At 68.4% G+C, this 41,235-nt stretch carries 39 protein-coding genes and 2 pseudogenes; 18 read left to right on the forward strand and 23 right to left on the reverse strand.

Annotation, left to right across the window (positions count from 1 at the left end):
* The 6 genes and pseudogenes from APY03_RS43555 to APY03_RS10345 all read right to left on the reverse strand — a co-directional run.
* Positions 1 to 686: pseudogene (locus APY03_RS43555) on the reverse strand (glycosyltransferase); the annotation flags it as partial.
* Entirely contained in the window at positions 674 to 1,816 is a 1,143-nt protein-coding gene (locus APY03_RS10325; protein ID WP_068676458.1) for a glycosyltransferase family 4 protein, read from the reverse strand. The pseudogene APY03_RS43555 and the gene APY03_RS10325, both read right to left, overlap by 13 nt.
* Positions 1,806 to 2,861, reverse strand: a complete 1,056-nt coding sequence (locus APY03_RS10330; RefSeq protein ID WP_232081186.1) for a Gfo/Idh/MocA family protein — start codon at positions 2,859 to 2,861, stop codon at positions 1,806 to 1,808. Before APY03_RS10330 ends, APY03_RS10325 begins: the two co-directional genes overlap by 11 nt.
* 22 nt (positions 2,862 to 2,883) lie before the next feature.
* Entirely contained in the window at positions 2,884 to 3,840 is a 957-nt protein-coding gene (locus APY03_RS10335) for an MDR/zinc-dependent alcohol dehydrogenase-like family protein (RefSeq protein ID WP_068676460.1), read from the reverse strand.
* On the reverse strand, positions 3,822 to 4,961 hold the full coding sequence (locus APY03_RS10340) for an NAD-dependent epimerase/dehydratase family protein (RefSeq protein WP_083944262.1): 1,140 nt from the start codon (positions 4,959 to 4,961) through the stop codon (positions 3,822 to 3,824). Before APY03_RS10340 ends, APY03_RS10335 begins: the two co-directional genes overlap by 19 nt.
* Positions 4,958 to 6,076, reverse strand: coding sequence for an NAD-dependent epimerase/dehydratase family protein (locus APY03_RS10345; protein ID WP_068676462.1), 1,119 nt, complete (start codon positions 6,074 to 6,076; stop codon positions 4,958 to 4,960). Before APY03_RS10345 ends, APY03_RS10340 begins: the two co-directional genes overlap by 4 nt.
* A gap of 222 nt (positions 6,077 to 6,298) precedes the next feature.
* Between APY03_RS10345 and APY03_RS10350 the strand changes: the two genes are divergently transcribed.
* Both APY03_RS10350 and APY03_RS10355 read left to right on the forward strand, forming a co-directional pair.
* Positions 6,299 to 7,450: an inositol-3-phosphate synthase gene (locus APY03_RS10350; RefSeq protein ID WP_068676464.1), complete on the forward strand. Its 1,152-nt coding sequence runs from the start codon at positions 6,299 to 6,301 to the stop codon at positions 7,448 to 7,450.
* Entirely contained in the window at positions 7,447 to 8,412 is a 966-nt protein-coding gene (locus tag APY03_RS10355) for a glycosyl hydrolase (protein ID WP_068676466.1), read from the forward strand. Before APY03_RS10350 ends, APY03_RS10355 begins: the two co-directional genes overlap by 4 nt.
* Here the strand turns inward: APY03_RS10355 and APY03_RS10360 are convergent.
* On the reverse strand, positions 8,372 to 9,442 hold the full coding sequence (locus tag APY03_RS10360) for a UDP-glucuronic acid decarboxylase family protein (RefSeq protein ID WP_083944263.1): 1,071 nt from the start codon (positions 9,440 to 9,442) through the stop codon (positions 8,372 to 8,374). The genes APY03_RS10355 and APY03_RS10360 overlap by 41 nt on opposite strands.
* 177 nt (positions 9,443 to 9,619) lie before the next feature.
* On the opposite strand from APY03_RS10360, the gene APY03_RS43560 reads away from it, so the two are divergent.
* The 5 genes from APY03_RS43560 to APY03_RS10385 all read left to right on the forward strand — a co-directional run bounded on the left by APY03_RS43560 (position 9,620) and on the right by APY03_RS10385 (position 15,347).
* On the forward strand, positions 9,620 to 11,644 hold the full coding sequence (locus APY03_RS43560) for a hypothetical protein (protein WP_068676468.1): 2,025 nt from the start codon (positions 9,620 to 9,622) through the stop codon (positions 11,642 to 11,644).
* Between the two features lie 165 nt (positions 11,645 to 11,809).
* Positions 11,810 to 12,088, forward strand: a complete 279-nt coding sequence (locus APY03_RS10370; RefSeq protein WP_068676470.1) for a hypothetical protein — start codon at positions 11,810 to 11,812, stop codon at positions 12,086 to 12,088.
* A 62-nt stretch (positions 12,089 to 12,150) separates the two neighbouring features.
* Positions 12,151 to 13,569, forward strand: coding sequence for a homospermidine synthase (locus APY03_RS10375; RefSeq protein ID WP_068676472.1), 1,419 nt, complete (start codon positions 12,151 to 12,153; stop codon positions 13,567 to 13,569).
* Position 13,570: 1 nt separating this feature from the next.
* The gene (locus APY03_RS10380; RefSeq protein ID WP_083944264.1) at positions 13,571 to 14,875 is read left to right on the forward strand and encodes an NAD(P)/FAD-dependent oxidoreductase; all 1,305 of its coding nucleotides are present in this window, start codon (positions 13,571 to 13,573) and stop codon (positions 14,873 to 14,875) included.
* A 109-nt stretch (positions 14,876 to 14,984) separates the two neighbouring features.
* Complete coding sequence (locus tag APY03_RS10385) at positions 14,985 to 15,347, forward strand: hypothetical protein (protein WP_068676474.1); 363 nt, start codon at positions 14,985 to 14,987, stop codon at positions 15,345 to 15,347.
* Positions 15,348 to 15,381: 34 nt separating this feature from the next.
* On the opposite strand, the gene APY03_RS10390 is transcribed toward APY03_RS10385, so the two are convergent.
* The 4 genes from APY03_RS10390 to APY03_RS10405 form a co-directional block, all read right to left on the reverse strand.
* Positions 15,382 to 15,609, reverse strand: coding sequence for a hypothetical protein (locus APY03_RS10390; RefSeq protein WP_068676476.1), 228 nt, complete (start codon positions 15,607 to 15,609; stop codon positions 15,382 to 15,384).
* 16 nt (positions 15,610 to 15,625) lie between these two features.
* Positions 15,626 to 16,465 (reverse strand): ZIP family metal transporter, encoded by an 840-nt coding sequence (locus tag APY03_RS10395; protein WP_174262828.1) that lies wholly within the window; start codon positions 16,463 to 16,465, stop codon positions 15,626 to 15,628.
* 88 nt (positions 16,466 to 16,553) lie between these two features.
* Positions 16,554 to 17,165: a hemerythrin domain-containing protein gene (locus APY03_RS10400; RefSeq protein ID WP_068676478.1), complete on the reverse strand. Its 612-nt coding sequence runs from the start codon at positions 17,163 to 17,165 to the stop codon at positions 16,554 to 16,556.
* A 70-nt stretch (positions 17,166 to 17,235) separates the two neighbouring features.
* Positions 17,236 to 17,733: a hemerythrin domain-containing protein gene (locus tag APY03_RS10405; protein ID WP_068676480.1), complete on the reverse strand. Its 498-nt coding sequence runs from the start codon at positions 17,731 to 17,733 to the stop codon at positions 17,236 to 17,238.
* A gap of 240 nt (positions 17,734 to 17,973) precedes the next feature.
* Here APY03_RS10405 and APY03_RS10410 point away from each other — a divergent pair, with 240 nt between their 5' ends.
* Positions 17,974 to 19,704, forward strand: a complete 1,731-nt coding sequence (locus APY03_RS10410; RefSeq protein WP_068676482.1) for a RecQ family ATP-dependent DNA helicase — start codon at positions 17,974 to 17,976, stop codon at positions 19,702 to 19,704.
* A 156-nt stretch (positions 19,705 to 19,860) separates the two neighbouring features.
* Positions 19,861 to 20,643, forward strand: coding sequence for an OBAP family protein (locus APY03_RS10415; protein ID WP_068676484.1), 783 nt, complete (start codon positions 19,861 to 19,863; stop codon positions 20,641 to 20,643).
* A gap of 67 nt (positions 20,644 to 20,710) precedes the next feature.
* Here the strand turns inward: APY03_RS10415 and APY03_RS10420 are convergent, their stop codons facing one another.
* Positions 20,711 to 21,397: a hypothetical protein gene (locus APY03_RS10420; RefSeq protein WP_068676487.1), complete on the reverse strand. Its 687-nt coding sequence runs from the start codon at positions 21,395 to 21,397 to the stop codon at positions 20,711 to 20,713.
* A gap of 179 nt (positions 21,398 to 21,576) precedes the next feature.
* Positions 21,577 to 21,771, reverse strand: a pseudogene (locus APY03_RS10425) (molybdopterin-dependent oxidoreductase); the annotation flags it as partial.
* Positions 21,772 to 21,918: 147 nt separating this feature from the next.
* On the opposite strand from APY03_RS10425, the gene APY03_RS10430 reads away from it, so the two are divergent.
* From APY03_RS10430 to APY03_RS10440, 3 genes are all read left to right on the forward strand, one after another.
* Complete coding sequence (locus APY03_RS10430; RefSeq protein WP_232324222.1) at positions 21,919 to 23,481, forward strand: ATPase domain-containing protein; 1,563 nt, start codon at positions 21,919 to 21,921, stop codon at positions 23,479 to 23,481.
* 5 nt (positions 23,482 to 23,486) lie between these two features.
* Positions 23,487 to 24,746: a sensor histidine kinase gene (locus APY03_RS10435; protein WP_232081350.1), complete on the forward strand. Its 1,260-nt coding sequence runs from the start codon at positions 23,487 to 23,489 to the stop codon at positions 24,744 to 24,746.
* 158 nt (positions 24,747 to 24,904) lie between these two features.
* Positions 24,905 to 25,414: a ferritin-like domain-containing protein gene (locus APY03_RS10440; protein WP_083944267.1), complete on the forward strand. Its 510-nt coding sequence runs from the start codon at positions 24,905 to 24,907 to the stop codon at positions 25,412 to 25,414.
* A 46-nt stretch (positions 25,415 to 25,460) separates the two neighbouring features.
* Here the strand turns inward: APY03_RS10440 and APY03_RS10445 are convergent, their stop codons facing one another.
* The 8 genes from APY03_RS10445 to APY03_RS10480 all read right to left on the reverse strand — a co-directional run bounded on the left by APY03_RS10445 (position 25,461) and on the right by APY03_RS10480 (position 33,826).
* The gene (locus APY03_RS10445) at positions 25,461 to 26,222 is read right to left on the reverse strand and encodes a TSUP family transporter (protein ID WP_083944268.1); all 762 of its coding nucleotides are present in this window, start codon (positions 26,220 to 26,222) and stop codon (positions 25,461 to 25,463) included.
* A complete protein-coding gene (locus APY03_RS10450; RefSeq protein ID WP_068676495.1) occupies positions 26,219 to 27,325 on the reverse strand; it encodes a CaiB/BaiF CoA transferase family protein in 1,107 nt (368 codons plus the stop codon). The genes APY03_RS10445 and APY03_RS10450 overlap by 4 nt, the downstream gene beginning before the upstream one ends.
* Positions 27,322 to 28,410 carry a LysR family transcriptional regulator gene (locus APY03_RS10455; protein ID WP_332112713.1) on the reverse strand — a complete coding sequence of 363 codons (1,089 nt, stop codon included), beginning with the start codon at positions 28,408 to 28,410 and terminating at the stop codon, positions 27,322 to 27,324. Before APY03_RS10455 ends, APY03_RS10450 begins: the two co-directional genes overlap by 4 nt.
* The gene (locus tag APY03_RS10460) at positions 28,391 to 29,545 is read right to left on the reverse strand and encodes an acyl-CoA dehydrogenase family protein (RefSeq protein ID WP_068676496.1); all 1,155 of its coding nucleotides are present in this window, start codon (positions 29,543 to 29,545) and stop codon (positions 28,391 to 28,393) included. Before APY03_RS10460 ends, APY03_RS10455 begins: the two co-directional genes overlap by 20 nt.
* 18 nt (positions 29,546 to 29,563) lie before the next feature.
* Positions 29,564 to 30,568, reverse strand: coding sequence for an acrylyl-CoA reductase family protein (locus tag APY03_RS10465; RefSeq protein WP_068676498.1), 1,005 nt, complete (start codon positions 30,566 to 30,568; stop codon positions 29,564 to 29,566).
* A gap of 10 nt (positions 30,569 to 30,578) precedes the next feature.
* Positions 30,579 to 31,877, reverse strand: a complete 1,299-nt coding sequence (locus APY03_RS10470) for a CaiB/BaiF CoA transferase family protein (RefSeq protein WP_068676500.1) — start codon at positions 31,875 to 31,877, stop codon at positions 30,579 to 30,581.
* A gap of 156 nt (positions 31,878 to 32,033) precedes the next feature.
* Complete coding sequence (locus APY03_RS10475; RefSeq protein ID WP_068676502.1) at positions 32,034 to 33,026, reverse strand: Bug family tripartite tricarboxylate transporter substrate binding protein; 993 nt, start codon at positions 33,024 to 33,026, stop codon at positions 32,034 to 32,036.
* Positions 33,023 to 33,826, reverse strand: a complete 804-nt coding sequence (locus tag APY03_RS10480; RefSeq protein WP_068676504.1) for an IclR family transcriptional regulator — start codon at positions 33,824 to 33,826, stop codon at positions 33,023 to 33,025. The genes APY03_RS10475 and APY03_RS10480 overlap by 4 nt, the downstream gene beginning before the upstream one ends.
* Before the next feature lie 256 nt (positions 33,827 to 34,082).
* On the opposite strand from APY03_RS10480, the gene APY03_RS10485 reads away from it, so the two are divergent.
* On the forward strand, positions 34,083 to 35,063 hold the full coding sequence (locus APY03_RS10485) for a Bug family tripartite tricarboxylate transporter substrate binding protein (protein WP_068676506.1): 981 nt from the start codon (positions 34,083 to 34,085) through the stop codon (positions 35,061 to 35,063).
* A gap of 81 nt (positions 35,064 to 35,144) precedes the next feature.
* On the opposite strand, the gene APY03_RS10490 is transcribed toward APY03_RS10485, so the two are convergent.
* Complete coding sequence (locus APY03_RS10490) at positions 35,145 to 36,032, reverse strand: LysR family transcriptional regulator (RefSeq protein ID WP_068676508.1); 888 nt, start codon at positions 36,030 to 36,032, stop codon at positions 35,145 to 35,147.
* Between the two features lie 117 nt (positions 36,033 to 36,149).
* Here APY03_RS10490 and APY03_RS10495 point away from each other — a divergent pair, with 117 nt between their 5' ends.
* The 4 genes from APY03_RS10495 (at position 36,150) to APY03_RS10510 (ending at position 39,862) form a co-directional block, all read left to right on the forward strand.
* Entirely contained in the window at positions 36,150 to 36,914 is a 765-nt protein-coding gene (locus APY03_RS10495; protein WP_068676510.1) for an SDR family NAD(P)-dependent oxidoreductase, read from the forward strand.
* 12 nt (positions 36,915 to 36,926) lie between these two features.
* Positions 36,927 to 38,072 (forward strand): mandelate racemase/muconate lactonizing enzyme family protein, encoded by a 1,146-nt coding sequence (locus APY03_RS10500; protein WP_068676512.1) that lies wholly within the window; start codon positions 36,927 to 36,929, stop codon positions 38,070 to 38,072.
* Positions 38,069 to 39,034, forward strand: coding sequence for a tripartite tricarboxylate transporter substrate binding protein (locus APY03_RS10505; RefSeq protein ID WP_068676514.1), 966 nt, complete (start codon positions 38,069 to 38,071; stop codon positions 39,032 to 39,034). The genes APY03_RS10500 and APY03_RS10505 overlap by 4 nt, the downstream gene beginning before the upstream one ends.
* Before the next feature lie 129 nt (positions 39,035 to 39,163).
* Entirely contained in the window at positions 39,164 to 39,862 is a 699-nt protein-coding gene (locus APY03_RS10510) for a phytanoyl-CoA dioxygenase family protein (protein WP_068676516.1), read from the forward strand.
* A 49-nt stretch (positions 39,863 to 39,911) separates the two neighbouring features.
* On the opposite strand, the gene APY03_RS10515 is transcribed toward APY03_RS10510, so the two are convergent.
* Positions 39,912 to 40,313 (reverse strand): ArsR/SmtB family transcription factor, encoded by a 402-nt coding sequence (locus tag APY03_RS10515; protein ID WP_083944269.1) that lies wholly within the window; start codon positions 40,311 to 40,313, stop codon positions 39,912 to 39,914.
* 131 nt (positions 40,314 to 40,444) lie between these two features.
* On the opposite strand from APY03_RS10515, the gene APY03_RS10520 reads away from it, so the two are divergent.
* Positions 40,445 to 41,235 (forward strand): efflux RND transporter periplasmic adaptor subunit (locus APY03_RS10520; protein WP_232324223.1); only part of this gene is annotated, 791 nt, incomplete at its 3' end.

Below are 41,235 nucleotides of genomic sequence, written 5' to 3' on the forward strand. Positions count from 1 at the left end.
GCATGCGCCGGATAGCGCACGCCATGAATGCGAGCCCGCAGCTGCAGCTGCCGCACCGGCTCCAGCAGGAACTCGCCGAGCTCGGCCTCGCGCTCGTCGTCGCCCCAGTTGCCGATCCACACCAGGTCGCCCTCGCGGGCCAGGCCGTCGATAGGGTGGAAGCGGCGCACGTCTGCCGCCTCGTGCCAGGTCCATGCCTGGCGCGCCCAGCCGCGAGCGCGGTACAGGTCGCGGATCACGTTGCCGAAAGCGAGCACGCCGTCGTAGTCCGACAGGTCGTAGCGTGCCATGTCCGGCGCATCGGTCACGCTGCGGTGGTGCGTGTCGTGGAACAGCAGCCGGTAGTGCCGGTTGGCGCGGCGGTGCAGGCCGACGCGCCGGACCAGCGCATGCGAGTTCCACTCGTGCATGAGCACCAGGTCGGCGCCGTCCAGCGCCTCGTCCAGGTCGAGCGTGGCCTCGTCGTAGAAGCGGCTGCGCAGCTCCGGGTAGGCGCGGGCGAAGGCCGCGAGCGCGGGCTCGCCGTGCTCGGCCTGCAGGTTCATGCGGCTCCATGCGTCCCGCGGTTCGTAGACCGCGACCGAATGGCCGCGCGCGGCGAGCTCGCTGCAGACGCCGCGAAGGAAGTGGGCATTGCCGTGGTTCCAGTCGGACACGAGCGAGTGGCAGAAGATCACGACGCGCATGAGAACTCCTCCAGGTGCGGCGCCCGCGGCGACGGGGCGCCCGCGATCAGTTGGCGGTAGGCCCGGCGGTAGGCATGCGCCATGCGCGCGGGCGTGAAGCGCAGCGCGCGGGCGCGCGCGCTGCGGGCCAGCGTGCCGCGCAGCGACGGCTGCTCGATCAGGCGCACAAGCGCATCCCGGAGTGCGTCGTGATCGTCGGGCGCCACATAGAGCGCGGCCGGCCCCCACAGCTCGCGCAGGCTGCCGATGTCGCCGAGCACCAGCGCGCAACCCGACAGCGCCGCCTCGAGTGCGCTCTGGCCGAAGGGTTCGTAGCGCGCGGGCAAGGCATAGATCGCGGCCTGCGACATCTGCGCCGCCAGCGCTGAAGGCGAGAGCTCGCCGAGCAGCTGCACGCCGCGCGTCTCGCGCATGCCGCCGCCGGGGCTGCCGGGGCTGCGCATTGAACCGGCCACGCGCACCGGCCAGGGAAGCGCGGGGGCCACGGCCTCGAGCGCGGCCAGGTTCTTGGCCTCGTCCCAGAGGCGCCCCGCCGACAGCACCATCGGCTGCTTGGCCGCAGGCCGGTAGGCCAGGGGACTGCGCCCGTTGGGCAACACCAGGCCGGGCCGCGCAAGGCCGTGGTTCCCGGCCAGCGAGGCGAGCATGGCGTGCGTCGGCGCAGCGACCAGGCCGGCGCCGGCCAGGCCCGCGGCCACCGCCTGCCGGTAGCGGTCGAAGCTCGCCGGCGCGCTGCCGCCACGCACCGCGCGCCACCACGACAGCACGCACGAATGCGCCACCACGAGCGTCGGTGCCTGGAAGCGCAAGGCGCCGAAGGCGAACTGGTTGAGGTGCACCACGTCGGGACGCAGCGCATGGTCGAGCTGCTGCAGCCAGCGGCCGGCGGCAGCGACATCGTCCCAGGGGTCGTCCATCCATTCGAGCCGCCATGTGCTCTCGTGCAGCGAGAGCGCCGGAATGCCCGCCGCCTGCGCCCGCTGCGCCGCAGTGAGGCGCGCCCCCATGCTGGCCAGCGTGACGCGCACGCCGAGCGTGCCGAGCCCCGCCGCCAGCTCGAGCGCATGGGGCCAGACGCCGCCCACGCAGTCGGCCGTCATCAGGACGTGGCGCGGGCGTTCAGCGGCCATAGATCGCATCCAGCACCGCCGCCACCTCGGCCACCCGCGCCACCTCGGGATCGAAGCCCGCGCCGGCCGCGAGGCGGCGCGCCCAGTCCACGGCGGCGCGACCGCCCCAGTCGTCGGGGGGTTCGGCCAGCAGCGTGGCCCGCGTGCCGTCCAGGCGCTCGGCCACGAAGTCGTAGAACGAGCCGCGCAGGTTGCGCAGGCGCGCGCCGCCGCGCGTGCCATGGAAGCTCGCCTCGATGACGGCATCGCAGCCGGCGTGCAGGTTCCACGAGCAGGCGAGCCGCGCGAGCGCGCCGCCGCCCAGTTCGAGTTGCGCCACGGCGTGGTCTTCCACCACCGACGGCCGGGGGCCGATGCGGCGGCCCTGCGACCAGAGCGTGCTCTGCACCTCGAGCACGCGCGGGAAGCCGAGCGTCCAGAGCGCCAGGTCCACGAGATGAATGCCCAGGTCGATGACGCAGCCGCCGCCCGAGCGCAGCGGATCGCGGAACCACGGCTTGTCGGGACCATAGGCGTTGTGGAAGACCAGGTCGATCGCGTACACCTCGCCGATGCCGCCGCCGGCCACCAGTTCGCGCACGCAGCGCATCGCGGCGGTGTGCCTGTACGACAGGTCGACTCCCAGCAGCAGTCCGGCCTTGCGCGCCGCATCGATCACGCGGGCGCTCTCGCCGGCGGTGCGGCCCAGGGGCTTCTGGCAGAAGACCGCCAGGCCGCGGGCCAGCGCGGCTTCGGCCTGCTGCGCATGCAGGGCGCTCGGCGTCGCGATCACGATGCCATCGAGCGCCTCGTCGAGCAGCGCATCGAAAGACGATGCGGGCGCCGCCTGCGGATGCGCCGCCATCGCGGCGCCGAGCGCCTCCGGCCCGGCATCGCACAGCGCGGCGACCTCGGCCGCGCCGGCAGCGGCGATGGCCTCCATGCGGTGCCGGCCGATCCAGCCGACGCCGAGGAAGCCCAGGCGCGGCGTGCGCTTGCCAGCGGACGGGACGACGGCAGGGCTCGCCGGTGCGCTCTCGACCATCAGTTCGCTCACTTCGCCCACTTCGTTTCCTCCTGCGTCGATGTCAGGTGCTGGTGACCACGGCCTTGAGAAATCCGTCGGGCCGATTGCGCGTGAGCTCCAGCGCTTCGCCGAGCCGGTCGAGCGGGAGGCGATGCGTGATCAGCGGGGCGGGGTCGAGCACGCCCGCGGCCATCAGGTCGATGGCGGCGCGAATCCCTTCGACGTAGCGGGCCGGGTCGCGCTCGTGCGCGTTGACCACGTCGATGCCGCGCCAGTTCCACAGCTGCAGGTTGACCTGCCGCACGCCGTCCTGGTGATAGCCCGCGATCACGAGCCGCCCGCGCTCGCCCGTGAGCTCGCCGGCGAGGTCCAGCGGCCACTGCAGCCCGACGGCTTCGATGACGCGTTCGCACCAGCGGCCTTCGGTGAGCCGCTTCGCCTCCTGGAGGATGCGGGCGTGCTCGTCCATGAGGATGGTCTCGGCGGCGCCGGCTCCGCGCGCCACCTCCAGCGCAAAGGGCCGGCGCGAGATGGCGATCACACGCGCACCGGCGTTCGCGGCCAGTCGCGTGAGCAGGGCTCCGAGGAAGCCGATGCCGACGATGGCCACCGTCTGGCCTGCCTCGATGCCGCTGCGGCGGATGATGTTCACCGCGCAACCGAGCGGCTCGCCCGGCATGACGGCATGGTCGAGCTCGGGCGGAATCGGCACCACGGCCTGGGCATCCGCAACGTCGTACTCGGCATGCGCGCGGTAGCTCAGCGCGGCGACCCGCATGCCCTTGCGCAAGCCCTGCACGCCCTCGCCGACCGCCGCGATGCGGCCCCAGCCTTCGTGTCCGGGCGCCCCTGCCGCCTGCGGATAGTCGAACCACGAGCGGCCCTCCCACAAGGGCAGGCTCGATGCGCACACGCCCGAGCCTTCGAGGCGCAGCAGCACCTGGCCGGGTCCGGGTGCGGGCCGCTCGACGCGCGCCAGCATGGCTTCGCGCGGCGCGCTTATGACGCCGGCAAGCATCGGGGTTCCCAGCCGGTACGGTCTTCGGCCGCAAGGCTTGCGGGCACGGCTTCGCGCGTCTCGCGCAGCCAGCCGTAGAGCCGCTCGATGCCTTCGGCAGCGCCGATCCGCGGCGCCCAGCCCGTGGCCTCCCGGAAGCGCCGGATGTCCGAGACGTAGTAGCGCTGGTCGCCGGTGCGCCAGCCGCCCGCCTCGGTCCGCGGCCGGGTGCCGTCGAGCCGCTCGATGTGCTGGAGCAGGTCCAGCAGGCTGATGACGTTGCCCGGGCCGCCGCCGATGTTGAAGGCCTGGCCCGAGAGCCGCCCGACGTGCCTGTCGGCCAGGAGAAAGGCCTCGACGAGGTCGTCGACGAAGAGGATGTCGCGCACCTGCCTGCCGTCGCCGTAGATCGTGATCGGCAAGCGGTCCAGCGCGCGCAGCAGGAAGTGCGCGACCCAGCCCTGGTCTTCGGTGCCGAACTGGTGCCGCCCGTAGATGCAGCTCATCCGGAAGACCACCGTCTCCAGGCCGAAGCTGCGCGCGTAATCGTGCACGTACTGGTCGGCGGTGCCCTTCGAGCAGCCATAGGGGCTGTGGAAGTCGAGCGGCCGCGTCTCCGGGATGCCATGCGCGGCGAGCTCCTGCGACACCGGTGCGTAGCGCTGCCCGCGCAGTTCCAGCGCGATATCCTCCAGGCCGCCGTAGACCTTGTTGGTCGAGGTCATGATCACCGAGGGCGGCACGCGCTGCGCGCGCGCGGCCTCCAGCACGTTGAGCGTGCCCTGCGCATTGACCGAGAAGTCCTCGCGCGGATCGACCAGGCTGGTGGTCACCGCGACCTGCGCCGCGAAGTGGAACACGCGGCGCGCACGCGCGACGGCACGCTCCACCGCCTGCGCGTCGCGCACGTCGGCGACGGCGATCTCCAGCCCTTCGCGATGGGTGTCGCGCAGCCAGGCCAGGTTGCGCTCGACGCCGGCTCGCGAGAGGTTGTCGAGCACGAGCACCGGCTGCTTCTCGGACAGCAGGCGGTGTGCGAGGTTCGCGCCGACGAAGCCCGCGCCGCCGGTGATGAGCGTGAGCCCTTCGCGGGTCGCACCGCCATGGAGGACCCTGACCTTGCTTCCATTGACCCGCGTCATATCGCGAGCCCCCGCGCATCGAGTTCGGCGCTCGCCTGCGCCACGCGGTCGACGGCGGCCTGCCCTTCGAGCCAGGCCGCCAGCTCGGCCAGGCCGTCGTCGAGCTTCACCTGCGGCGTGTAGCCGAGCATCTCGCGCGCCTTCGAGATGTCCGCGAAGCAGTGGCGGATGTCCCCCACGCGGTACTTGCCCGTGATCTCCGGCTGCAGATGCTCCTTGCCGGTGACCGCGGCCAGGCGCTGCGCGATCTCGCGCACGGTGCAGGCTTCGCCGCTGCCGATGTTGAAGACCTCGCCCGCCGCTGCCGGCGTCTCCAGCGCAAGACGGCAGGCACGGGCGATGTCGTAGACGCTGACGAAATCACGCTGCTGCCATCCGTCCTCGAAGATCCGGGGCGCGCTGTCGTTCAGCAGGCGCGAGGCGAAGATCGCCAGCACGCCGGTGTAGGGATTCGACAGTGCCTGCCGCGGGCCGTAGGCATTGAAGAAGCGCAGCGCGACCGCCTTCATCCCGTAGGCGCGGGCAATCATCAGGCACATGCGCTCCTGGTCGAACTTGGAGAGCGCGTACACCGAGGCCAGCGCGGGCACCTTGGTCTCGGGCGTCGGCGCGGGCAGGAGCGGGGCGCCTCCCTCGTCGCGCCATTCCCACTCGGCGCGGCGCAGCTGGTCGAGCGAACGCTCGCCCACGACGCGCGTCTCGCCGCGAACCGTGCGATACAGGCCTTCTCCGTAGAGGCTCATGCTGGAGGCGACGATCAGCTGCGCGACCGGCTTCTCGATCAAGGCCTCGAGCAGCACTGCGGTACCGAGGTTGTTGGTGCGCGTGTAGTGCATCACCTCGTACATGCTCTGCCCGACGCCGACCGCGGAGGCGAAGTGGAAGACGGCATCGACGCCGCGCAGCGCGCTGCGCACCGCCGCCGGGTCGCACACGTCGCCATGCATCAGCTCCACATCGGGGTCGAGGTAGTCGGGCCTTCGGGCATCGCTGCCGTGGACCTGCGAGGCGAGGTTGTCGAGGACGCGCACGCGAAGATTGCGCGCAAGAAGTTCGTCCGCGAGATGAGAGCCGATGAAGCCGGCCCCTCCGGTTATGAGTGCGAGCTGCGACATGGAAGTCCCTGTTGTTGTCGAGTTGACGGACCGGTCGGGCATGAGAGCAGTCGACCGCTGCTGGGGACCGAGCGTGTTGTGCAGACATCGCGGCATCTGTGCGATGCAACTGACGCAGGTGTAGGAACAAAGCTCCGTTACGCCACTGCTGAGCTGGGGTATGCGGCATGCGCGCAGATGATGGAGGCTTGCATCAACACAGAGCAGAGAGGTCATCGATCCATGAACAAGATTCGCGTCGCGATCATCGGCGTCGGCAACTGCGCTTCGTCGCTGGTGCAGGGCGTCCACTTCTACAGCGATGCCTCGGGCACTGCGTTCGTGCCCGGCTTGATGCACGTCGATCTCGCGGGCTACCGTCCGTGCGACATCGAGTTCAGCGCGGCCTTCGACGTGCATGCGGGCAAGGTGGGGCTCGACCTGGGCGAGGCGATCCTGCAGGCGCCCAACAACACGATCCGCTTTGCACAGGTGCCGCAGCTCGGCATCGAGGTGCAGCGCGGCCCCACGCTCGACGGCATCGGCAAGTACCTGCGCGACGTCGTGCCGCAGGCACGTGCCAAGCCGGTGAACGTCGCGCAGGTCCTCAAGGACAGCGGCACGGACGTGGTGGTCTCGTACCTGCCGGTGGGATCGACCAAGGCCACCGAGTGGTATGCCGAGCAGGTGCTCGAGGCAGGCTGCGCCTTCGTGAACTGCGTGCCGGTCTTCATCGCATCGTCTCGCCATTGGCAGCAGCGCTTTGCCGAACGCGGCCTGCCGGTGATCGGCGACGACATCAAGTCGCAGGTGGGCGCGACCATCGTGCACCGCATCCTCACCGACCTGTTCCGAAAGCGCGGCGTGCAGCTCGACCGCACCTACCAGCTCAACTTCGGAGGCAACACCGACTTCCTCAACATGCTGGAGCGCGAGCGCCTGGTCTCGAAGAAGATCTCGAAGACGCAGGCGGTGACCAGCCAGCTCGGCCATCCGATGAAGACCGAGGACGTGCACGTGGGGCCGAGCGATCATGTGCCCTGGCTCACGGACCGCAAGTGGTGCTACATCCGCATGGAGGGCACCACCTTCGGCGACGTGCCGCTCAACTGCGAGATCAAGCTCGAGGTCTGGGACTCGCCGAACTCTGCAGGCGTGGTGATCGACGCGGTGCGCTGCGCCAAGCTGGCACTCGACCGCGGTATCGGCGGGCCGGTGCTGGCGCCGGCCAGCTACTTCATGAAGTCGCCGCCGCAGCAGTTCACCGACGACGAGGCACGCGAGCTCGTGGAAGCCTTCATCCGCGGCGATGCCGAGGCGCTCGCGCCCGCGCGACCGGCAGGGGCCGACGCCGAAGCGGCGGTGGCGCCCGAAAGCAAGAGCAGGCAGACATGATCGAAGCCGTCAAGTTCTGGAACGAGCCCAACAACAAGTCGCACTGGGACCTCGAACTCGATCCGGAGTGGAGCGCCTATTGCGCGATGGTCAAGGAGGCCTCGGCGGCGGTGCGCGCGGAGAACGCCGAGCTGGTGCAGGTGCTTGGCGGCATCTCGCCGATCGATCCCTTCTTCATGCAGCGGCTGCGCGACCAGGGCGCGCTCGACGGACTCGATGCGGTGGCGGTGCATGGCTTCCCGCTCGACTGGAACCACTGGCAGATCGGCGAGTGGCCCGCGCGCATCGCCGAGATCGAGGCGGTGACGCCCTTGCCGGTGTGGGTCACGGAGGTGGGCATCTCCACCTTCGGCGCCGAGGAGGTGCAGGAGTTCGGCCTGCGGCGCACGGCCGAGCTGCTGCTCGGTCGCGTGCCGCGGATCCACTGGTACTCGCTCTACGACCTGCCGAAGGCGTGGCCGGCCACGACGCGGCACCGCGAGGCCGAAGGGTCGAGCTACTACCGGCACTTCCACATGGGCTTGCTGCGCGAGGACGGCTCGCCCAAGCTGGCCTGCCGCCAGTTCGAGGCCTACACGCCCGAGATGGGCATCTGCCAGTGGTTCCATTTCGAGGACCATCGGCTCGACGACGCGGTGCGATGGCTGCGGCGGCTCGGCGTGCGGCGCCTGCGCACCGGCCTGAGCTGGGCCGACAGCTGCCGCGCCGGCGCGGACCGCTGGTTCGACCGGCAGATGCGGGCGCTCGAGGACTTCGACGTGACGCTGACCTTCTGCTTCACGCCCGAGCACCGGGGCGTGGCAGCGCACCACACGAGCCCGCCGCTGGTGGCCGGCGAGTACGCGGAGTTCTGCGCGCGGATGGTGCGGCGCTATGCGCCGGGCCTGCGCAGCGTGGCGCAGCCCTTGGCGCAGCCGTTTCTCAAGCCTGCGCCGCGCGACGCGCCTTCGCCCTCGGCTTGAGATGCTTGGCGACAGTCGCCGCAGCGGGCGCAAGGTGCTGCGGCGCGCTCGCGGCAGTCGCCTGCATCGCAGCGGTTTCGCCGAGCAGGCGATCGAAGTAGGCGATGGTCTTCGTCAGCCCTTCCTCGAGCTGGATGCGAGGCTGCCAGCCGAGCGCATCGCGCGCGAGCTCGATGCGCGGCTGACGCTGCAGCGGGTCGTCCGAGGGCAGCGGGGCGAAGCTGAGCTTCGAGCGCGAGCCGGTCAGGCGGATCACGAGCTCGGCCAGCTCGCGGATGGTGAACTCGCCTGGGTTGCCGATGTTCATGGGGCCGATGCCCGCGGTCTCCGATTCCATGAAGCGGTGCAGCCCGTCGATCAGGTCGTCGACGAAGCAGAAGCTGCGCGTCTGGCTGCCCTCGCCATAGACGGTGATGGGCTCCCCGCGCAGCGCCTGAACGATGAAGTTCGACACCACGCGGCCGTCGTTGGGATGCATGCGCGGGCCGTAGGTGTTGAAGATGCGCGCCACGCGGATGTCCACCGCGTGCTGGCGGTGGTAGTCGAAGAACAGCGTCTCGGCGCAGCGCTTGCCTTCGTCGTAGCAGCTGCGGATGCCGATGGGGTTGACGCGGCCCCAGTAGCCCTCGGGCTGCGGATGGATGTCCGGATCGCCATAGACCTCGCTGGTGGAGGCCTGCAGGATGCGCGCATGCAGGCGCTTGGCCAGGCCGAGCATGTTGATCGCGCCATGCACGCTGGTCTTGGTGGTCTGCACCGGATCATGCTGGTAGTGCACGGGCGACGCGGGGCAGGCAAGGTTGTAGATCTGGTCGACCTCGACGTACAGCGGGAAGGTGACGTCGTGGCGCATGAGCTCGAAGCGCGGATGCTCCAGCAAGTGCTCGATGTTGCGCTTGGTTCCGGTGAAGAAGTTGTCGACGCACAAGACCTCGTGGCCCTCGGCGATCAGCTTCTCGCAAAGATGGCTGCCGAGGAAGCCGGCACCGCCGGTGACGAGGATGCGGCGTTGGGCGTTGTAGATGCGCATGGCGTGTGCTCGCTGAAGTTGAAGTCGAAGTGGAGGGTTGAGGTGCAGAAAAACCTAGCAGAGTTTTCGATGGCGAGATACCGGACGAAGCCCTTCGGCGCGGTTGACCCTATTGATGAGCTGCCGCTCGCAGCGCGTTGCATTCGAAGGCGCTAGTCTGCTTTTCGTGAAGACCTGATGCTCATCTATGCAGACGCGGTGCGCCATGAAGACGCTGGCGCCGTACTCGCCCGCCTGCGGCGCAGCCTGCGGGAACTCGCGCTGCTGCCGTCAGGACTTGCGCGGCACGCACGCCTCGTCGGTGCGTTGATCGAAGCCGGCGAGTTCGCACAGGGGCTGGCAGATGCACGGCACGTCAGCGCGGATGCGGCGATGTCGCTCGTGCACGCGCTGGCCGAGTGCTGCGCGCTCTCGTGGGACAGCGATTTCGAACATGACGGCTGCGTGCCGGCCGCCGCGCTTGCCGCTTGCGCGGACCGCTTGCCGCAGGAGCCGATCGAACTGAAGCGGCCCGAGGGCTATGCCTACTACGCCCTCTATCCCGAGAGCTACCTGGATGCGGCGCGGCACCTGCACGCGCCGTCGTCGCAGGTGTTCGGCATCCGAAGCATCGGCACCAGCCTGGCAGCCATGGTCGCGGCAGGCCTCGGCACTGCATGTCCGAGGACCTTGCGGCCGAGCGGGCATCCGTTCGCACGGCAGTTGGCATCGGACGCGAGGGCGATCGACATGCATGCGGCGGCATTCGCGGTGGTGGACGAAGGGCCCGGGCTCTCGGGCTCTTCGATGGCGGCGGTGGGGCGATGGCTCCTCGACGCGGGCGCCGCGTCCGGGCGCCTCCATTTCTTCGTCGGTCATGCGAACGGGCCCGGCGCGATGGCGAGCCCGGATGTGCTCGCGGTGTGGCGCCGCGCACAGGTGCATGCGGCGAGCTTCGAACATTCGATCCTGCGTTCGAAGCGATCGTCGCATCGCCTGGAGAACTGGATCGCCCCGCTGGTCGGGCCGCTGCGGGCGCCGCTGCAGGACATCTCGGGTGGACGTTGGCGCGGACTGCAGAGCCGGCCCGCCGGCGAAGCGCCGCCGGTGCATCCCGCCTGGGAGCGCCGCAAGTTCCTCGCAGAGACCGCGAACGGCCGCTGGCTGGTGAAGTTCATCGGCCTCGGCCGGGAAGGGGAACGCAAGTACCCGCGCGCGAAGGCCTTGGCCGCGGCCGGCTTCGTGAACCCGCCCGTGGGGCTGTGCCACGGCTTCATGGTCGAGCGCTGGCGTGACGACCTTCTGCCGCTGCCGGCTCGCCCGGCCGGAGAGCTGCGCTCCCGGCTGGTCGATCGCATCGGCGACTACCTGGGCTTCCGCGCGCGTTCGTTCCCGGCTGCCGAGAGCGCCGGCGCCTCTGTACGCGGTCTTTGGGAGATGGGTCGCTTCAATACGCAGGCCGCGCTGGGCGCTGAGCTTGCCGCGGCATGGGACTCGTGGGAGCCGGAACTGGAGCGCCTGTCGCGTGCGCTCTGTCGCATCGAGACCGACAACCGGCTGCATTCGTGGGAATGGCTCGCGGCGGGCACGCTCATCCTCAAGACGGACGCAGTGGACCACCATGCGGCGCATGACCTGGTGGGCTGCCAGGACCTGGCCTGGGACATCGCCGGGGCCGCGGTGGAGTTCGAGCTTTCCAGCGAGGAGGTGGCGCGGCTGGTCGCGCGCTGCGGCCGCGCGCCGGACCCGGCGCTGCTGCGCTTCAGCCGGCTGTGCTATCTCGCCTTCGAGCTCGGCCGCTGCCATGAAGCCATGGCGGCAACCGCTGCCGCAGACCCACCGATGCAAGCCGCCGCCGCACGCTACGAGGAGGCCTTGCGCGCGGCGCTCGCCTCCACGTCGGTTGCGACGCCAGCGCGCAGGAAAATGTCCGACTCCGTCACGGCTTCTGCGCTCGCGCTGCGAAGCACGCCGGCGGAAGATGTTGCACCCATGGCTCCACCGACTTCAGGAGGTGACATGGAACAGCAGCACAAGCAAGCCCAGCAACAGCAACAGCAACAGCAGGCCGTGCCACCGCCGGACGAGAACGGTTCGTCGGTCGCCGGCGAGGAAGACCCGGGCGCCGCGGTCGAACCCGCGACGCCGCAGGCCGGCGACGAGGCACCTCCCGGCACGCCGGGAACCGGCGAAGCAATCTGCCGCCGCTGCGGTGGCAGCTGACGCGTTTCCGGCGGCGAGTCCTGCCCCGACTGCGGCGGCACCGGGCACGTGACGGTCGGCATCGGCGGCGCCTGAACGAGGCTGCGAGGGCGGGCATGGAGCTTGCCACTTCCTCCTGGATCGGACAGTCGGCATCGTGCCGCCGCCGAAATCCGGAGGATTGGCATGACGAGCGCGGACAGGAAATTGGCGCCGGTCGACCAGGGAGCGATCAACAAGGCCTTGCACGACTTCGACTACCAGGGGTGGAAGGTCAAGGTGGAGTTGGATGGCGGCAGTTCGGAGGGGATCGTCTCCGGGCATGCGGATCTCTTCGAGCAGTCGAGGTTCGTTTGCCGGGTCATGCTGTCGGCACGCCACCGTGACGGCAGCAGCGCGATGCAGGCGCTGGCCCGCAAGGCACGCGAGCTGATCGACCAGCGGCAGCTGCAGGGCAACGACTGATCGGGCAAGGCAACTCCGCCGGCTTTGCGTGTAAATCGTGCAGTACATCTTTCCAGCAAACGATGGCCAGAAGCAATTCGAAGACACGGTTGAAGGGGCTGCTCATGATCGGCTTCGGCGCCATGGGCCAGGCAGTGCTTCCCCTGCTGATGCGGCACTTCGAGCTCGACCCGTCCGAGGTGAAGATCGTCAAGACCCGGGAGGACGAGAGCGGCGTCGCTGCCGAGTACGGCGTGGAGGTGATCGTCTCGAAGCTCGAAGAGGGCAACCATGCCGCAGTGCTCGAGCCGCTGCTGGTCGAGGGCGGCTTTCTGCTCAACCTTTCGGTCGACGTGTCGAGCCTCGCACTGATCAGGCTGTGCCGGCAACATGGCGTCCTCTACCTCGACACCTGCAACGAGCCGTGGGGCGGGCGCTATGACGACCCCTCCCTGCCGCTGTCGCGGCGCTCCAACTACAGCCTGCGAGAGGAACTGCTGGCCTACCGGCTGGACAAGCGCAACGGCCCGACGGCGGTGGTGACGCAGGGCGCCAATCCGGGCCTCGTCTCGGCGCTGGTGAAGCAGGCCCTGCTCAACATGGCGGCGGACAACCGGATGCAGCTCGACGAGGTGCCGGCGAGCTACGAGGAATGGGCGGCGCTGGCGCAGAAGCTGGAGATCAAGGTCATCCACATCGCCGAGCGCGACACGCAGACGGCGAAACAGCGCAAGCAGCGTGCCGAATTCGTCAACACCTGGTCGGTCGAGGGCTTCGTCGACGAGGGCCTGCAGCCCGCGGAGCTCGGCTGGGGCACCCACGAGCGGCACTGGCCGGCGGATGCCGAACGGCACGGCTTCGGCAGCGACGCCGCCATCTACCTTCGGCGCCCGGGCCTGGCGACCCGGGTGCGCAGCTGGACGCCGCTGGAGGGCCCCTACCACGGCTTCCTGGTGACGCATGCCGAGTCGATCTCGATCGCGGACCACCTGAGCCTGCGCAAGGACGGGGAGGTGGTCTACCGCCCCACCGTGCACTACGCCTATCACCCTTGCGACGACGCCGTGCTGTCGCTGCACGAGCTGGCCGGAAAGAACTGGCAGCAGCAGCACCGGCACCGCATCGTGCGAGACGAGATCGTCGAAGGCATGGACGAGCTGGGCGTGCTGCTGATGGGCCACCCGCGCGGGGTGTACTGGTTCGGCTCGCGGCTCACCATCGACCAGGCGCGCGCCCTCGCTCCCTGCAACAACGCCACCACCCTGCAGGTGGTGGCGGGCATCCTGGGCGGCATGGCGTGGGCCCTGCGCTACCCGGATGCGGGCCTGGTCGAGCCCGACGATCTCGACCACCGCACGGTGCTGGAAGCGGCCCTGCCCTACCTCGGCGAGGTGGTCGGCGTCTGGGGCGACTGGACGCCGCTGAAGGACCGCAGCCCGCTCTTCGACGAAGACAAGGACCCCGGGGACCCGTGGCAGTTCCTCAATTTCCGGGTGAGCTGAATTGCTGTTGCGCAAGGAACTCGGCGTTGTCGAGAACTCCTACTACGAGGCGAGCGTGGAGCGCCCGCCACCCGCGCAGCCGCTGGCGCACGTCGCCTCGGCCGACGTGTGCGTGGTGGGCGGCGGCTACGCGGGCGTGTCGGCCGCGCTGGAGCTGGCCGCGCGCGGCTACGCGGTGACGCTGCTGGAAGCGCAGCGCATCGGATGGGGCGCTTCGGGCCGGAACGGCGGACAGGTGATCGTCGGCTTCGGCTCGGACGGCGAAGCGGCCATCGAGAAGCAGTTCTCGCGCGAGGATGCACGGCGCGCGTGGGAGGTTTCGGTCGATGGCCTGCGCCTGCTGCGCGAGCGCATCGCCGGCCACGGCATCGAGTGCGACTGGCGAGACGGCTATCTCAGCCTGGCGGTCAAGCCGGCGAAGTCGCGCGCATTGCGGGCCTGGATGGATCACGTCATGCAGGTCTACGGCTGGCCGCTGCAATGGATCGAAGGCAGCGACCTCGGTGGCTGGCTGGCCAGCGGCCGATTCGATTCCGGTGCCTTCGATGCCGGCTCCGGCCATCTGCATCCCTTGAAGTACTGCCTGGGCCTCGCCGCCGCCGCACGTGCCGCAGGCGTGCGGTTCCACGAGAACTCGGCGGTGCAGAGGGTCGAGCGCGGCAGCCGGCCGGTGGTGCGCACCGCGCAGGGCGAGGTGCATTGCGACTTCGTGCTGCTGGCCGGCAACGTGTACCTCGCGGAGTACGGCGACGACGTCGCGCCGGAGGTGTCGTCGCGCATCATGCCGGTGGGCACCTACATGATCGCGACGGAGCCGATGGGCCGCAGCCGCGCCGACGCGCTCATGCAGAGCCGGGCCGCCGCTTCGGACACCAACTTCGTGCTCGACTATTTCCGCCTGAGTGCCGACGACCGGCTGCTGTTCGGCTCCGGCGACAGCTACAGCGGAAAGACGCCCCGCCGCCTGATCGACAAGATGCGCGACGGCATGCTCGGCGTGTTCCCCCAGCTCGCCGACCTGCGGATCGAGCATGCTTGGGGCGGCTTCGTCGACATCACGATGAACAAGGCGCCCGACTTCGGCCGGCTGCACTCCAACATCTACTACCTGCAGGGCTTCTCGGGGCATGGCGTCGCGATGGCAGGCATGGCGGGCAAGCTGGCCGCCGAGGCGATTGCGGGACAGGTGGAACGCTTCGACCTGTTCGCGCGGCTGCGGCATCGCGCATTCCCTGGAGGAGCCCTGCTGCGAACGCCGGCGCTGGTGCTGGGGATGCTGTATTACCGGCTGCGCGACGCGATGTAGCGTTGGACTACAAGCAGAAAGGACCGATGCCGGGTCCCGGGGACGGGCGGATATCGAACATGGAAGGCAATGAACCCAGGGTGTCTGGGTCGCACCATCGGGAGTCGCCATGAACAAGTCCTTGAGTTCCTGCTTTCGCCGAAACGCCAATCTGCACTGGGGCCTTTGGGCCCTGGCGGCAGCGGTCGGCCCGGCCATGGCCCAGCCGACCGGCAACCCGAAGGGGACCGCGCCCCTGAGCGCGGAAGGCAACAGCGCGAAGCCGCCCGCCACGCGCAAGCGCGATGCGGGCCGGCCGGAAGAGCGGCGCGTGGAAGGCGCGGAGAGTTCCACTCCCAAGGCCGTCCGGGAAGGTCACCTGCGCACGCCCGGCGTCGGGACTGCCGGCGGGCTCACGGGTCGGCATCCGGGCGACGGCTCGACCAACCGCACCACGCAGACCGATCAGGCGCCGCCTGTGAAGAAGCCCTGAGGGGTATGCAGGGCCCTGCGCGGCGGCCTGCTGCTCACGGCTCGGTCTTGCGCAACCCTCGGATGTTGAGCACCGCGAGACAGACCTGAAGCGCGATCAATGCCCATGCGCGACTGGGGATTCCCCACGCGATCCAGAGGACGTTGCTGACCAGGAAGATCCAGAAGCCGGCGTTGCGTCGTGTGCGGGTGTTGGACGCCACCAGGTAGGCGGCCGCCACGGACGCGGCGAATGCAGGCCATTGGATCCAGTCGAGTTGCATCCGATCGGAGCGCTGATCAGCCCAGCGCGGTGTCCAGCACCATCATGACGACGAAGCCCAGGACGAGCCCGCCGGTGGCGGAGGCCTCGTGCCCCTGCCGGTGCGATTCGGGAATGACCTCGTGGCTGATCACGTACAGCATCGCGCCTGCCGCCATCGCCAATCCCCAGGGGAGCATGCCGGCGGAGACGCTGATGAGCACCGCCCCGAACACTGCCGCCACCGGCTCCACCAGGCCGGATACGATGCCCAGCCCCACCGAGGCGAGCCGCCCGTAGCCAACGCCGCGCAGCGCCAGCGCCACGACCATGCCTTCCGGCACGTCCTGGATGGAGATGCCGGTAGCAAGGGCGGCAGCGCCGACCGGATCGGTGCCGGCAAAGGCGACGCCGATGGCGAGGCCTTCGGGCAGGTTGTGCAGCACGATCGCCAGGACGAACAGCCAGACGCGCCGCAGGGTGCGCGCCTGCGGGCCTTCGAGCCCCTTCACGAAATGCTCGTGCGGCACGGCCCGGTCGATGGCCAGCAGCAGCAGTGCACCCAGCACGATGCCGCCGCCGACGATGCCTCCCGCGCCCCACGCACTGGCCCCCTGCGCCTTGGCCGCTGCCAGGCCCGGGATCACCAGGGAGAAGGAACTCGCCGCCAGCATCACGCCGGCGCCGAAACCGAGCATGGTGTCGTAGCTGCGCTGCGAGAACTTCTGCGACAGCAGCACCGGCAAAGTGCCGAGGGCCGTCGCCAGCGCGGCAATGGATCCGCCGAGCAGCGCCCCCTGGATGCGCGCGTCTCCGCGTGCCAATGCGTCGAACGCCTCGTGGGCGAGGATGACGAGGCCCGCCAGGACGATGGCCATGCCCAGCCAACGCCGCAGGGGCAGCCGGCCGCGCGGGCGCAGATGCAGCGATGCGCCGCCCGATGGCCACCACGGTTCCACGGTCAGGTCACCGATGGAGGGTCTTCATGCGCGGCAGGTGGCGCCGCACGCGCCCGGACCGGCTGGCCCACAACAGGCCGAGCGCCGCGAGCCCGGCGATCGACAGCGCCGCCGTGTTGCCCGAGACCGCGCGGCCCATGTCGAGCGCGATCTCGCCGCTTCGTGGCGCGACGAGCTGCACGCGGCGCTTGGTCATGCGTGCGCCCAGTTCGCCGAGGCGGTCGCCCAGCAGGCGCTCGGCCGCGGGCAGCACGATCGTCTCCTCGTCGGCCACGTGATGCAGCACCTCGCGCATCAGCGCCATCACGGTCTCGTCGTAATCGACGGCCTCCGGCTCCATCCGGCGCAGCATCCCGATGAGCCGCTTCATCTCCTGGTGCTCGGCCATGCTCTCGCGGATGAGCTCATCCTCCGCGACCTCGCGCACCGCCGGGTAGAAGATCTCTTCCTCGAGGCTGGCATGGACTTCCAGCGCGGTGCAGATGGTGGAGGCGAGGCCCTTCTTCACGCGGGGCGGCGCACTGGCCTTGTATTGGTGGAACGTGGACATCACGTGCGTGTGGTCCAGGCGAATCATGTTCGTCGCGGTGGGCAACAAACGGGAAACCAGGTTGTTCATGGCGTGCTCCGTTGCTTGCGCAAAAAAGGCGGTGGCCAGGCCACCGCCAACCACGTCGGGAAAAAATGGGTCAGGCGGCCGCGCCGGTGAGCTCGCCCATCAGCTCTTCCTTGCGCGCCTCCAGCTGCTCGCGCATCGCGACCAGGTCGAGCCCGCGGGCTGCGCGCGCCTTGACGAAGATCTCGTTGCGCTCTTCCTTCACATGGTGGTCGATGTACTCGCCGAGCACCGTGACCTTGGCGTCGAACTTGTCGTCGACCTCGGTCGCTTCCTGGATCTGCCCGATCAGGTCCTTGGCGCTCGCATGCTCGACCTCGGCTTCGTCGAGCAGGTCGGTTTCCTTGATGGCCTCTCGCAGCGCCGGATAGAAGATCTCTTCCTCGATCTGCGCGTGCACGGTCAGCTCCATGCAGATCTCGTTGGCGAGCTCGCGCTTCTTCTGGGACGCGCTGGCCGCCTTCGAACTGGTCAGCGTCTCGTACTCCTTGAACATCTTCTTGACGTTGCGGTGGTCGGTGTCGAGCAGGCTGCAGGCATCGGGCTCTGCGCGTTTGGTGGTGGTGGGCATCTTGGCTCCATGGTGGGGTGGTTGCGGGGAAGCAAAGCTTGTGGCGACGCAATCGGCACTTGCGTAGGAGCGCGCCGCGGAGAAATGTCGATAAAGCGGAAGCGGCAGGAGCGCGTCACTCGCCGACAGCTCATCCGTGGCGCGGGGGGCGCCGCTGCGCGAAACCTCTGTCGTCCTACTTGCCGGGCCGGGGCTGCTCATGTCTGATCGCCCGCACCCGAAAGACACAGGAGATCCGTCATGCCCATTCCGGAACGCCGGCTGCAGCGCACACTGCGCACCGTCTTCGGACTGCAGGCCTTGCGCCCCGGCCAGCGGCAGGTGATCGAGCGCGTGCTGGACGGCCGTTCCACGCTCGCGGTGATGCCCACGGGCGCGGGCAAGTCGCTGTGCTACCAGCTCCCGGCGCTGCTGCTGGAGGGGTGCACGGTGGTGGTCTCGCCGCTGATCGCGCTCATGAAGGACCAATGCGAGAAGCTGCTGTCGCTGGGCATTCCGGCGGTGCAGTTCAACAGCCACGTGGAAGCCGACGAGATCCGCTCGGGGGAGGAGGCCGTTCGCGACGGCTCGGCGCGCCTCGTGTTCGCCACGCCCGAGAGGCTTGCCGACGCCGGCTTCGCGGCACTGCTGCGGGAACGCGAGATCTCGCTGCTGGTGGTCGACGAGGCGCATTGCATCTCGCAGTGGGGGCACGATTTCCGGCCGGCATTCCTGGGCATCGGCACGGTCGCCAAGGAGATCGGCAATCCGCCCGTGCTGGCGCTCACGGCGACGGCGAACAGCGAGGTCGCGGCCGACATCATGGAGAAGCTGGGCATTCCCCGGTCCGGCTGGATCGACACGGGCACTTACCGGCCCAACCTGCACTTCGCGGTGGAACAGCATGCACGCGAGGAAGAAAGACTGCGGCGCACGCTCGCGCTGGTGGGCGGGGCGAAGGGCAGCGGCATCGTCTACACCGCGACCGTGAAGGCAGCGGAAGCGGTGTACGAGGCCCTGCGCTCGCAAGGCGAATCGGTGGGCCTGTATCACGGCCGGCGCAGTGCGGCCGAACGGCGCGAGGCACAGGACGCCTTCATGGCCGATCGCCTGCGCGTGATGGTGGCGACCAATGCGTTCGGCATGGGAATCGACAAGGCCGACATCCGGTTCGTCCTGCACTACCAGATGCCCTCCGGCCTGGACGCCTACTACCAGGAGTCGGGCCGCGCGGGGCGCGACGGCGCGCCTTCGGCCTGCACGCTGCTCTTCCTGCGGCGCGACCGGGCGCTGCAGCAGTTCTTCCTGATGGGGCGTTATCCCACGGAAGAGGAGCTCGACGCGCTCCTGCAGGCACTGGAACGGGAGCCGCCGCACACGAGCGGCCACACGCTGCCGGACCTGAAGGACAGCACCGGGCTGCCGCAGAACAAGCTGAAGGCGGCGGTCAGCCTGCTGCGCAACCGGCGCCTCGTGGGCGTGGATCGCGAAGGCCGCGTTCGACTGCTGCGCGCCGACCTCGCCGCCGCCCGAGTGCATGAACTGCTGGCTGCCTACCGCCGCAAGCGCGAGCAGGACCACGCGACGCTGGAGCGCATGGTGTTCTACGCCCAGACCGGGCAGTGCCGCTGGCAGGTGCTGCTCGCCTACCTGGAAGAAGAGGCGCCGCAGGAGCGCTGCGGCCACTGCGACAACTGCCGACGCATTGCGCAGCACGAAGCGGCCCAGGCCACGGCGGGCGCGGCGCGCGGCGAGGGGCCGAAGCTCCGGCACCCGGCACGGCCCCGGCTGCCGCCACCGGCCTTCGTCGCTCGCCAGACGGTCAGGGTCAAGCGCTACGGCGAGGGCAGCGTAGTGAGTGCGGATGCGCTGTCGATCACGATCGAGTTCGCCGACGGGAGCCGCCGCTGCTTCCAACCCGATTTCGTGCAGCCCATTGCCAGCCGGAAGTCACCAGGGCAGGCCTCTCGATCGCCAGCCAAAGCCGGGTGAGACCGGGCGTGGGCGCGCGCCCGCGCGCAGCGTGGCGAAAAGCGCCGACGGCCTGCCCGCCGTGTCCTGCAACAAGAACCCGCCTGCGCCGTCAAGACGTCCGCCACCCTTGGACACACTCGCCGAGATCGCACCCACTCAAGGAAAGGAGTTGCCATGCCCGGACATTCCAGCGCGATGCGCGCGCCGATCGCCACCGCGCTGCTCGCGGCCTGCGCGGTCCTGGCGTCGTGCGGCGGCAGCAACACGGCTTCCGAGGCGTCTTCGCCCGGCGCCGCCAAGGAAGCCAGCACCCGCGTCCTCGAGGGCGGTGCGGCGGCGCTGCAGGACAAGCCGCCCATCGAAGCCATCAATGCCTACCTGGACGGCTTCCATTTCTACAACGGCAGCCCTCACATGCAGATGGAGGCGCACCACTACTGCGCGATCCTCAACGAGGAGTTGATCCAGTGCGTGATCTACGACGGCAACGTCAAGGATGCGAAGCTCATGGGCGTCGAGTACATCGTGAGCGAACGCCTGTTCAAGACACTGCCGGAGCAGGAGAAGGCGCTGTGGCACAGCCACGTCCATGAAGTGAAATCCGGCCAGCTGATCGCGCCGGGCATCCCGGACGCTGCCGAGCATGCGCTGATGAAGAAGCTGGTCGGCACCTACGGAAAGACCTTTCACACCTGGCACACCGACCAGCACAAGCAGCTGCCCACCGGCATCCCGCAGGTGATGATGGGCTTTACCGCGGACGGCCAGGCGGATGCCGCGATGGTCGGCGAGCGTGACAAGCGCTTCGGCACTGCCAGTGCGGACAAGAAGAAGCAGCGGGAGGACATACCCGCGCCGCCCATCGCCGATGGCGCGGACGCATGGCAGAAGGGGCGAACGGTTCAGCTCGCCGACCCGACGGGCACGCAGCACGGCAACCAGGCAGGCGGCAAGTAGCCGCCCTGGAAAGAAACCCGCAGGAAGCGCCGGCGGCTGGCGGAAAGAAGGCCGCCGGTCGAAGCGGCTAGTTGGTGGCGAAGCAGTAGAGCAACCCGTCGCCCCCGGTCCCGCGCAATGCCTGCTGGGTGCAGCCGCCGCGCGTCTGGTGCGAGGAGTTCCATGACGTGGACCACGGGTCCGTCGTGGGGCCCACGCGATCGTGATGGCCCACGATCGCGACGCCTTCAGGGCCGTTGCGCGTCCAGTTCCCGCAGGTCATGTCGGTGTCGTTCGGCGAGAAGGCCGTGCCGTCAGTGCGCGAGCCCGTCAGGATGTCGTGGCGGGTCGGCGTATCGCCGCGCCCCTCCACGATCAGGCCCTTCTCGTTGAGCGCCGTCTGCTTGGTGATGTTGTTGGCCGCGTGCAGCTGCTCGACATCGCGCGCGATCAGCTCACCTTTGGCGTTGTACCAGGGGCCCTTGCCGATCCGGTCGCGCGCATTGACCGTGGGCACGCCGTCCCGGGCCTGCGTGCTCAGGTAGGCGCGCCATGTCTTGCCGCCCGCCCCCGCCGCCGCCGCGAGCGACTGGCAATGCCGGTCGGCCCCGGCGAGCCCACCCAGGTCGGCCCCCTTGCCGGCACCGACGCTGCTCACGAAGAAACTCATGCCCCCGCTCCCCGGCCCGCCCGACTTCATCGCCGTACATGCCACAACGGCCAGAGGCAGGCAGATCACCGCGGCCCGCAGCGGCCAGGAAAGACGTCTTGCCATGGTTCGGTTCCTTGTAGAAGGTTGTTGTTCGCGCTCACCGGTGGTGGCGCCCCGGTTTCAGGGTGGGCGGATTATGGGAGCCGCGAGCCGGGATGACCACTAGGGTCAGCGCGGAGACGCGGCACCTGAGCCGCAAGGTTGTTCCGAGGGCGAAGGTACGCCAATGAACGGCGGCGGTTTCAGCCGCGCGTGACCTCGACGCTGTACAGCCCCCAGGGGCACAGCGCGAAGCGTTCCTTGAGCGGCTTGTCCTTGAACGCAGGCAGCGTGTCGGCCTCGTAGACCGCCCACAACGGCCCCAGCCCGCCGAGCGCGAGCGGGGCGCCATCCATCTCGGTGGCCACGATCATCCGGTAGCTGCGCGCGTCGGCCAAGTTCGTGCCCCTGCAGGACCGCTGCAGGGAGAGATGCGCCAGCATCCTTCGGGTATGTCTTTTCACATGCGGGCAGGCGCCGTACAGTGGGCCGCGCGGAGTAAAGTCCGGCTCCCCGAGCAACAACCCAAAGGGCTACCAGAGATGATGCAAGACCCCGTGCGTACCGGCATTCCAGGGCTGGACGAGGTGCTTCTGGGCGGCGTCCAGCGCAACAACAACATCCTGGTCGAAGGTGCGCCGGGCGCCGGGAAGACAACCCTTGGCCTGGCTTTCATCCATGCGGGCGCAGCCCTTTACGACGAACCCGGCGTGATCGTCTCCTTCGAGCTCGACGCCGAGAAGCTGTTGCGCGACGCCAGGGGGTTCAGCTGGGATCTGCAGCGTCTCATCGATGAGCGCAAGGTCAAGATCATCCAGACCTCGCCGGCCGTGCTGCTCAATGAATTCCGTTCGTCGGAAGGCGCATTCACCGCCGAGCTGGCGGCCATCGGCGCGCGCAGGCTGATGATCGATGGCCTGACGCCGCTGCGGCTGTACGCCGAGGCCAACGACAAGCCGTTTCGCGAGGATGTCCACCTGCTCATCGACGGACTCACCCGGCTCGGCGTCACGACGCTTGTCACCGCGGAGCGCGCGGACACGAAGGTGGAGGCCCATGCGCACGAGCGCTTCATCTTCGACACCATCATTTCGCTGACCCGCACCGAGGTGCGCCGGCGGGTCCATCGGACGCTGTCGGTGGTCAAGTCGCGCGGCCAGGATTTCATCAGCGGAAGCCACGCGATGCGCATCGAATCCGGCGGGGGCATCCTGGTGTATCGGCGTGCCCAGTCACGCCCCAAGGTCGACGAGGACCAGCCCACGTCGAGCAACCGCGTGTCCGCGGGCTGCGCCGCGCTGGACCTGATCATGGACGGAGGACTCTACGAGGGCTCGATCACCATGGTCACCGGCATCTCCGGCACCGGCAAGACGGTTCTGGGTGTCCAGTTCCTGACGTCGGCGATTCAGGCCGGGCGGCGGGCGCTGCTGGTGACGCTGGATGAGCATCCACGCCAGCTGATCCGCAACGCGGCGAGCCTGGGCTTCGACCTCGAAGGCCTGGTGCGCCAAGGCTCGCTTTTCATCCACTATGAATCGCCCCTGGAGCTGGAGCTCGACGTGCACTTCGACCGGGTGGCGAAGCTGGTGGAGAAGGAAGGCATCGACTGCGTCGTTTTCGACTCGGTGGCCGTGTACGAGATGGCAAGTGCCGACCAGGCCTCCGACTTTCTCTATGCACTGGCGGATTTCGTCAAGGGACGGCTTGCGACGGCGTTCTTCAACTACGAGAGCCCCGAACTACTGGGCGTCTCGCAGATCAGCGAGGAGCTCAAGGGATCGCACCTGGTCGACAACATCATCCTGCTGAGCTATGTGGAGATCTCCACGCGCCTGCGCCGCGCGATCGCGGTACCCAAGGTGCGCGGGAGCAAGAACATCCAGACGACCCGCGAGTACGTGATAGGCCCAGGCGGCATTTCCTTGCTCGATGAATCGGTGGTCGAGGGGGACGACACGACATCCGTGCCGCAGTTGCCGTTCTCCTCCTACTACGGGCTCCTCGCGCGCTCGCCCTCGCGCAAGAGCCCTGTGATCGAGGACGCCGTCGCGCACGGCAAGGCGCTGCCGGACTCGCCGGAACTCCCACCCGAGACGGCCCCGTGAACGACATGGCCGACTCCGACGGTCGTCCGACGGGGTTGGACTGGGAAGGCTGGCGTCATGCGCTGGCACGCTTCGCTGCAGCAACCGAACTCTGCGTCTGCGCCTACGACCACGACCTTGCAAGGCAGGCAGGGCCCCTGGCCTCCTCCAAGGTTGCACGGCTCCTGGTGAACTCAGGCGTGTGGAACGAGGACCGCCTCGGGGCCAGGATTGAAAGAGACCTCGCCGCGCAGGTCATCGAAACCGGCGCCGCCGCGCATGCCGGCGTATGCGACGAGCTGCGCTTGCGGGCAGTCCCGCTGTCGATGGGGGGCCAGGTGCGTGGAGCGATCGTCTACGGATGGGCGTTCGCCACGTTCGGAACGCCGCTGGGATGCGAACGCATCGGCCGCCAGCTCGGCGTCGACGGTACACGGCTTTGGGCGCAGGCGCGCCTGGAATCGCCGGTCACCGACGGGCGCATGACCGTCTACACCGAGCTGCTAGAGACGATGATCGAATCGACGCTTCGCCACGCGGAAGCCGTCGAACACCTCCAGGAGCTCAGTCGATTGCGAGAGGTGTTTCTTGCCAGCGTGTCGCACGAGCTTCGAACGCCGTTGTCCGTGCTCGGAACACGAATCGAGCTCCTGCTCCGTGGTGCGCTCGCCGATCCTGAAGCGATCAGGGCCTCCCTGGTCAACATGAAGCACCACGTGAAGACCGAGGCGCGGCTGGTCGAGGACCTGATCGAGGCGGCGCGAACCCGCACCGGCCAGTTGCGCATCGATATGCACCTGACGTCGCTTCGCGACATCCTCAAGGCAGCGGTATCTGCGGTGGTGCCGCATGCCGAGGCCAAGCAGATCGACATCGCAATTCCGGATCTGGATGAAGCCGGCCCGTTGCCGATCATCGCCGACGCGCATCGTCTGCAGCAGGTGTTCTGGAATCTTCTTTCCAACGCCGTCAAGTTCACCCCGGCGTCGGGGCACATTGAAGTGCAGCTGTATCGCGACGCCCAGGCGTATGCCGTCTCGGTGACCGACACGGGCAGCGGCATTGACGAGGCGCTGCTCCCGCATGTCTTCAAACCATTCACGAAGCAGCTCAAGGCGAATGCACAGGGGCTGGGACTCGGCCTGTCCATCGCCCGGCACATCGTCGAGCGCCACGGCGGAACGATCCGGGTGGAAAGCGCCGGACGGGACGGCGGAGCGGCGTTCCATGTCACGCTGCCCGTGGCTCCACCGAGCGGACCCGACTCGGCTGAGGGCGCCGCGTAGTGGTGCGACAGACGGGCCCTGGGGCAACGGCCCGAACGGCAAATCCTTACAACGGCCGTCATGCCTTGATGACGATAGGAATCGAGACTGCGCACCAAGCTGAAATTGAGCAGGGGGGCTTCCGCCGACTGCCCGATGGCGCATCCAGGAGCCGCATCATGACCAAGGAACATCATCCTTCCGCCGATACGAACCCGGACCCCTTGACGCAGGGGCCGAGCGCCGGTCATGTGGTGGACGTGCTCAATGGATTGCTCGAGATCACGCGCGACGCGGAGTTCGGCTTCCAGGCCTGTGCAGACGAGGCAGCGGCGGCGAGGCTCCAGGAGGTTTTCTATCACCGGGCCGAACAGTGCCACCAGGCAGCCGACGAGCTGGTCCGGTTGATCTGGCGCTTTGGCGGCACGCCCGCCGAGGGGGGCACGGCCGGCGCAACCGTGCATCTTGGCCGGGCCCACATCAAGGTCGCGGCGGGCGCGGACAGCGACCTGTCGATGCTCGAGGAATGCGAACGAAGGGAGGATGCGGCAGTGGCGCGTTACCGCGAGGCCCTGGCGCAGAACCTACCCCCCGACGTGCGCAGCTTCGTGGAACGCCAGGCGCAGTGCGCCCAGCGCAACCACGACCATATGCGTGACTTGCGCGGTGAAGCGAGCTCCCGGAGCTGACGCGGCTGGCCTTGCAGGCGCATTCGACATCAGCCTGCCCGCACGATCACCAGGGCCACAACTTCGCGGAAGCGGCCAGCGACACACCCGTCGCGACCAGCAGCAGGGCCGTGATCGTGCGCAGCGCACGCTCCGACACCCGCAGCGGATGCCGCAGGCACCACCGGGTGACGACGTAGACCACCGGCAAGGCCATTCCCGACAACAGCAGCGAGCGCATCGAGAAATGGCCGGCGACCGCCACGAGAACCAGGCGGAAGGCGTTGTTGGCGGAGAACATCAGCGTCAGGCAGCGACGCACGAACATCGGGTCGAAGGGCTGGCGGTACAGGTGGAACACGATCGGCGGTCCGGAGGTCGCGAACAGCCCGCCGAGCACGCCGGAAAGCAGGCCCGCGGCCGCGAAGCCCGCGGGCGGCGAGGGCCGCGCGAGCTGCCGGCTGTGCAGGAGCAGCGCCACGGCACTGAGCACCACGACGCATCCCAACAGCAGTCTCAGGAACTGCTGCGCATTCGCGCTCAGCCATGCGAGCAGCCCGAGGCCGATGACCACGCCGACAAGACTCGCCGGCAGCGCGTGGCGCAAGGGGCGCCAGGGGAGCGTGCCACCGTGGCCGCGAAAGAAGGCTGCCGCGTTCGCGAGCGCCAGCACCATGGTGGCGTTGACGGCCTCGGCCAGCGGCACGACGTGGAGCAGCTCGACCAGGCCCAGCAGCACGAGGCCGAGGGCGAAGCCGGTGAGGTTCTGGACGAAGGTGGCGGCTGCCACGCAGCCGAGGAAGAGGAGGGCCGTTTCGAGGGGGATCAAGGGACTCCGGGTGCGCGGGCATTGGACGTGGAAGGCCAATTCTCCAGCACCTCGGCCATGGAACAGCGGCGCGATGGTGGCGTCGCCGACGGCCGCGCGCCGTCGAACACCGGGGCCGCCGCCGGCACCTGGCCGGCATCCCAAGGCATGAAGACGCCGCGCGCCTGCATGTGCGGATGCGCCATGGCCTCGGCGAGAGAGAGCACGGGGGTCACGCAGGCATCGCTGGCCGCGAAGTGGGCGGCCCAATCCTCGCGCGTGCGGCTGCCGAAGGCTTCCTCGAAGCGGCGCCGTATCTCGGGCCAATGTGCCGCCTCCTGCCGATCCGGCAACTGCCCGGCCAGGCCGAGCCGCTGCACCAGCTCGTCGTAGAACTGCGGCTCGAGCGCGCCCACGGCGACGAATCGGCCGTCGCGGGTGCGATAGGTGTCGTACCAGGGGACGCCGCCGTCGAGCGGGTTGCTCGCCCGCCGATCGGTCCATTGCCCCATCAGCATCCGGCTGAAGATCATGGCCATGAGCACGGCGCTGCCGTCGATCATGGCGGCGTCGACCACCTGGCCACGGCCGCAGGCGCGCGCCTGCCAGGCGGCGGCGAGCACGCCGATGGCGAGGAAGGCGCCACCACCGCCGAAGTCGCCGACGAGGTTGAGCGGCGGCACCGGCTTGTCGGCGGTGCCGATCGCATGCAGCGCGCCCGAGAGCGCGATGTAGTTGATGTCGTGCCCCGCCCGCTGCGCCAAGGGGCCGGTCTGGCCCCATCCCGTCATGCGGCCATAGACCAGGCGCGGGTTGCGGGCCATGCATTCCGGCGGGCCCAGCCCCAGGCGCTCCATGACGCCCGGGCGCAGTCCTTCGAGCAGGATGTCGGCGCGCTCGGCGAGCTGCAGCGCGGCCTCGCGGCCTTCCGCGGACTTGAGGTCCAGCTCGACGAGCGTGCGGCCGCGGCGCACTGCGCCAAGCGTGTCGTGCTCGGCGGCGCTGCCTGGACGCTCGATGCGGACCACGCTGGCGCCGAGGTCCGCCAGCACCATGCCGCACCAGGGGACGGGGCCGATCGCGGCGAATTCGAGAATGCGAAGGCCGGAAAGAACGGTCGTCATGGCGGGTCTTCTCGCGCAGAGCCCGCGTCGCGCGCGGGCATGGCCGGGTCGGGTGCTTGTAAGAGCATGTCCAGGAAGATGCGGGCGCAGCCCGGGAGTGCGTCGATGTCGCGGTACAGGACCCGGCGCTCACGGAATGCCCAGGGGTCGGACAGCCGGACCAGGTTCAGCCGCATGCTGCGGGCGAGCCGGCGCGCCGCCGATTCGGGAACGATGCCGACGCCGACGCCGGCTTCGATCATGCGGCACATCGCCTCGAAGCTGCTCATCATCACGCGCACGTTCAAGGTCTGGTTGAGCTGGTTCACCGTCTGCGTCAGGAACAGGTCGAGCGTGCTGCCCTGCAGGCCGATGTGCGGGAACTCCAGGGTTTCCTCGAAGCGCATTTCGCTGCGGCCGCTCGAGGGGTGGACGAAGGGCGTCGCCAGCACGAGCCGGTCGGTGCTGAAGCATTGCGACTGCAGTGCCGACTCCGGCGCCGGCCCCGCGATGATGCCGATGTCGGCGGAGCCGTCGAGGATGCCGCGCACCACCTCGCGCGTGTTGCGCTCCTGCAGGTCGACGGTCACGCCCGGCCGCTCGCTCATGAAGCGGGCCAGCACTTCAGGCAGCACCTCGGTGATGGTGGTGGTGTTCGCGAACATGCGGATGTGGCCGGTGGCGCCATCCGAGTGGACCGAGAAATCGCTCTTCACGTGCTCGATCTGGCGAAGGATCACGCGCGCATGGCGCAGCAGCGTCTCGCCCGCCGAGGTGAGCGTCAGGCCGCGCGGGTCCCGGTAGAAGAGGCGGCTGCGCAGCTGGCTTTCCAGCGACTTGAGGCGCGAGCTCGCGGCCGCGGGCGAGAGCGCCGCGCGCTGCGCGCCCCGCGTGAGGTTGCCAAGCTCTGCGATGTGGACGAACAGGCGCAGGTCCGCAATGTCGAAATGCACGCGCACCGGCTCATCGACGAAGAGCGCGCTGCGCCTGGTGGCATCGCGCGCTGCGCCGTCATCGCCGGGCACGATCGGATCCGTCACGAGCACCTCCGTCATCAGGGGCGAGCGCAGCAGCATACGCGGCACGTCAGGCTGGGCGGAATCCATCGAAGCCGGTGATCTCGCGGCCCTGGATGAGGGACAGGATGCCGGGCGTGCCGTCGGGAATTGCCAGCGTGCGCACATCCCGCGCCATCTGCTCCAGCCCCAGCTCCCGGCTCAGGCCCATGCCGCCATGGATGCGCATCGCAAGCTGGATGGCGCGATCGCACGCATCGACGGCGTAGCGCTTGGCCATGGCCGAGAGTCCATTCGCCCGCTCGCCCCGGTCCAGCGCAGCGAGGGCGTTGTAGCAGGCCAGGCGGCTTGTGACGACGGCGGTCTCGATCTCGGCCAAGTCGTGCTGGATGAGCTGGAAGGCGCCGATAGCCTTGCCGAACTGCTTGCGCACGCCCGCGTACTCGCGTGCCAGCTCGAAAGCGCGCTGGGCCAGGTGCACCGCCATCAGGCCGACCGTGGGCCGGTTCGCCAGCCAGGTGACGGTCAGCAGCTTGGCCGTGTCGCCGTTGTCGGGGCACACGTTGGCCTGCGGCACCCGGCAGCCGTCGAACAGCACCTCGCCCAGAGGCGCCTGGCGCAGGCCCAGCATGTCGACCTCGTTGGCCTCGAAGGGCGACTCCGCCCGGTCGACGAGGACGCGCGCCATGCGGTAGCCCGAGCCTTCGGGGATGCGACAGGTCACGTTCATCACGTCGCATACGGTCGCGTTGGATATCCACTGCTTGCGGCCGTTGAGGACGACATGGCCGCCGTCCGGGGTCGCGGTGGTCTTGATGCCGCGCGGGTCCGAGCCGACATCGGGTTCGGTGCTGCCGGTACAGGCGATGCGGCGCCCCGCCATCAGGTCGGGCACGAAGCGCTCGCGCTGCTCGGGACTGCCGCCGAAATGGATGCGTGTCGTCGTGGCTTCGTGCGGCTGGACGATCAGCATCACCGTGGGCGGCAGCTGCTCGACGAGCAGACCATAGTCCAGCAGCTTCAGGCCGGTGCCGCCGTCCTTTTCGGGAATGCGCGCGGAGGTCAGGCCGAGATCGGCCACCTTCTCGAGAATACTCAGCACGGCGGACTTGGGAAGCGCCTTGTCACGGTCGTGCGAAGCCAGCAGCGGCTCGACGAATTTCTCGTTCAGGCGGCGGGCCGCCTCGACCATCATCCGCTGGTCATCGTTCAGTGCGAAGTCCATCTGTCTCTCCTTGCCTTCTCAGCCTGCGCGGGGGCCCACCTCGACTACCACGCGCCCGACGGTCGACACGTTGAAGAAGCTGTCCATGGTCTTGTCGAGGTCCTCGAACGGGATGGGCCTTGCGATCTCGGCCAGGTGCCTCGGCTTGAGGTCGGTGGCCATTCGCTGCCAGAGGCGCTGCCGCTCTGGCATCTGCAGCTGGCGCGAGACGTTGATGCCCAGGATGTCGACAGAGCGCAGCACGAAGGGCAGCACGGTTGCGTGCAGCTCGACACCGACCATGCCGGCCACGGCGATCTTTCCGTGCGGGCGCATCTGCGCCATCAGGCGATCGAGCATGCCTCCGCCGACGTTGTCCAGGGCGCCGGCAAATGGCGCGCCGCTCGCCATGGCCGACTTGTCCGCAAGCAGTTCGTCGCGCGGCATGACCCGCGATGCGCCGATGGCTCGGAGGAAGCCCTCCTGCTCGCGCTTGCCGGAGATCGCGACCACCTCGAAGCCGCGCCGCGCGAACATGTCGACCGCCAGACTGCCGACGCCCCCCGTCGCACCGGTCACGGCGACGGGTCCGGCATCCGGCGTAAGACCCGCTTTCTCGAGCCGGTCGACCGCCAGCGCAGCGGTCAGGCCCGAGGTGCCCAGCGCCATCGCCTCGTACAGCGAGAGCCCTTCCGGCAGGGGAACGATCCAGTCACCCGGCACCCGCGTGTATTCGGCGTAACCGCCGTCCTGCTCGGTGCCGAGCTTGTAGTTGGTCACGGCGACCTGGTCGCCCTCGCGAAAGCGCGGGTCCGCGGAAGACACGACCACGCCGGACATGTCCACCCCGGTGACGCAGGGCCGATCGGTACGGACGTTGCGCCCGACGCCGCGGGCGGCCATTGCGTCCTTGTAGGTGATGGCCGAGAAGGCGGTACGGATGAGCACCGGACCGGGATCCAGATCGTCGAGCGTCAAGCGCTCGAAGCGGCAAACCGGCTTGCCATCGATGGTATGAACGCGAAAGGCTTTGAAGGTATTCATGGTTTCAGGCTCAGAGGCTGATCGTCGAGGTGGTTCTGGAGGAGGCGGGGCGTGCCCGATCGGCTGCGCCGGAATGCGCCTGTGGATCGCAGGACACGACGCCCTCCGCCACGAGTGCATCGATCGCGGCATCGTCCAGTCCGGCCAGCTCGCGAAGCAAGGCGCGCGTGTCCTGGCCAATGCGATGGCCGGACCAGCGGATGCTTCCCGGCGTGAGTGACATCTTGGGAACGACGCCCGCCAGCGTGACCGCGCCGAGATCGTCGTCGGGGGTGGGCACCAGCATCCCGCGGCTGCGGAAGTGCGCGTCCTTGAAGATGTCGGCCATGGTGAAGATGCGGCTCGCCGGCACGTCATCCGCGTCCAGCGCGGCCTGCAGTGCGTCGAGATCCTGCGACGAGGTCCATTCGCCGATCAGGGCTTCCAGCTCGGCCTCGTTGCGGTTGCGCGCGGCCTGCGTGGCGAAGCGGGAATCGGCGCCGAACTCGGGCCGTCCCATCACGCGGGCCAGTCGCCGGAAGATGCCGTCGGCAAGCGCGGCAATGTGGATGTGCTGGCCGTCGCGCGTCGGAAACAAGGTGTTCGGCGCGCTGTTCGGCAGGCGGGGGCCGGAGCGCATGCCGCTCTTGCCCGTCTTCTCGAAGGCAGGAACGTAGGCTTCCATGAAGCTGAACGCGGACTCGATCAGCGCAGCATCGATGCATTGCCCGTGGCCGCTCTTCTCGCGGTGCAGGATCGCCATGACCGTTCCCATTGCGGCGTAGAGGCCGGCAATGTAGTCGGTCAGGGGAATGGCGACACGAGACGGTGGACGGTCCGGGTCGCCGATCATCTGGCGCAGCCCGCTCATGGCTTCGCCGATGACGCCGTAGCCGGGCTTGTTGCGGTAGGGGCCCGACTGGCCGTAGCCGCTGACCCGCGTCATGACCAGATCGGGTCGCAGCTTGCGCAGGTCTTCGTAGCCGAGCTCCCACTTCTCCAGCGTTCCAGGGCGGAAGTTCTCCACCACGATGTCGAACTTCGGGAGCATGGCCCTGACCACCTGGCGCGCCTTCGGATTGCGCAGATCGAAGCAGGCGATCCGCTTGTTGCGGCAGATCGTCGCCGCATACAGCGACTTGCCATCCACAGTTTCACCGAGCTGGCGGATCGGGTCGCCTTCCGCGGCCTCGATCTTCACAACTTCCGCGCCGAAGTCGGCGAGCAGCCGGGTGCAGAAGGGCCCCGCCGCGGTGGAACCCAGTTCGAGAACCCTATAGCCGGTGAGCGGCCCTTGCCCAGCGGTCTGGCTCGCATCGTGCTCTGTCATTGCTTTCGCCTGTGCCTCATGAATCGATGGATGCATTCTTTGCAGCCGTACGGCTTGTTGTGAATCTGTATGTTTGGAACGGCGCGTTCGGCATGGCCGAATGCGCGGGCCTCGTCATCGCCTTCGCGCCACGCCTGCGGCACTCCCGCGGGTTCCCTACTCGATGGAGAGCTTGCGCGACTTGATCAGGGTGGCCCACCGGGCCGATTCCTCGTCGATCGACCTGACGAAGGCCGAGGAGCTGTTGCCCACGGGCACCATGCCGAGGGCATGCAGCTTGTCGCGCAGTGCGGGCCGCTCCAGCACCGTGGCGGTGTCGCGCTGGATCTTCTCGACGATCTCCTTCGGGGTGCCTGCCGGCGCTGCCAGCCCGAACCACCCGTTGTTCACGAAGCCAGGGAGCCCGCTCTCGGCCGTCGTCGGCACGTTGGGCAGCAGCGGCGAGCGTTCCTTGCTGGTCACCGCCAGTGCGCGCAGGCGCCCGTCGTTCACCAGGCTCGCCGCGGCACCGATCATCCCCACTACGACCTGCGTCTGCCCTGCCATCAGGTCGGCGAAGGCGGGCGCCTCTCCTTTGTAGGGCACGTGGACCAGTTCGACGCCCGCGGCCGAGGCGAAGCCCTCCCCCGCCATGTGAAGCTGGCTGCCCGGGCCCGCCGAGCCGAAGTTCACAGCGCCCGGCTTGTCCCTCGCCTTGCCGATCAGCGTCTTGAGGTCCTTGGCATCGGAGTTCGCCGGAACGACCACCACCATCGGCGTGCTTGCCACTTTGGTGATCGGCACGAAGTCCTTGCGCGCATCGAAGGGCACCTTGCGATAGAGATGCGGATTCACGGTGAACACGCTGCCGGAGATGAGCAGCAGCGTGTGCCCGTCGGCCGGCGCCTTCGACACCAGCGCGGTGCCGATGTTGCCGCCCGCTCCGGCGCGGTTGTCGATCACCACCGGCTGCCCCCACAGCTCGGACAGGGCCTGGCCGAGGGTACGGCCGACGATGTCGGTGGTGCCGCCAGCGGCAAAGGGCACGACCAGCGTGACCGTCTTGGCAGGCCATGCGCCTGCCGCAACGCTGTGCGGCGAGAGCGCGGCCAGTGCCACGGCGGCGGCGATGCGGCAGATGGTCCTGCGGGTGGTCCTGGTTTCGATCATGAGGTTGTCTCCTGCTTGTGAGTCGAGGGCTCCACGTGGCCCAGCACGCGCGACGCCTCGGCGGCGGCGCGCATGACGCTTGGAATGGCCGCTTCGACGATGTCGGGCGACATGCGGTACTCCGGCATCGCCACGCCGAGCGCCGCCACCACCTGGCCCGAGTGGTCGCGGATCGGCGCCGCAACGCCACCCATCTCCGGATGGTTCTCCGCCTGCGTGACGGCGTAGCCGTTCACGCGCACCTGCGCCAGCAGCCTGCGCAGCTCGGCCGTATCGATCACCGTGCGAGGCGTGCGGCGCTCCAGGACGCCGGAGAGCGCGCGCTGCGCATCGGCCGGGTTGAACGCAAGGATCGCCCGCCCGGTCGCCGTGCACCACGCGGGGCTCAACTGGCCGAGCCGGGTCTGCACGCCGATCGACTTCGGACTCTCGAGCTTGGCGACGTACACCACGCCTCCGGAGGAATCGAGCACGGAGAGATGCACCGTCTCTCCCGACCTCGTCCGAAGGTCGGCAAGGATGGGACGGGTGAGCTCGACCAGGTCGAGCCGGCGCAGCGCGCTCGCGCCCACGCGCCAGGCCTTCAGCGTCAGCGCGTACCTGCCCGCTTCCGCGTCGTGTCTCGCGTAGCCGGTGTTGACCAGCGTGGACACCATGCGGTGGACGGTGCCCTTCGGCTTGCCGGTCAAGGCCACGATCTCGCGAAGCGACATCTCGCCAGCGGCCTGGCCAAGAACCTCGAGCACCTCGAGAGTGCCGGCAGCGGCGGCGATGATCTGGTTGCGGCTTAGGTCTGTCATTTGGTCTGCATAGTGGAACGCTTTCACTTGCGTGTGATTGACCTTACTATGCCTATGAGCGAAGCGTCAATTGGGCAGAACAGCAAACCCCACTTGCAAACTGGGGTCTGCACTGCAGAACGCTGGGGCCGACAGCCTGGCGTTCCATACAACCGAATGGCGCGTTCGCAATTTAGAGATGGATGCAGCCACGTCCCGCGGCCTAGCATGGGCTTGACCGGGGCCACAAGACACCACAAGACATATCGGAGACGCCATGCACAAGAGATCGCTTTTCGTTCGGGCCGCGCTTGCCGGCCTGCTGGGCCTGGCAGGCCTGTCGCACGCGCAGCCCTTCCAGGAGAAGCCCATCACCCTGGTGGTCGGCTATTCGGCCGGCGGGTCGGTCGACACGTTTGCGCGCGCATTGGGCAAGAGCCTCGCGCAGATGCTGAACCAGTCCGTGCTGGTGGAGAACAAGGCCGGTGCCAGCGAGATGGTGGCGGCGCAGTTCGTCGCCAAATCCAGGCCCGATGGCTACACGCTCCTGGTTTCCACTGAAGCGCCCATCACGCAGAACCAGTTTCTCTACAAGAGCCTCAGCTACAACCCCGAGTCGGATCTGACGCCCGTGAGCATCATGATCCGCGTCCCGATGGCGCTGGCCATCAGCCCGACATTTCCGGCGAAGTCCTTCAGCCAGTTCCTGGAGGACGTGAAGAGCCGCAAGGCCGACTCGGTGAAGTTCGCCTCGTCAGGCATCGGGGGCATCACGCACCTGCCCGTCGCCATGCTCGCGACGAAGGAGAAGTTCGACTGGGTGCATGTGCCTTACAAGGGCTTCTCGCCCATTGCGCCGGACCTGATCGCGGGGCGCGTGGACGCCACCGTCACGGCCGTCACCACCGTGCTGCCCTATCACAAGGACGCACGGCTGAGGATCATCGCGGTGGGCGCCGAGTCGCGCATCAAGGGATTGCCCGACGTTCCGACCTTCAAGGAACTGGGCCATGAAGATCTGAAGGCGCAGTACGTGATCATGCTCAGTGCGCCCGGGGGCGTTCCGGCGAATGTTGCGCAAGCCTTGGCGGCATCGGTGAAAGCGATCGTGAACGAGAAGGACTTCCAGGAGAAGCACATGGATCCGTTCGCGCTCATGCCGATCGGGTCGACACCCGAGGAAGCGGCGACCTATGTCGTCAACGACCGGCCGATTCAAGCGAAGCGGATCAAGATCTCCGGAGCGTCGCTGGAGTGATGCACGCTTGCTGAGCACGCGATCGGGCGAGTCGACCGGGCCATCTCGTCGCATCCGGTGCGATGCATCTGGTTCATTGGACTAGGTGCTTCTCCCACTCTTTGCGGCAGCGCGATTGAGCGCATCGAGCAACGCCGCAGTCAACCGGCCCTTCGGGTTCCCGACGCGCTCGGCCAACCCGATGGTCCGCGACAGCGGCGGCCGCCCGAGCGGCACGGCCTTGACGCGATGCAATCGAAGAAAACTCGTGTGGCTCACGGGAATGATCGATACGCCCAGGCCGTGGGCCACCATCAGGGCGATCGCCTCCAGGGAGTCCAGCTCCATCGTCTCGCGCAGGACGATTCGCCGCTTCGCCAGCGCCTCCTCGATCACGTGGCTGACCCAGAAGTGGCGATTGAACCGGATATACGGATAGGCCTTCAGCAGCGCCTCGTCCGTGCGGCCCTTCGCTTCCCGCGGCGCGATCACGAGGATGGGCTCGCGCGCAAACGGCTCCCACCGCACGCTGGGTAACTGCACGCGCGGCTCGCTGATGATCGCCGCATCGATCTCGCCATGCCGCAGCATCTCCGCGAAGGAGGGCGACAGCCCATGATGCACCCTGATCTGCAGCCCCGGATGGAGCGTGCGCAGCGACAGCAGCGCCTTCGGGATCACGCTCGTCAGCGCAGTGGGAATGGAGCCGAGGACGAGGCTGCCCGTGAGATCGTCCGCCTCGCGAACCGCATCGCCGATCTGGTCGTAGAGCACCAGCACTTCGCGCGCCTTGGCAAGCAGCGCGATGCCTTCGTTGGTGAGCCGTGCGGGCTTGCGGGTGCGATCGAAGAGGCTGATGCCCCATTCCGCCTCGAGGCTTGCGATCTGCGCGCTGACGGCAGGCAGGCTGATGAAGCGCGCATCGGCACCCGCGCTCAGGCTGCCGCGCTCGGCCACGGCGACGAAGGTCTTCAGTTCACGGATGCCCATGAAAGCACCGCACCTTTATGTTCCGAATAAGTGAACATCTTCTTTGAAAAATGCGTTCTTGTCTAACTTGGGAACTCGTAGATTTGCATCTCGGCACAACACATTGGAGCAAACGAGATGCGCCTCAAAGGCAAAGTAGCAGTGGTCACAGGAGCGGGCAGCGGCATGGGCCGCGCGATCTCGCTGGCCTTCGTGCATCAGGGCGCGAAGGTCGTCGTCGCGGACATCAACCTGGAAGGCGCGGCGCAGACGGCGGCCCTGGTCGAAGCGCAGGACGGCGAGGCGATCGCGGTCAAGGTCGACGTGACGCGCAAGGCCGAGACCTTGCAGATGGCGGAGGCGGCGCTCGCCCGGTTCGGCCGCATCGATGTGCTGGTGAACAACGCCGGCTCGCGATGCCTGAAGGGCTTTCTCGATCACACCGAAGACGACTGGCATCGCATGATCGACATCAACCTGACCGGGCACTTCTTCTGCGCGCAGGCGGTCATCCCCAGCATGCTGAAGACGGGCAAGGGAAAGATCATCAACCTCGCATCGATCGCGGCGCACACCGGGCGGCCGGACCGCGTCGCCTACTGCGCGGCGAAGGCCGGCGTCATGGGGCTGACGCGCGCGCTGGCGATGGACATGCGCGGCAAGAACATCTGCGTCACCGCGATCTCGCCCGGCTCGATCGCGACGCCGATGAACGAGGCCGCGGCGACCAGCACGGAGGTGGCATGGGGCAAGGAGACGGTGGTTGGGCGCTGGGGCACGGCCGACGACATCGCGCATGCGGCGGTGTTCCTGGCCTCCGACGAGTCGGACTACATCACCGGCTCGGAGATCGCGGTCGAAGGCGGCTGGCTCATCGGCCGCGCCCGTGATGGCGAGATCTAAGGCCAGCTCGCCGTGCCCACGACCGAACATATCGACCTGGCGCGCATCGAACGCGTCGAGGTGCACCGGCTTCGCGTGCCGCTCACTCGACCCTACCGCCTGGCCTTCGGCGACCTCACCGCCTTCGATACGCTGCTGGTCGAACTGACCGACGCCGACGGCGCCACCGGCTTCGGCGAGGCGACGCTGCTCAACGGCTACACCGACGAGAGTGTCGATGGTGCCTGGGTGCTGGCGCAGCAGCTTGCCGACGAGCTGGCCGGATGCACGCACCATGCGTTCCGCACCCGCGTGGACGCTGTTGCACGGGGAGCGCCCTTCACGGCGACCGCCTTCGGCACTGCCCTGGACATGCTGGGGCGCAGCGAATGGCTCGCGCTGTCCGAACCCGCGCGGGTGCCGCTGCTCGCATTGCTCAATGCCGACGACGAGACGACGACCGCCGACGAGTTCGAGAAGCTGCTCGACCAAGGCTATCGCACAGTCAAGGTCAAGGTCGGGCTCGCAGGCTCCGACGACCTTGCGCGCATCCGCCGGGTCCAGGCGGTGGTCGCGGGTCGCGCGCGCATCCGGATCGACGCCAACCAGGCCTTCTCAGGGCCGCAGGCTGCCGCGTTCCTCGCGGCACTCGATCCGCAGGACATCGAACTCTTCGAGCAACCCTGCCACGCAGACGACTGGGCCGCACACGCGATGGCCGTGCGCGCGGCGCGCGTGCCGATGATGCTCGACGAATCGATCTATGCGCTTTCCGACATCGAGCGTGCCGCTGCCGAAGGGCTCGCGACCTACGTCAAGGTGAAGCTCGTGAAGTTCGCCCGCCTCGAGCTGCTGGCCGGCGCCATCGAGCGCATCCGCGCACTGGGCATGCGCCCGGTGCTCGGCAACGGCGTGGCCTGCGATCCGGGTTGCTGGATGGAGGCCTGCGTGGCCGCCAGGCACATCGACAACGCCGGCGAGATGAACGGCTACCTGAAGGTGCGCCGGCCGCTCCTCGCGAACCCGCCGCGAGTCGATCGGGGCGACATGCTCATCGAGGCGGGCGAGCCGCCGGTGCTCGATCGCGATGCGCTGGCCGGCCAGCGTGTGGGGCTGCACGTGGCGCGACGCGCGATGCATGCCGGTTCAACCATCAACAACACCACGAGACAACCATGAAAAAGACCTTGACGATGCTGTGCGCGGCCATCGCGTCTTCTGCGCTTCTGCTGTCGGCGGCGCAGGCGCAATCGACCTACCCGGCCAAGCCGGTCGACGTGATCGTGCCCTGGGGCGCAGGCGGCGGCGCCGACGTGATGGCGCGCATCCTGGCCAAGTGGCTCGAGGCCGATCTCAAGGTGCCCTTTCCCGTGGTGAACCTGCCGGGCGCGTCCGGGATGATCGGCCTCTCGCGCATGGTCAGCCAGCCCGCCGACGGCCAGGCGATCGCCATCCTCACGGGCGACAGCCTGATGATGGCCGCAACGCCGAACCCGAGCTTCAAGCTGCAGGACTCGACGGCGCTGGCGGTGTTGCTGCGCCAGCCCTCGGGCATCTTCGCGCCCAGGAACAGCCGCTTCAAGAGCTGGGGTGACGTGGTGAAGGAGCTGCAGGCGAACCCGCCCGGCAGGGTGACGCTGGGCATCACCGGCCCCAACACGGCCGATGACCTGACCGCGCGCTACCTGGCGACGAAGAAGGTCGCGCTCACGGGCATCCCCTATACGAAGCCCGGCGAACGGTACTCGGCCGTGCTAGGCGGCCACGTCGATCTGCTCTACGAACAAGCGGGGGACGTGCGCAACTTCATCGATTCGGGCGACCTGAAGCCGCTCATCTTCTTCGCGTCCAAGCGCCTGCCCCCGCCCTTCGCCGACGTGCCGGTGTCGGCGGAGTTCGGCTACGAGGTGCTGCTGCCGCAGGTGCGCGCCGTGTTGATCAAGAACGGGACGGACGCGCAGCGCATGAAGGTGCTGACCGATTCGATCGAGCGCTTCGTGAAGAGCCCCGAGTACATCCAGTTCGTCGATCAGCAGCTCGCGCTGCCGGACAGCTACATGGCGAGCGGCCAGGCGCAGCCCTTCCTCAAGTCGGAGCTCGAAGCCCTGCGCAAGCTGCTCGCGGCGTACGCGGAGAAGTAGCGGTCAGACGCGGGGAGGCGAGGAAGCCCCCGGCGTTCCTCGCCGGGCTCAGCGTGGCGACCTCGGCATCCGGGGGTCGGCCGCGGCTCAGGAGAACGTCGGACGGCCACCGTCAGGCACATTAGGCACATGCAGGCGGATCGAGCAGCGCTTTTCAGGACCCATGGCTACCTTCGGCTGGACGGCTTCCATCCGAAGGATCGAATGCATCCGCTGAAGGAACACATCGGCAAGGAGCTGAGGCGGCTGAACATGGGGGTGGCCGGGAAGGGCATATCCAGGCAGATCAAAGGCATGCCGATCTTTCAGCAGATCACGAGAGTGTCGAACTCGATCAAGGTGCCCGGCCTGCAAAGCACCCTGATGACGAGCGAGCTGCTTGCCTTGATGGGCGAACTGGCGGGCGGCGCACTGTCTTGTCCGCAGGACGCACAACTGCTGCTTTCACTGCCTCAGCAGGGCGACTGGAGTCTGAGCGGGCTCAACTGGCATGTCGACATCTCCATCGACGCTCGCAATCGCCTGCCGGGGATCCAGGCTTTTGTCCTGATCGACGATGTCGCCCCACGCGGCGGTGCTACTTTGGCCATTGCCGGCTCGCACCGGATCGAGCCGGGCAGTGCCGCGCGCCACAGCCTCCGCGACATCCTGAAGGCGCCGTCAGGGATCGAGAAAGTGCTGCGCGACATGGACCTCGATGTCATCGAGATGTCGGGCCGAGCGGGCGACGTCGTTCTCATGGACCTGCGCCTGTTGCATGCGCCTTCGATCAACTCGACCAGGCACACCCGCATGATGGCGACGGCGCGCTACTTCCTCGCGCATTGAAAGCGCGCGGAAGCCGATGCCTCGCTGCGCCCGTGGGGCGCGGCGCCTGTCAGCCGCGCGAGGCCCTGGTCCGGGCCGCCGGGCTGGCCGGCGAGCGCGGCCTTCCGCGCCGCGCGACCGGCGCGACGAATGCGGCCCGCTTCGGTGCCGTGCGCTCGAACTGCCGCGCGATGTTGCCGCACACCAGGTCGCACAGCTCGTAGACGGCCGGATCGGCGATGTGATAGTAGGCACTGTTCCCGCGGGTTTCCCGCGACACCAGGCCGTGCTGCGTCAACAGGGCGAGGTGCCGTGAGACATTGGCGGAGCTGTAGCCGCACAGCTGCGCCAGCTCGCCCACGTTGCGCTCCTGCTGGCGCAGCAGATTGAGGATCTGCAGCCGCGTCGGCTCGGCCAGCGCCTGGAAATACGCCGCCACCTGCACCAACGCCTCGTCGGAAAGTCCTTCCATGCCCGGGCACGCCTGATGTTGATCTGGCGCAATCATGCCTCAGCAGCCCGATCCCATACTGGTTTGCAGGAAATCATTTACGTACCTACTTGACTATTTAACTAAGTGCGCAAATACTACACGTAACGCCGATGGCGGTCCAGTCCGCCGCCCGCCGAACCATCCGTATGTTCAAGATCCGCTCATTCACCTTCGTCGCCGCGCTCACGCTGGCCCTGCCCGGCTGGGCTGCCGCCGAGACCTTGGCTTCGGTGACGGCCCAGCCGGCCGCCACCGCCTCCTCCGGCTTTGACGGCGTCGTGGAAGCCGTCCGCCAGACGGTCATCGCGGCGCAGGTGTCCGGCGCAGTGATCCGGCTGGACGCCAAGGTCGGCGATTCCGTCAAGGCGGGCCAGGTGCTGCTGCAGATCGATGCCCGGGCAGCCGACCAGAATGCCGCTGCGAGTGACGCGCAGGTGCAGGCGGCACGTGCATCGCTGGAAGTCGCCACCAAGGAGTACGAACGGCAGAAGCAGCTGTTCAAGAAGAACTACATCAGCCAGGCTGCGCTGGAGCGCGCCGAGTCCGAGTTCAAGGCAACCCGGGCGCAGGTCGCGGCACAGGGTGCCCAGGCCGGGGCGGCACGCACGCAGAGCGGCCTCCACGTGATCCGCGCACCCTATGCCGGCGTGATCTCGGAAGTGCCGGTGTCGCTGGGCGACATGGCGATGCCGGGACGCCCCCTGCTCACCGTGTACGACCCGTCCGCGCTCCGGATTACCGCGGCCATTCCGCAAACCGTGGCAGCGCAGGTGGTGGCGGGCCAGCTGCCCCGGGCCGAACTGCCCGGCCTGGCCGCCCAACGCCAATGGGTCACCCCGGTGCGCATGCAGCTGCTGCCCACGATTGACGCGGCCACGCACACGGTCGATCTGCGCGTCGA

Source organism: Variovorax sp. WDL1, assembly GCF_001541225.1.
Taxonomy (GTDB): domain Bacteria; phylum Pseudomonadota; class Gammaproteobacteria; order Burkholderiales; family Burkholderiaceae_C; genus Variovorax.

Coding starts and splice junctions, on each gene's coding strand:
- APY03_RS10455 (WP_332112713.1), bottom strand. CDS start 28,410: ATGGATTCCGCCCAGCCTGACGTGCCGCGTATGCTGCTGCGCTCGCCC.
- APY03_RS10335 (WP_068676460.1), bottom strand. CDS start 3,840: ATGCTTGCCGGCGTCATAAGCGCGCCGCGCGAAGCCATGCTGGCGCGC.
- APY03_RS10345 (WP_068676462.1), bottom strand. CDS start 6,076: ATGTCGCAGCTCGCACTCATAACCGGAGGGGCCGGCTTCATCGGCTCT.
- APY03_RS10440 (WP_083944267.1), top strand. CDS start 24,905: ATGACCAAGGAACATCATCCTTCCGCCGATACGAACCCGGACCCCTTG.
- APY03_RS10375 (WP_068676472.1), top strand. CDS start 12,151: ATGGCCAGAAGCAATTCGAAGACACGGTTGAAGGGGCTGCTCATGATC.
- APY03_RS10505 (WP_068676514.1), top strand. CDS start 38,069: ATGAAAAAGACCTTGACGATGCTGTGCGCGGCCATCGCGTCTTCTGCG.
- APY03_RS10415 (WP_068676484.1), top strand. CDS start 19,861: ATGCCCGGACATTCCAGCGCGATGCGCGCGCCGATCGCCACCGCGCTG.
- APY03_RS10410 (WP_068676482.1), top strand. CDS start 17,974: ATGCCCATTCCGGAACGCCGGCTGCAGCGCACACTGCGCACCGTCTTC.
- APY03_RS10460 (WP_068676496.1), bottom strand. CDS start 29,545: ATGGACTTCGCACTGAACGATGACCAGCGGATGATGGTCGAGGCGGCC.
- APY03_RS10400 (WP_068676478.1), bottom strand. CDS start 17,165: ATGAACAACCTGGTTTCCCGTTTGTTGCCCACCGCGACGAACATGATT.
- APY03_RS10390 (WP_068676476.1), bottom strand. CDS start 15,609: ATGCAACTCGACTGGATCCAATGGCCTGCATTCGCCGCGTCCGTGGCG.
- APY03_RS10490 (WP_068676508.1), bottom strand. CDS start 36,032: ATGGGCATCCGTGAACTGAAGACCTTCGTCGCCGTGGCCGAGCGCGGC.
- APY03_RS10370 (WP_068676470.1), top strand. CDS start 11,810: ATGACGAGCGCGGACAGGAAATTGGCGCCGGTCGACCAGGGAGCGATC.
- APY03_RS10395 (WP_174262828.1), bottom strand. CDS start 16,465: ATGGCCATCGTCCTGGCGGGCCTCGTCATCCTCGCCCACGAGGCGTTC.
- APY03_RS10350 (WP_068676464.1), top strand. CDS start 6,299: ATGAACAAGATTCGCGTCGCGATCATCGGCGTCGGCAACTGCGCTTCG.
- APY03_RS10355 (WP_068676466.1), top strand. CDS start 7,447: ATGATCGAAGCCGTCAAGTTCTGGAACGAGCCCAACAACAAGTCGCAC.
- APY03_RS10485 (WP_068676506.1), top strand. CDS start 34,083: ATGCACAAGAGATCGCTTTTCGTTCGGGCCGCGCTTGCCGGCCTGCTG.
- APY03_RS10515 (WP_083944269.1), bottom strand. CDS start 40,313: ATGGAAGGACTTTCCGACGAGGCGTTGGTGCAGGTGGCGGCGTATTTC.
- APY03_RS10360 (WP_083944263.1), bottom strand. CDS start 9,442: ATGCGCATCTACAACGCCCAACGCCGCATCCTCGTCACCGGCGGTGCC.
- APY03_RS10475 (WP_068676502.1), bottom strand. CDS start 33,026: ATGATCGAAACCAGGACCACCCGCAGGACCATCTGCCGCATCGCCGCC.
- APY03_RS10340 (WP_083944262.1), bottom strand. CDS start 4,961: ATGACGCGGGTCAATGGAAGCAAGGTCAGGGTCCTCCATGGCGGTGCG.
- APY03_RS10495 (WP_068676510.1), top strand. CDS start 36,150: ATGCGCCTCAAAGGCAAAGTAGCAGTGGTCACAGGAGCGGGCAGCGGC.
- APY03_RS10420 (WP_068676487.1), bottom strand. CDS start 21,397: ATGGCAAGACGTCTTTCCTGGCCGCTGCGGGCCGCGGTGATCTGCCTG.
- APY03_RS10465 (WP_068676498.1), bottom strand. CDS start 30,568: ATGAATACCTTCAAAGCCTTTCGCGTTCATACCATCGATGGCAAGCCG.
- APY03_RS10435 (WP_232081350.1), top strand. CDS start 23,487: ATGGCCGACTCCGACGGTCGTCCGACGGGGTTGGACTGGGAAGGCTGG.
- APY03_RS10385 (WP_068676474.1), top strand. CDS start 14,985: ATGAACAAGTCCTTGAGTTCCTGCTTTCGCCGAAACGCCAATCTGCAC.
- APY03_RS10510 (WP_068676516.1), top strand. CDS start 39,164: ATGCAGGCGGATCGAGCAGCGCTTTTCAGGACCCATGGCTACCTTCGG.
- APY03_RS10405 (WP_068676480.1), bottom strand. CDS start 17,733: ATGCCCACCACCACCAAACGCGCAGAGCCCGATGCCTGCAGCCTGCTC.
- APY03_RS10470 (WP_068676500.1), bottom strand. CDS start 31,877: ATGACAGAGCACGATGCGAGCCAGACCGCTGGGCAAGGGCCGCTCACC.
- APY03_RS43560 (WP_068676468.1), top strand. CDS start 9,620: ATGCTCATCTATGCAGACGCGGTGCGCCATGAAGACGCTGGCGCCGTA.
- APY03_RS10430 (WP_232324222.1), top strand. CDS start 21,919: ATGCAAGACCCCGTGCGTACCGGCATTCCAGGGCTGGACGAGGTGCTT.
- APY03_RS10325 (WP_068676458.1), bottom strand. CDS start 1,816: ATGGCCGCTGAACGCCCGCGCCACGTCCTGATGACGGCCGACTGCGTG.
- APY03_RS10480 (WP_068676504.1), bottom strand. CDS start 33,826: ATGACAGACCTAAGCCGCAACCAGATCATCGCCGCCGCTGCCGGCACT.
- APY03_RS10450 (WP_068676495.1), bottom strand. CDS start 27,325: ATGACGACCGTTCTTTCCGGCCTTCGCATTCTCGAATTCGCCGCGATC.